Origin of the sequence: Streptomyces sp. NPDC126499, assembly GCF_040302485.1 — a bacterium.
Classification (GTDB): Bacteria; Actinomycetota; Actinomycetes; order Streptomycetales; family Streptomycetaceae; genus Streptomyces.
This window is the reverse complement of sequence record NZ_JBEOUO010000025.1, coordinates 1-56,789: the sequence shown is the minus strand read 5'-3', so window position 1 is coordinate 56,789 and position 56,789 is coordinate 1. Positions and strand designations below refer to the sequence as shown.

Here is a 56,789-nt window from a genome sequence, read left to right as displayed (position 1 = left end):
CGACCGGCTCCATCTCCATCAAGTGGGGCTCGCCCGTCTCCGTGTCGGCGATCGCCATCCGGGAGGCGGCCGGTTCCGCCGGCACCATCCGGACCTGGCGGGTCGTCAACGCCGACACCGGGGCCGTCCTTGCCTCCGGCACGGGCGCGGGCGCGATAACGTTCCCGCGGACCACGCTGAGCAAGGTCACCTTCGAGATCACCGGCTCGACCGGCACCCCCAAGGTCGCCGAGTTCGAGACGTACGCCGGCTGACAGCGCGTACGGCGCGGTGCGGCGCGGTGTGGGCCGGGCACGTCCGGCCCGCACCGCCCGCTTCCGGGCAGGTGAGGTGCCCGGCGCTGAGTACGGTGCCGGGCGGCGGATGAGTAGCGGCGCTCAGGCCGCCGCGGCCGGCGGCGCCGAGCATGAGGGGACATTCCGTCGCCGACCTCGGGGAGAGCACGTGCTCAGCCGCATCGCCCGGGCCCTGGTACCGACCGTGGGCCGTCTCACCGTCACCACGGACCCGCGCGTCGAACTCGCCCCGGGCAGCATCGTCGTCGCCAACCACACCTCGCTCGCCGATCCCGCGATCGTCCTCGCCGCGCTGCACCGCCTCGGCGTCGAACCGGTCGTCGCGGCGACGGCCGGCCTCTGGCGCGTCCCCTGGCTCGGCCGGGCGCTCGCCCGCGAGGGCCACATCCCCGTGCACCGCGGCAGTGACCGCGCCGCCGACGCCCTCGACCTGGCCGCTGCGGCGCTCGGACGGGGCCGGATCGTGCTCATCTACGCCGAGGGCGGCCTGCCCCGCCGCAAGGACGCCGGAGAGGCCCCGCCGGAGGCCTTCCGCAGCGGCATCGCGCGCCTGACCCACCGCACGGGCGCGCCGGTCGTCCCGATCGGGCAGGCGGGAGCGCGCCGCGTCGTCTCGGGCGGTACGGCCAAGCAGGTGGCCGGCCTCGCCACCGCACCGCTGCGGCGGCCCGGACTCCACGTCCACGTGGGGGCGCCGGTCGTGCTGCGCGGCGACGGCGCGACGCGGACGGCACAGGCGCACGCGGCGGTGACGACGGCTTGGCACACGGCGGTGGCCCGCCTGACGCGGACGGCCGCCGCGTAGGGGCAGCCGGGCGGGGACGTCACAGATCCGTGGCCCGGCGGGCACGTCACAGGCCCGGCGGGCCGGACGGGGACGCCACAGATCCCCCTGACGCCGCCTCAGGCGGGTGGCCTCGGACCGTCGGGCCGAGCAGGGACGCACGCCACAGGTCCGTGGGGCTGGCGGGCACGACAGTGGTCCGTGGGCCTGCCGGGCACGACAGTGGTCCGTGGGCCCGACGGGGACGCCACGGCTTCCTCCTGGCGCCGCCTCAGGCCGAGTGGCCTCGGTCGTGCCACGCGGGAGGTACTGCCGCCCGGACCTCAAGCGGTTCGGGGCGGCTCGGGCCAGCGCCGGAGCCGCTGGGGCTGAACCAGCCGCTGAACTCCCGCACCCCCGCCGCCGAATCCGCCTTCGCCAGCACGGTTTCGGCCGCCGCCCGCCAGGTCGCCGCGTCGGCGCGGGGCGGCGGCACGAAGGGGCCGCGCTCCGGGGCCTCGGCGGCCGCGCCGAAGAAGTCGCCGCCCTTGCGCTTGACGTCGTCCGTGCCCCAGGACCGGCCACTGCCGCGGGCGGGGACCTTCTGGAGGTGCGGAATGTGCTTGGCGCAGTGGATGTACGCCTCGTCGACGGTGATCTCGACCCACACCAGGGCCCGCCGGCCGGGCACCGGGTCGACGGGGAGCCCGGCGTCGGGGTGGGCGCGGCGCATGTCGTCGTCGGCGAGGACCCTGGCCCGGCCGTTGACGTGGAGGCCGATGCGGTCGCGCAGGAAGTCCACCATCAGGATGCCGACGTGCGGGTTCTCCTCGATGTTGCCGAGGCTGGCGTGGACGCCGTTGCCCCGGTACTCGGGGTAGGCGAGCGTCGTGTCGTCGAGGACGTGGAGGAAGCCGGGCGGGCCGGCGCGGAAGGTGCTGTCGCAGGCTCCGTGGCGGTCGGCGGTGGCCAGGAAGAACATCTCCTGTCGTGCCGTGAACTCGCGCATCCGGGGGTTCAGCCGGTCGAGGACCTGTTCGGCGTAGAACCGGTCGGCGCGTTCGGTGGTGCCCAGGCGCCACTGGACGAGGTGTTCGCCGTCGCTGCCCGGGCGGGTGGTGCGCAGGGGGACCGTCCGGTGCTGCCCGGTCGGGTCGAAGGTGCTCGGGTCCTGCTGGAAAGTGCTCACGTCGTTGCCCCGGCCAGTTCCTCTAGGGAGTCGTGTCGTATGCGGTGGGAGGGGATGCCGACGCCCACCAGGGCCTCGACACCGCGGCGGATCATTCCGGGCGGGCCGGACAGATAGGCGTCGTGGCTGTGCCACGGCCCGTGTTCGCGGATGGCGTCGGGCAGTCCGCCGGACGGCAGGCCGCCGGGGCCGTCGTCCAGGACGGGGCGGACGGAGAGCCAGGGGTGCGACTGCCGCAGCCGGAGCATCGTCTCGATGTCGTACAGGCCGTCGTTCTCGCGGGCGCCGTAGAAGACGTCGACGGTGCGGCGCCGGCCGTGCCGGGCGACGTCCTCCACGAGGGCCTTGATGGGGGCGATGCCGGTGCCGCCGCCGAGGCACAGCAGCCCGTTGTCGGTGCTGTGGTCCACGGTCATGGAGCCGGCGGGGGGACCGAGCCGGATGACGTCGCCCGGACGGGCGCGGTGCACGAGGGCGTTGGAGACCCAGCCCGCCGGGACGGCCTTGACGTGGAAGGACAGCAGCCCGTCGGAGCGGGGCGCGGAGGCGAAGGAGTAGTGCCGCCACACGCGCGGCCACCACGGGGTCTCCAGGGCGGTGTACTGCCCGGCGAGGAAGGGGTACGGCTGGTCGGGCCGGACCGTGACGACGGCGATGTCCGCGGTCCGCATCTCGTGGGCGACCACCTCCGCCTGCCACCAGGCGGGCGAACGGAGTTCGTCCTCGGTCGCCGCGTCGATCATGATCTGCGAGATCGTGGTGTACGCGGCCACCCACGCGGCCTCGGTCCTGGGCCCCCAGACGGCGGTGGCGTAACGGCTGAGGGCGCCGATCAGGGCCTCGCCGACGGCCGGGTAGTGCTCGGGGCGCGTGCCGTACTTCCGGTGCCCGCGGCCGAGGTGGGTGAGGTACCTGGTCAGGGTGACGGGGTCGTCGGCATGGGTCGCGGCGGTGAGCAGCGCCTTGAAGAGGCGGTCCCGCTGGGTGTTCATCGCCGCGGGGAAGAGCTCCCGCAGGTCGGGGTGGCGAAGGAACAGCAGCGCGTAGAAGTGCGAGGTGACCTGGTCGGCGATCGGCTCGATCTCGGCCATGGTGCGGCGCAGGAGGGCCGCGTCCGAGGTGTCCGAGGCATCCGACGTCTCCGGCGCGCGGGGCGGAGCCGGGGAGGGTGCGGGAGCCGGCCCCTGGGCGGGAGAGGGGCCCTGTACGGGTGACGGGCCCGGTGCCGGTGCGGGGCCCTGTGCGGGAGACGGGCCAGACGGGCGGGGAGCGGCCGCGGGCTGCCGGTTCGGTGTCCGCGTGAACCAGCCGCCGCCTTGGCTGTCCCCGCCGTACGACGGAGTGGTCGGAGCTTCCATCGGTGTGCCTCGCCTCGAATTGCCTCGCCTTCACGCCCACCTGTCCCAGGGCGGCCCGACCATACATCGATCTTCCGAACGCGCGGGTTTCGGTCACCCGACCGCCCGTTCAGGCGTTACCGCTGGTCAGGGTGGGTTACTGATCAGTTCGACAGCTGGGGACTCCTGTTCGATGTCCGACCGTGGAGTCAATCCACGACGGAAAACTCACGAGGCCACCAGAACTTCTCCACATCTCCTGCGGAACCGCCGGACGACTGGCGGTCCGCTCCCGCGGCGCGATGATGGAGAAGATGAGCGCGGCGGCCCTTCCCCCTGCCGGCCCGGACCCGGCGAACGGTGAGCTCGCCGTGGAACCCGGCGGGCTTCTCGACGTACTCGGCGTGGCCGCCGTCGTTCTGGACGCGACGGGGCGGATCGTCCTGTGGAGCCCGCAGGCGGAGACGATCTTCGGGTATCCGGCGGACGAGGCGCTGGGCCGCCCGGCCGCGCGGCTCCTCGTCGAGGAGCGTCACCGGGACCGGGTGCTGGCCCTGTTCGAGCGGGTGATGTCGGGCGGGGGCGCGTGGGCCGGTGTCTTCCCGGTCCGTCACAAGGACGGCCGTACGATCCCGGTCGAATTCCGCAACACCCGTCTGCTCGACGCCCACGGGCACCGCTACGCGCTCGGGCTGGCCACCGACGGGGCCACCGTCCGACGGGTGGAGCAGGACCTCGCCCTGTCGTCCCGGCTGGTCGCCCACTCCCCCATCGGCCTTGCGGTGCTGGACCTGGACCTGCGGTTCGTGCTGGTGAACCCGGCGCTGGAGCGGATCGACGGCCGCAGCGCCGCCGACCATCTGGGCCGTACGTTCCGTCAAGCGGTCCCGACCCCGGACGCCGAGGTGGTGGAGTCGGCGCTGCGCGAGGTGCTGGAGACGGGGGCGCCCGTGCTGTCCCGGAGCGTGCGGGGACCCTTGCGTCCCGGGGGGCGGCAGCAGGTCTGGTCGATGTCGCTGTACCGCCTGGAGACCACGGCGCAGCGGGTCGTCGGGGTCGCCGCCTCGGTGGTGGACATCACCGACCAGCACCACGCCGCCCGGGCCGCCGCGCGGGCCAGGCGCCGGCTCGCGGTGATCGCGGACGCCTCCGAACGGGTGGGCACCACGCTGGACCTGGACCTGACCGCTCATGAACTGGCGGACCTGGTGGTGCCGGAGTTCGCCGACATCGCCGCCGTCGACGTCCTGGAGGACATCCTGGCGGGTCCGCATCCCGGCGGGACGAGGGCGTCGGGTCCGGCCGTGTTCCGGGCCCTGGCGGTGAAGGCCGCCTATCCCACGCCGGCGCAGGAAGCCGCCGACCCGGTCGGCGAACCCGCCCGCTACGGCGCCGAGCGGCTGGTCACCCAGTGCGCCCGCACCGGTCGCCCGGTCCTCGTCGAGCGCGTCACCGACGACGACCTCTCCCGCATCGCCCGCGCCGAATCGGCCGCCGGGCTGCTGCGCCAGGCGGGCGTCCACTCCTACCTCGCCGTTCCGCTGCGCGCCCGGGGCGTCGTCCTCGGCGTGCTCGACCTCAAGCGGGCCCGCAACTCGCTGCCCTTCGACCAGGACGACGTCCTCCTCGCCGGGGAGCTGGCGGCCCGCGCGGCGGTCGCCATCGACAACGCCCGCTGGTACCGGCACCAGAGCCAGGCCGCCCTGGCGCTGCAGCGCCATCTGCTGCCGCACGGGCCGGCCCGGCTCAACGGGCTCGACGCGGCCTACCGCTACCAGCCGGCCTCCGCGGCGGTCGAGGTCGGCGGTGACTGGTTCGACGCGATCCCGCTCCCGGGCGGCGAGACGGCCCTCGTGGTCGGCGACGTGATGGGCAGCGGCATCAACGCGGCGGCCACCATGGGACAGGTCCGCACCGCGGCCCGCACGCTCGCCGCCCTCGGCCTGCCGCCGGCCGTGGTGCTGACCCATCTGGACCGTACGGTCGCCGGTCTGGACGAGGCGATGGCCACCTGTGTGTACGCGGTGTACGACCCGCGGCGGAGGATCTGCCGCATCGCCGTCGCCGGCCATCCGCCGCCCGTCCACGTGCCCGCGGGCCGGGCCCCCAGGCTGCTCGACCTGCCCACGGGGGCGCCTCTGGGCGTCGGCGGCGTGCCCTTCGAGACGGAGGAGATCCCCTTCGACGCGGGTGACGAGCTGGTGCTGTACACCGACGGCCTGGTGGAGACCCGCGACCAGGACATCGACGTCCGCCTCGCGGCTCTCACCGACCTGCTCGCCCTGTCGTCCTCGCTCCCGCTGGAGCAGACCTGTGACCTGCTCCTGGGCGCGCTGCGCGGCCCGGACGACCACGACGACGTGGCCCTGCTGATCGCCCGGGCGCACGCGCTGGCGGAGGCCGGGGCCGAGCGCGAGGACGAACGGGCGGACGACCGGCGGGAACGGGCGGACGACCACGAAGAGCGGGCCGACGACCGCCAGCAGGGGGCGGGCGACCGCGAGGAGGGGGCGCCGTGAGCGACACGCCCTTCCCCGGCGACAGCCTCCCGCCCTTCCCTGAGGGCACGGCCGGGGTCCTGCTCGACGGCCGAGGGCGGATCAGCGCCTGGACACCGGAGGCCGCCTTGCTCCTCGGCCGGTCCGCCGCCGAGGTCGTGGGCCGGCCGGCCCGCGCGCTCCTCGCGGATCCCGCGACCTGGACGACGCTGGTGGAGGCGTACGCGCGGGGCGCCAGGGGCGGCGAGACGGTGCTGCGCTCGGGCCGGGGCGAGGACGTGCCCGTCGTCTTCCGGGCCTTCGCCCTCGACGGCGGCGCGGGGACGGGGTGCCTCGTCCTGGCCACCGCGGCGTCCCTCGCGGCCCGCTGGCACCAGGACCGGGCCTTCGTCACGGAGCTGTTCCTCCAGGACCGCGTGGGGCTCGCGGTGTTCGACCCGGAGCTGCGACTGCTCCGGACCAACACCCATCTGCTGCCGTACACGGGCGTGCCGTCCGATCTGAGCGGCCGGCGGCTCGGCGACTTCCTGTGGCCGGGAGACGCGGCGGCGGTCGAGGAGAAGCTGCGCGAGGTGCTGCGCACGGGCCGGCCGCTGATCCGGGCGGAGGAGCTGCTGCGCACCATCGAGGATCCCGGCGGCGGAGTCGTCATCGCGATCACGGCGTTCCGGCTGCAGGCTCCCGACGGGCAGGTGCTCGGAGTCACCGGCCTGTTCACCGACGAGACCGAGCTGCGCCGTTCGAGCGAGCGGCTGGCGCTGCTGCACCAGGCCACGACCCGGGTCGGTGGATCGCTGTCGGTACGGGAGACGGGCAGGGAGCTGGCCGCCGCGCTGGTGCCGGGTCTCTGCGACCTTGCGGTGGTCGAGATCGCCGAGGCGGTGTCCCTGGGCGAGGAGCCGGCCCCCGACGGGGAGGGGCGGCTGGCGCTGCGCCGTACCGCCGTGGCGGGGCGGCCGGCGGCCCATGACGGCTCGGGGGCCGACGACGGTTCCGGTGCTGGTGCCGGCGTCTACTCCGGTGCCGCTGCCGGTGCCGCAGTCGACCCCGGTGCGGCGGTCGGTGCCGAAGCCGAAGTCGACGTCGGCGGTTATCCGATGACCATGTCGGCTCCGCTGTGTGCCCGGGGGATCGTGCTCGGCCGGGTGTCCGTGGGCCGGCACGCCGACCGCGGCCCGTACGAGAAGGCCGACCGGGAGCTGCTGCGCGAGATCGCCGACCGTGCGGCGCTCGCCCTGGACAACGCCCGCCGCTTCACCCGCGAGCGGCGCGCGGCCGTCGGGCTCCAGCGCAGCATGCTGCCGCCCACGCAGACGGAGACGCCCGGGGCGACCACCTCCGGGGTGTACCTGCCCGCCGACACGACGACCGGCGTCGGCGGCGACTGGTTCGACGTGATCCCGCTGTCGTCGGCGCGGGTGGCGTTCGTGGTCGGGGACGTCGTGGGCCACGGTCTCGCGGCCACCGCCACCATGGGCAGGCTGCGCACGGCCGTCCGTACCCTCGCGGACCTCGACCTGGAGCCGGACGAGCTGCTCGCCCATCTCGACGACCTGGTGTCCCAGTTGCTCGCCGAACCCGAGGAGACCGACCGGGAGGACCGCCAGGACCGGGAGGGCGGGGAGGACCGGGAGGGCGGGGAGGCCCGGGAGGGCGGGGAGGCCCGGGGCGGCGGGCAGGACGGGCAGGACCGGGAAGGTGGCGGAGGGAACGGCCGGGAAGAGGAGGACGACGAGGACTGGGGTGTCCGCAACGCCGCCTCGCCCACGGGCGCGACCTGCGTGTACGCCGTCTACGACCCGGTCTCCCTGCGCTGTGTGGTGGCGTCCGCGGGCCACCCGCCGCCCGCCGTCGTCGATCCCGAGGGCCGTGTGTCGTACCTGCCGGTCGACCCGGGCCCGCCGCTGGGCGTCGGCGGCCTGCCCTTCGAGGCCACGGAGATCGACCTCGCGCCGGGCAGCGTGCTCGCCCTGTACACCGACGGACTCGTGGAGGGGCGGGACGGCGACCTGGACGAGGGCATGGCCCGCCTGGCCGCGCACCTGGGCCGCCAGGGTGCCCTGGCGCGGCCCCTGCGCGAACTCGGCCGCGAGATCGTGGCGGGCCGCCCCGCCGACGGACTCGCGGACGACGTGACGCTGCTGCTCGCCCGTACCCGCGCCGTTCCGGCCGAGGACACCGCCTTCTGGACGATCGACGCCGACCCGGCGGCGGTCGGTACCGTGCGGGAGGCCGCCACGGCCCGGCTGCACGCGTGGGGTCTGGACGAGCTCGTGTTCACCACCGAGTTGGTGCTGAGCGAACTGGTCACCAACGCGGTCCGGTACGCGGGAGGGCCGATCGAGGTACGGCTGATCCGCGCGGGCCGGCTGATCTGCGAGGTCTCCGACCCGAGCGCCACCCACCCCCGGATGCGCCGGGCACGCCTGACCGACGAGGGCGGCCGCGGCCTCTATCTGGTGGCGCAGCTGACCACCCGCTGGGGCAGCCGCTACAGCCGCAGCGGCAAGACCATCTGGGCGGAGCAGGAGTTCCCGCCGCCGGACGCGTGACGGCGCGCCGCGCCCGCCGCGCCAGGCGCGCCCACGCTGCGGACGAAGAGATTCCGTCCCGAGATGCGTAAATCTCGCGATGGGGTGAACTGGTGTAGGAGTACGCGCACCGGTCACGAGAGGCGATCATGGGCGATGACAGCGCAGTCACCGTGGGAGTACTGGGTTCCTACGGTGGACGCAACGTGGGCGACGAGGCGATCCTCACCGCCATGCTGGACCGCTTGCGGGCGGCACGACCGGATGTCCGGATCGTGGTCTTCTCCCGTAACCCCGACTACAGCCGGAGCGTCCTCCCGGACGTCGAGGTGGTGGGCTGGGAGGGTCTGCCGAGAGAACGGACCTCCGAGCACCTGCGGCGCCTCGACGTGCTCGTGCTCGGCGGCGGCGGCATCCTCTACAACACCGAGGCCCGCCGCTATCTGCGGCTGGTGCGCACCGCCCAGGGGCACGGGGTCCCGGTCTTCACGTACGCGGTGGGCGCGGGTCCCCTCACGGACGAGGTGGACTGCAACTGGGTCCGCACGACGCTCACGGACGCGGCCGAGGTGACGGTCCGTGACGAGGAGTCGAAGGTGGTCCTCGAAGAGGCCGGTCTGGAGCGCCACATCACGGTCACCGCCGATCCGGCGCTGCTGCTGCGGCCCGGCGACGGCGGTGAGCAGCTGCTGCGGGCCGAGGCCGTGCCGACCGGGGTGCGGCTGGTCGGCATGAGCGTACGGGAGCCGGGCCGCGCGGCCGAGCACCTGGACGAGGAGGGGTACCACCAACTCCTCGCCCACGTAGGCGACTTCCTGGTGAACCGGCTCGACGCCCACGTCGTCTTCGTGCCGATGGAACGCGACGACATCCGGCACGCGCACGCCGTGGCCTCCCACATGGCCGACGCGGGGGCGTGCACGGTCCTGCGGGGCGCCTCCCGGCCGCAGCAGGTCCTCGACATCGTCAAGCAGCTGGATCTGGCCATCGGCATGCGGCTGCACTTCCTGATCTTCGCCGCGCTGTCCGGGGTCCCGCTGCTGCCGCTGCCGTACGCGGGCAAGGTCTTCGACTTCGCGACGCAGGTCGGCGCGCCCGCCCTGCGGGGCGTGGTGCGGGAGAACGTCGGTCTGCTGCTGGCCGAGGTGGACCGGCTGTGGGACGAGCGGCCGGCGCGGCTCGCGGAGACGGCCGCCCGGACGGCGGCCCTTCGGCTGCGGGCGGACGAGACGGCCGAACGTTTCCTGGCCTACCTCGACCGCATCGCTCCCCCGCCGCTGCTCGCCGACCCGCCGGCGCCGCTGGCCCCGGTCGGCTGACCCCCGCGGCGCCGACGCCCGCCGTCCCGTCCCCTCCCGACTCCCGGAGATCACGTGACCTATCTGCGCCAGCCCCGAGTTCCCCGGCACGTGGAGCTGCCCGCACGTACGGGCCTGCACGCGGGTTCCACGCAGGTGCTGGTCGTCGGCGGCGGGCCCGCGGGCCTCGGTGCGGCGGTCGGTGCCGCGAACGCGGGCGCCGAGGTGATCCTCGTCGAGCGCTACGGCTTCCTCGGCGGCAACGCCACGGCCGCGCTCGTGATGCCGCTGATGAGCTTTCACAACGAGGTCAAGCAGGCCGTCGTCGGGGACGCCTCACGGCTGCTGCCGCCCGACCACGGCGAGGGCGAGCCGGTCGTCGGCGGCGTCCTGCGGATGCTGCTCGAACGTCTGGTGAACGCCGGGGCGGCGATCCGGCCCTCGGTGGAGACCGGATACACGGTGCCCTTCGACGCGGAGCTGTTCAAACTGGTGGCGTACGACCTGCTGGAGACCCACGAGGTGCGCACCCTGCTGCACGCCTTCGCCTCCGGGGTGGTCCCGCTGCCGGACCGGACGCGAGCGGTGTTCGAGACCAAGTCCGGTCCGCTGGTCATCGACGCCGACGTGATCGTCGACTGCACGGGCGACGGCGACATCGCCGCGGCGGCCGGGGCGGCGTACGACATCGGGCGCCCGGAGGACGGCTGGACGCAGCCCATGACGCTGATGTTCCGCATGGTCCGCTTCGACCACGAGGAGTTCGGCGACTACGCCCGGACCCATCCGGACCAGTGGAAGGGCGTGCACGGGCTGTGGGACCTGGTCCGCGAGGCGACCGACGCCGGCGAGCTGGACCTCCACCGTGAGGACATGCTCTTCTTCGCCACGCCGAACGACGGCGAGGTCGCGGTCAACTCGACCCGGGTCACCGAGGTGCTGGGCACGAGCGTCTGGGACCTGACGCAGGCGGAGTTCACGGCCCACCGCCAGATGGAGCAGATCGCCCGGTTCCTGCGCACACGCGTGCCGGGCTTCGGGAAGTCGTACGTGGTGCAGAGCGGCGTGCAGGTGGGCGTCCGCGAGACGCGCCGGATCCTCGGCGAGTACGAGCTCAGCGGGGAGGACGTACTGACGGCGCGCACCTTCGACGACGCCATCGCGCGCGGCGCCTATCCCGTGGACATCCACAACCCGAGCGGTCGCGGCACCACGCTCCGCCGGCTGCCGCGCGGCGCGTCGTACGACATCCCGCTGCGCTGCCTGATCCCGCGGGGCGTGGACCGGGTGCTGGTCGCCGGCCGCTGCATCTCGGGGGACCACGTGGCGCACTCCTCGTACCGCGTGATGCCCATCTCGATGGCGACGGGTCAGGCGGCCGGTGTCTGCGCGGCCCTCGCCTCGGCAGGGGGCCGGCTGCCGCGCGAGGTCTCGGCGGAGGCCGTGCGGCGGGAGCTCCGCGCGCAGGGCGCGAGCCTGCGGTGAGCCGAGGCGGGGGCGGACGGGGCCGGGGGGCGGACGCGGGTCAGAGGGCGTCCAGTTCGCCCAGGCCGAGGACGCGCAGGGTGTGGTTCGCCATCCACAGGTGGCCGACGGCGTTGGGGTGCGCGGGGTCGTCGAGCCACGGGATCGGGTCGTCCGTCCCGAAGTGCTCCCGCCAGTGGGCCTCGTGGTCGACCAGGAGCGCGCCGGTGTCGTTCGCGATCTCGCGTACGGCCTGGCAGTAGTCGGGCAGTGCGGCGCGGCGCTCCCGCCCGGAGGCGCTGACCAGAACGGGCGTGTGCAGGACGATCTGGGTGCGCGGCCCGGCCGCCGCGACGATCCGGCGCATCGCGTCGTGGAACTCGGGCAGTCCGTCCGGTCCGGCGAGGCAGTCGTTGGTGCCGAGCGAGACGGACAGCACATCGGGCTCGAACCGGCCGATCAGCCGGTCGTGGGCGGCGAGCACGTCGACCGCTCGCCATGCCGAGACACCGGTGTTGACCACGATGTCGGTGAGCCGGTCCAGCTGCCACCGGACCCGTTCCTGCAGGTGCTCCACCCAGCTTCGGGCGCCGTGGGTGTGCAGCACGCCCTGGGTGATGCTGTCCCCGGTCGCCACCCAGGTCATGGGGTGGTCCGACAGCCGAATCATGATCGTTCCCTTCCGTGGCCGGCCGCCCGCGCCCCTGGTGAGCGCGGTGACCGGTCGGGGGCCATGCTGCCCGCTCAAGATCGTTCCCGCAACGCCGGGCGATGCACCGATGGCGCCAAATTTTCACCTCGTGACGCCAACCCTCTGCCACGTGGCGCCACATTGCCTTGCAATGGCGCCATTCTGGTGCCACCATAAAGCCATGGGCATCAACCCGTATCTCATCGGACCCACTGACGGGCTCCCGAACACACCGAGTGCGGCGGCGATCGCGCCGCTCGACCGCAATGGCGCCACTTATGGCACCAACGGCGCCACCTCGGACCTCTTACGCCCCCTGACCTCTCCGACGGAGGACACCGTGCAGCACGAAGACTCGCCCCGCGCCGCCGAGCCGGTCACGCTCCCCACGCAGCGCGCCGCCGGCTGCCCCTTCGACCCGCCCGCCGGCCTCGCCGAGCTGCGCGAGCGGCGGCCGCTCGCGCGCATGACGTACCCGGACGGGCACGTCGGCTGGCTGGCCACCGGCCACGCCACGATCCGCGCCATCATGGCGGACCCGCGCTTCAGCTCGCGCTACGAGCTGATGCACCACCCCTTCCCGGGCGCCGGCGAGGGCCCGCTCCCGCCCGCGCCGGTCGGCGACATGACCGGGATGGACGCGCCCGAGCACACCCGATTCCGGCGGCTCCTCGCGGGCAGGTTCACCGTCCGGCGGATGCGGCAGCTCTCCGCGCGCGTGGAGGAGATCACCACCGAGCACCTGGACGCGATGGAACGCCGCGGGCCGGGCGCCGACCTCGTGGAGGCGTTCGCGCGGCCCCTTCCCGCGCTGATGATCTGCGAGCTGCTGGGCGTCCCCTACGACGACCGCGACCGCTTCCAGGGCCACGCCCACACGCTCATGGCCATGGACGTGACGCCCGAGGACCGGTACGCCGCCTTCGTCGGGCTCCAGGAGTACATGGCCGGGCTGGTCGCGGCCAAGCGCGCCGGGCATCCCCGGGACTCCGACGACCTGCTGGGCGACCTGGCGCGGGACTCCGACCTCACCGACGAGGAACTGGTCGGCGTCGGCGGCTTCCTGCTCGCCGCCGGCCTCGACACCACCGCCAACATGATCGCGCACGGCACCTTCGCCCTGCTCCGCCACCCCGCCCAGGCCGAGGCGCTGCGCACCGAACCGGACCTCGCCCCGCAGGCCGTCGAGGAGCTGATGCGCTATCTGACGGTCGCCCACACCGGCGTGAAGTCCGCGCTGGAGGACGTCGAGCTGGACGGGCGGCTGATCCGCGCGGGCGAGAGCGTCACCCTCTCCTTCGAGGCCGCCAACCGGGACCCGGAGCGGTTCCCCGACCCCGACGTCCTCGACCTGCGCCGCAAGGCCACGGGGCATCTGGGCTTCGGCCACGGCATCCACCAGTGCCTCGGCCAGCAACTGGCCCGCGTCGAGCTGACGGTGGCGCTGCCCGCCCTGCTGAGGCGCTTCCCCACGCTGCGGCTCGCCGTTCCTGCCGAGGAGGTGCCGCTGCGCACGGACATGAGCATCTACGGGGTGCACCGGCTGCCGGTCACCTGGGACGAGGTCTGACCCGCCGATGGACGTCCGTGTCGACCGCCACCGCTGCCTCGGTGCCGGGATGTGTGTCCTGACCGCCCCCCAGGTCTTCGACCAGGACGAGCACGAGGGACTCGTCGTCCTCCTCGACGGCCGCCCGGCCCCGGACCACCGCGCCGCGGTCCGCCTCGCCGCCGCGGTGTGCCCGGCGGCCGCCCTCACCCTCACCGAACCGTGAGGCGTCAGGGCGCCGTCCGCACGGGGAAGCTGAAGGAGCGGCCCTGGTCCTTGAGCCAGGGCAGCACCTGCCGGAGGGCGGCGACGGTCTGCCGACGGTCGCCGCCGCCGTCGTGGAAGAGGATCGTCGGGCCGTTGGAGAGTTCGGACCTGACCGTGTTCACGATCGCGGCCGTGCCGGGCCGGTGGAAGTCCTTCGTGTCGACGTTCCAGCCGAGCGGCCGCATGCCCGCCGCGGCGGCGATCCGCCGGCTGTCCGGGGTGAAGGCGCCGCCGGGGGCCCGGTAGTACTCGACCTTCGCTCCGCCGGCCGCGTCCTCGATCATCTTCTTGCCCTGGAGGATCTGCTGCTTCTGGTAGGCGACGGGCTTCTTGTCCATGGTGGTGTCGTGGGAGACGGTGTGGTCGCAGAGCCGGTGTCCGTCGGCGACGACCCGCCGGACCAGTTCGGGGTGCTGCGCGGCCTGCGGGCCGACCATGCAGAAGACGGCCTTGACGTCGTTCTCCTTCAGGACGTCGAGCACCTGGGGCGTCCAGCGGGGGTCGGGGCCGTCGTCGATGGTGATGTTGACCGCGTTCCCGCCCTTCTCGGCGGCGTGCGCGATGCTCTCGGGCATCTTCACCGGGGGCACCCGGGTCGGCCCGGGAGCGCCTTCGGCCGGGGCGGACCGCGTGGGCCTCGCCGCGCTCCCGGCGGCGGCCTCGGTGTCCGTCAGGACCGCGGCGCCCCACACGGCGACGCCGAGTCCGACCGCCGAAGCCGCCACGGCTATGTGCGCGGTGTACTTGCCCTTCAGCCCCATGGATGCCCACTCCCCGCAGGTTCTCGACCGTCTTTCTTCACCAGAGGACGGAATACACGAGGGGAAGGTTTCACTCTTTCGGGTCTTGACGTGGAGCCATCGGCGCATGTGCGTCAACACAGCGGCTCCGGCCGGGGGACCCGGCCGGAGCCTTGTGGCGTGCGCGTCAGGCCGTGGGCGTCCAGCGCTGCGCCGCGCCGCCCGTGCAGCCGGCGAGTTCCAGCTTGGTGCCGTTGGCCGTTCCCGAGCGGACGGGGGCGAGGCAGCGGCCGCCGCTCGTCACCGACAGCTCGGGGCCGAGCCGCCACTGCTGTGCGGCGGAGCCGTCGCACGCCCGGATCGTGACGGTGTTCCCCGAACCGTCGAGGCAGACGCCGTCCTTGCCGGTGAGGGTGCCGGCCGGGGTGAACGTCCAGCGCTGGTTCGCCCCGCCGTGACAGGTGTACAGGGTGGGTTCGGTCCCGGGGGTGGTGGCACTGTAGGGCAGGTCGACGCAGCTGCCCGACGCGCCGTTGACCAGGGTCGCGCCGGCCGGGAGCGGGACGGCCGTGCCCAGGGCGGAGATCTCGGCCGCACTGGTCCAGGGGCCGCGCCCCCCGGCCTCCGTGAGCGCCCGCAGCTTCAGGTAGCGTCCGCGTTTGGCGGCCGTGGTGACCGTCTTCTCGGTCGCGGTGTCGGCGAAGGTCCCCGTGGCGACGGGGCTGCCCCAGTCGCTCGTGGTCTCCGACACGTACACCTCGTAGGTCCCGACGCGGCCGTTGACGCCGCCGTCCTGACGGGGGAGGTAGCGGACGCCGTCGATGTCGTAGCGGGCGCCGAGGTCGATCTGGATCTCGTGCGGCAGCGGTGCGGCGGTGCCGGAGTAGGCGGTGTGCCACGTCGTGGCCGGGTCGCCGTCGATGGCGTTGACCGCGGCGCCGTTCTCGGCGGAGGTCTCCTCGCTGTCGGCGCGGACGACCTTCCAGCCCGCCTTGGGGATCGGCGTGCCGGAGGTGCCGGGGACGGGCGCGCTCGGGAGCAGGGTCACGCCGGAGGCGGTGACCGTGAAGGCGCCGGACTTCGCGCCGGTCTTGACCCACAGGGTGCCGGAGCGGTCGGCGGCGTCGAAGTACCAGCCCGTGGCGGCCGCCGCGTACGCCGCCTTCGAGGTCAGCGCCGGCAGGGCCGTACCGTCGACGGTGACGGCGCCCGGGGCCCCGGCCGCGTGGACGGTGAACTCGTAGCCGCGCGAGGCGGGCTTGCCGGTGTACGTACCGGTGCTCGCGCCGACGGCGATGCGCACGTCGCCGGTGCCGGAGGCCGGGGCGGTGACGTCGACCTTCTGCTTGGCGTAGGCGCCGGTCTGGTATTGGCGGGTGATCCCGTCGTCCTCGTAGAGCGTGAAGGTCGACGAGCCGCGCGGGTACACGTCGTAGGTGAGGGTGGAGACGGGCTTCTCACCGGTGTGGTTCATCTGCGGCCACATCGGTACGATGCCGCCGCCCTTGACGAAGAGCGGCAGGGTGTCGAGCGGGGCGTGGTAGCCGTTGAGCCAGCCCGGTCCGCTGTAGGTCTTCCCCGTCCAGTAGTCGGTCCAGGTGCCGGCCGGCAGGTAGATGCCGTCGCGGGTGGTGGTGTCGGAGACGACGGGCGCGACGAGGAAGGAGTCGCCGGCCAGGAACTGGCCGCTGGTCAGGTTGCCGCGCGCGACCGGGTCCTCGGGGTGTTCGAGGACCATGGCCCGGGTGGAGGGCACGCCGGTCTCGTGGGCGACGCGGCTCATCGAGTACAGGTACGGCATCAGCCGCATCTTGAGCTTGAGGTACGTGCGGTTGATCGAGAGGTACGGGTCGGGGAACCGCCAGGGCTGCTTGTCCTGGTAGCCGGCCGAGGGGTTGGTCGGGCCCCAGCCGGACATGGTCATGAACGCCGGGGTGAACGCCTTCCACTGGAGGTCGCGGACGTACGTCTTCGGGCTGCCGCCGAAGATGCCGTCGACGTCGCCGGAGGCGTAGTTGAGGCCCGACAGGCCTGCGCCCGTGATGGCGGGGACGTGCCAGCGCATGGCGTCCCAGGTGCCGGAGGTGTCGCCGGTCCAGACGACGGCGTTGCGCTGGGTGCCGGCCCAGCCGTCGACGGTCCACACGTAGCGGCGGGCGTCGGAGTTCTTCTCGATGCCGTCGACGGCCTGCTGCACGCCGTCGAAGGCGTACTTGTAGCCGGATCCGATCCACGCGACGTCGGTCTTGACGCCGCGGGTGCCGGCGGTTCCGACCTCCTGGCCGATGTCCGCGAGGCCGGTGGAGGTCCACAGACCGGTCTGGAAGCCCCTGGCCTTCAGGGCGTCGACGGTGCTCTTGAGGGGTGCGGTGTAGCCGCATCCGTAGCCGTCGTTGGGCAGGAACCAGCCGGAGGGCATGTCGGCGGCGCGGGCGTCGTCGGCGTATCCGACCACGTCGGGGGTGGTCTGGTGGCGCGGGCGGTCGTGGTCGCCGTTGTATTCGGGGTTGGAGGCGTTCCAGCAGTCGGCGTTGCCGAGCTCGAAGCCCCACATCGGGGCCAGGAACGGCTTGCCGCTGACGTCGGTGTACGCGTCGAGGACGCCCTTGAGGGAGTCGGCGACGAAGTACCAGGCGTCGAAGCGGCTCTCGTCGTGGGTGAAGGTGCCGGGCGCGCCGAAGGAATAGCTGCCGGGGGCCCAGGTGTTGCGCATCACGCCGTAGCCGTTGGTGGACATGTAGAAGGGGGCCGGGCTGGCGTTGGTGTTCTCCTTCCACGTGTTGGCGACGGCGACGGGGACGGTCTTGCCGCGCAGCGCCCATTCGCCGAGGCGCAGACCGGTGCCGTAGAACTGTTCGTCGGCGCCCTGGGTGAGGCGCTGGCTGGTCTGGCTCCCGGTCCAGGAGAGCGGCTGGGCCTCCTGCCAGACGAGGGTGGTGTTGTCGGCGCGGTAGACGGAGAAGCGCATCGGGGACTTGTCGACCCGGATGTTCAGGGCCGGGGTGGTGATCCGGTAGTACGTGCCGGCGTCCGTGACGCTCGTGGTGACGGGGCCGAAGTCGGTGTCGACGGCGAGTGCGTCGCCGGCGGGGTCGTCGGTGAAGGTGCCCTGCGGGGAGAGCCAGATCCGGAAGATGTCCGGGCGGGCGACGACGACCCGGGCCTTCGCCGCCGTGGACGTGCTGATGGTGAAGGTGCTGCCCGACCGGGTGATGCCGGTGACGTTGCCGGCGCTCGCCGCGGCCGCGGGGTCGACCGGGCCGCCGAGGGAGAGCAGTGCGGCGACCATGGCCGCGACCACCCCGAGGACGGTGAGCCGCCCGCCGCCTCTGCCGGGGCTCCGCCTGCGGGCCCGTCCCGAACGTGGTTCCATCACAGCCGCCTTTCGGCCGGGCGAGCGCACGCGAGGCACTCGCTGCCATGTCCATGACCGTGGTGCTGCGCGCCATGAGAGCAGGGCGGGCAGGTGACGTCAAGTGCGCGCTATGGGCAGGCTTCAATCAAGAACGCGCACGCGGACGCGGAAACGCGCAGGCGGGCGCGGGAAGCAGCGGCGGGCGGACGCGGGGAAGGGCAGAGGGACGCGGGAAGCACCGGCGGGCGGGCGTCGGCGCGGGGAGAGCGAAGGCGCGGCGATCGCGGGCGGGTGCCGGCCCTCAGACCCGGTGGACCTCGACGCCCTGGCCGGTGAACTGCTCGACCAGTTCGTCCGGGGCGTCGAGGTCGGTGACGAGGACCGAGATCTCGGCGACCGCGCAGACCCGGGCGAAGGCGCGCCGGCCGAGTTTGGTGGAGTCGGCGACCACGATCACCGTGTCCGCGCGCTCGGCCATCGCCCGGTTCGCACTGGCCTCGCCCTCGTCGTGCGTGGCGGCGCCGAAGCGCGGGTCGACCGCGTTGACGCCGAGGATGGCGTAGTCGAGCGCGAGGCCCTGGAGGACGGAACTGACGAGGGGCCCGGTGAGTTCGTACGAGCTGGGGCGGGCGACACCGCCGGTCACCACGGTCTTCACGTACGGCCGGACGGCCAGCTCGTTGGCGATGTTGACGGCGTTGGTGACGATGGTCAGCGCCGTCGCCGTGCCGTGGCCCGCGAGGTCCGGCCGGGTCACCAGTTCGCGGGCGACCTCCGAGGTGGTCGTCCCGCCGTTGAGCGCGACCACCGCTCCCGGCGGCACGAGGCCGGCCGCCGCGCGGGCGATCCGCTGCTTCTCGTCGGCCTGGCGCGCGGTCTTGTAACGGAGCGGCAGGTCGTACGCGACTCCGCTCAGGACCGCGCCGCCGCGGGTGCGGGTGAGCAGCTGTTGTCGGGCCAGCTCGTCCATGTCGCGACGGATGGTGGCCGCGGAGACCCCGAGGAGCTCGGCCGCCTCGGCGACCTCGATCCGGCCGCGCTCGCTCAGGGCGTCGAGCAGTCCCGTCCAGCGCTCGTGCGCCCCCATCGCCGTTCTCCTCACCTCGATGACCTGCGGTGCCGAGCGTATCGCGGCATGTCGTCGATGCTCCGGGGCGGACGCCGCAGCGGACCTCGACCACGCGCACCCTTGCTCACTTCTGCACGCAACAGCTATACATGAAGCATCTTCGCGCATCGCGCCGTCGAGCACCTCGCAGGAGGCACGCACCATGACCCATGTCGGCAAGGAGATCGCCAGTCAGCCGGAGTGCTGGCGCCGGGCCCTGGAGATGGACCCGGCAGGGCTCCCGGAGACCGGCGAACGGGTGGCCGTCATCGGCTGCGGCACCTCCCTGTACATCGCCCAGGCGTACGCGGTGCTGCGCGAGGCGGCGGGGCTCGGCGAGACCGACGCGTTCGCGGCCTCCGAGTTCCCGGCGGCACGGCGCTACGACCGGGTGCTCGCCATCAGCCGCTCGGGCACCACCACCGAGGTCCTCGACGCGCTGCGCCGGACCGGCGACAGCACGCCCACCGTCGCCGTCACCGGCGACCTCGCCACACCGATCACCGGGGCGGCGGGGACCGTGGTGGACCTGGGCTTCGCCGACGAACAGTCGGTCGTGCAGACCCGGTTCGCCACCACCTGCCTGGCCCTGCTGCGCGGCCGGCTGGGCCTCGCGCCCGCCGACCTGCCCGCACAGGCGGAACGCGCCCTGCGGACCGAACTCCCCGAAGGCGCCGTCGACGCGGGCCAGTTCACCTTCCTCGGCACCGGCTGGACGATCGGCCTGGCGAACGAGGCCGCGCTGAAGCTGCGCGAGGCGTCCAACGCGTGGACCGAGTCGTACGCGGCGATGGAGTACCGGCACGGGCCCATCAGCATCACCGGCCCCAACAGCGTCGTCTGGTTCTTCGGCGAGCCGCCCGCCGGACTGCCGGCGCAGGTCCGCGCCACCGGGGCGACCCTCGTCGCCTCGGACCTCGACCCACTGGCCGATCTCGTCCGCGCCCAGCGACTGGCGGTGGCCCTCGCCGAGGTCCGGGGCCTCGACCCGGACCGGCCCCAGGGACTCACCCGCTCGGTCGTCCTGGACGCCACACCGGCCGGGTGACCCGGGCGGGTCGTGACGCACGTCGGCGCCGGGCGGGTGACCCGGCCGGTCATGACGCGCGTCGGCGCCGGACGCTGTCGGGTCCGGCGTTCCGGGCGGGGCCCGGGGCGGCGCGGCCGACCGGGACAGCGCACCGCTCCAGGACGCGGCTCGGCGTGACGCCTCGGCCGCTGTCCGGACCGGCGTTCCGGGCGGCGCCGCCGAGCAGCGGCACGCCCACCCCCGCGTCGCGGCTCGGGCGCGGGCACCGGCCCGAGCCACCGGGCGGACGTCTGCCTTTCACCGCCTTCCGCCTTCACCGCCTTCCGCCGTCACCGCCTTCACGGCACCGCTCAGCAAGGAGACCTCATGCCCCTGACAGGCACCGGCGCCGTCGTCACGCCCGCCGCCGACGCCGGGCACGGTGTCGGCGCGTTCAACGTCGTCCAGCTCGAACACGCCGAGGCCGTCGTCGCGGGTGCCACGACGGCCGGTTCCCCGGTGGTCCTGCAGATCAGCGAGAACGCCGTCCGCTACCACGGCGCCCTGGCGCCGCTGGCCGCCGCCGTGCTCGCCGTCGCCGAGGCCGCCCCCGTGCCGGTCGCCGTCCACCTCGACCACGCGACCGACGCCGACCTCGTCGCCGAGGCCGTCCGACTCGGCTTCTCCTCGGTGATGTTCGACGCCTCCGCGCTGGACTACGAGGCCAACGTACGTGCCACGGCGGAGGTCGTCGCCCGCTGCCATGCCGCGGGCGTGTGGGTGGAGGCGGAGCTCGGCGAGGTCGGCGGCAAGGACGGCGTGCACGCGCCGGGTGCGCGGACGTCGCCGGACGAGGCGGTCGCGTTCGTCGCCGCCACCGGCGTGGACGCGCTGGCCGTGGCCGTCGGCACCTCCCACACGATGCTCACCCGCGACGCGGTGCTCGACTTCGAGCTGATCCGGATGCTGCGGGCGGCCCTGCCCGTGCCGCTCGTCCTGCACGGTTCGTCGGGAGTGGCGGACGAACACCTGACCCTGGCGGTCACCCACGGCATGACCAAGATCAACATAGCCACGCACCTCAACCACGTCTTCACCACCGCGGTCCGACAGGCGCTGACCGAGAACCCGACCCTGGTCGACACCCGCCGCTACCTCGCCCCCGGCCGCGCCGCCATGGCCACCGAGGTCGCCCGCCTCCTCACGGTGCTCAACGCGCCGGTCGTCCAGCCGGCGACGGAGCGCGTCTGAAGGGGCCGAGGCCGAAAGGGCCGTGCCCGCAGGACGGTCAAGAGCGGTCGAGGACCCGCAGCGCGGCCTCGCGCAGCACCGGGCTGGCCGCCACCAGTCGGCGGCCTTGCCGTACCAGCTGCGAGTGCCGCAGCCGCACGCGCAGCGCGGCCACGGCCGTGGCGCGGGCCACCTGGCCTTCGGCGACCGGGGCGTCACCCGTTTTGACGGAGGTCTTCCACGCGTAGTCGTCCTTGCCGAGGTCGATGCGGGACAGGCCCTCGGCGGCGGCCGCCTCCACCAGCTTCCGGAGGTGAAGAAGTCCGGGCGAGAAGGTGGCCAGCTCGCGGTCGTAGGCGGGGAACCAGTGACACAGCATGTGCTGGGAGCGCAGGCCGAAGTGGAAGGCCACCGGGCGGTCGCCGGCGTACAGGACGGAGAGCACACCGGAGCACGCCGGGGACCGGGTCCCGTGCAGTTCTCTCAGCGTCTCGGCTGCCCACGGGCGGGCGAACAGGTCGGGCCTGCCCGTCGCGAGATACTGCGCGGACTTCCACGCCATCAGTGTCGTCAGCGCGTTCGGGTCGCTCTCGTCGAAGACGAAGCGGACGTCGCCCACGCGCCGCGCCAGCCTGCGTTCCTTCGCGCGGGCGTCGCGCAGGAACTTCACCGAGCAGTGGGCGAGCAGGTCACGGCCTTCGGCGACGCCGGAGAGGTCGATGACCGGGGAGCCCGCCCGGTGGGTGATGCCCGCCTCGAACGGGCCCTGCCCCGTGGTGAGATGGTCGAACTGCCAGGCGTACAGCCGGCAGGCCCGCAGCAAAGCGTCGGTGTCCCAGGTGGTGAGTCGCGCGGAGTGCACCAGCCCCTGGGCGTCGCAGATGCCGTCGCCGATCGGCCGCCCCAGGCCCAGTGGGCGCCGCTCGAACGGAAAGAAGCCCACGGGCCGACCGGCCTCGGTAAGCACGGCGACGCGCGCGGCGGGGCGCCGGAGGCCTACGGCCCGGGCGAACTCGGGGGACAGAAAGGGATTGGCCGGGACGGCCCCGTCGTCCAGCATGCCGCGCCAGGCGTCCGCTTCGGCGGGGCCCAGGTCGGTGGGCCGGAGGACCGTGATGACCATCGTGAGTCGCTCACCTCATGTGCCCGAGCGGCGGTCGCCGGCGCGGGACCCGCGGGGAGGCGACCGGCTGCGCCCGCGGTGCCGGGGACGCACGCGGGCCACTCCGAGGACCGGCGGCGTGCCGGCTGCTTCTCGCGCGTCGGTTGTGGCGTCGTGTGACCAGATTAAGCGCCGGCGCGTACATCGCGCACGGCGCGCGGGTGACCGGGCCGCCGTGCGGGCAGTCGCCCGCCAGGAACATCGAGGTGGTCGCGCAGATCGGCTTCACGAGTGGACGCGGGCCGTACGGCCGCGCCGTCCGCGCGCTTCCTGGGTCTGTGTGACGGCGAGCGCCCTGGAGGCGGCCCACGCCCGCCCGGCGCGCGATCCCGGATGACCGCGCTCGGGTGGGGAGCCGGGGCGCCGGGTAACCGGGCGGGCAAGGCCCCGGCGCATGGACCGGACCGTGGGGCGAGCGAAGGAGTGACGGCATGCGAACCTCCGAGTCGATCGAGAAGCTGCTGCGCGAGCACGGACGCACCTATGCCGACGAGGCCGGCATCACCCTGCGCGACAAGCCGGCGCCGCTCTACCAGCTGCTCGTCCTGACCGTGCTGTCCTCGATCCGGATCAGCGCCGGTACGGCCACGGCGGCCGCGCGGGAGCTGTTCTCGGCCGGGCTGCGCACGCCCAGGGCGATGGCGGACTCGTCCTGGCAGCAGCGGGTGGACGCTCTCGGGCGCGCGCACTACGTGCGCTACGACGAGAGCACGGCGACCGCGCTCGGCGAGGGCGCCGAGCTGGTCCTGGACCGCTTCGGCGGGGATCTGCGCAGGCTCCGGGAGGAGGCGGGCGGCGACCGGGACGCGCTGCGTTCGCTGCTGCGGGAGGTGCCGAGGATTGGGCCGGTCGGCGCCGACATCTTCTGCCGCGAGGTCCAGGCCGTGTGGCCGGAACTGCGTCCGTTCTTCGACGGGCGCTCCCTCGCGACCGCCGAAACCCTCGGGCTCCCGCACACCCCGGCGGGTCTCGCCCGCCACGTCCCACCCGAGGACGTGGCCAGACTGGCGGCCGCGCTGGTGCGCGCGGGTCTGTCGGGCGGCTCCGGACGGGAGTCACGTGTCGCCGCCTGAGGCGGCGGTCCGCCGGGCTCCGCGGGTGTCGTACGGGTGCTTCGCGGGGGTTTGCCCGAACGGTGACGGGCTAGACGCGGGAGCAAGGACGACGACGGACTCCAGGGAACCACGCACTGGAACGACAGCCGTCTCCCCCGATCGCCACTCCTAAGGAGGGGTCATGAGCAGTATGACGAGCGGTTCGCCCCGCACCGTCGAGCCCGAGGACGACATCCTGGAGCAGCTCCTGGAGCAGCACGACCGGATCCGGCAGCTCTTCGCCGAGACCCTCGAATCCGAGCGGGACGCCAAGCAGCAGTGCTTCGACGAGCTGCGTGCCCTGCTCGCCGTACACGAGACCGCCGAGGAGATGATCCTGCGGCCGGTGGCCAAGCGGGTGGCCGGCAAGGAGGAGGCCGAGGCCCGTAACGAGGAGGAGTCGCAGGCCAACAAGGAGCTGGCGGAGCTGGAGAAGCTCGACGTGCACAGCGCGGAGTTCGACGCCCGGCTCCGGGAGTTCCAGCGGGCGGTGGAGGACCACGCGCGGCACGAGGAGCAGGAGGAGTTCCCCCGTATCCGTGCGGAGTGTGACATCGACGACCGCCGTTCGATGGGACGCCGACTGCGGACCGCCGAGCGCATGGCTCCCACGCACCCCCATCCCAGGACCGCCGGTTCGACCGCGGCCCAGTGGACGGTCGGCCCGTTCGCGGCGCTCCTCGACCGGGCGAAGGACGCGCTGCGGCGCGACTGACCAGGGAGGCGGTCATGGTCTCACCGCTCGCGGTGGCCCGCGGTCAGGGGCTCTTCAACCTGGCCGGCGGCCTGTGGCCGCTGCTGTCGCTGAGGACCTTCGAGCGGGTCTACGGCCGCAAGACGGACGACTGGCTCCAGAAGACCTCGGCCGGTCTCCTGGCGGCGGCCGGGATCGCGATGCTGCGGGCGCCGAACACGCCCGAGGGCCTGCGGCACGCCCGGCGCACCGGCGTCGGGACCGCGCTGACCTTCCTGATCGTCGACCTGGTCTACGTGCCCCGCGGCCGGATCAGCCCGGCCTACCTCATGGACGCGGCGAAGGAGACGGCCTGGCTCGTCGCGTGGTGGAAGGCCGGCCGCCTGGTACGTCCCGGGCACCACGGCCACCCCCGCCGCCGCGCCGCGTGAGCGGTCGGCCCGGTTGCCGGAGCGCCACGAGGGCAGACGCCTGCCGTCAGCGCACACGGAGACACGGACGACGAAGGAGAGTGAGTGCCGTGCCGGAGCCAGGAAGCAAGAAGTACGACACGCGCAGGGCCCGGCTGCGCAAGGACGCCGAGCGGGCGGGTACTCCGGACGCCGAGGCGAACGAGCAGGCCAACAAGTCGCTGCAGGAGGACGAGGGACTGCGTGCCTCGGGTCCGCGCACGAGCCGGGGCCAGGGGCCCAAGGGAGAGCGCCGCGGCGAGGGCGGCACGGGCGGCGAGTGAGCCCCGCGCCGTCGGACCGGCGCGCTCCGGGCGGGGCCCGCATCCGACAGCGGACCGCACCCGACAGCGGACCGCACCCGCCGGAAGGCGGGCGCGGTCCGCCGCGTGTCGAGGGTCAGCCGCGCGTCGGGGGTCAGCCGCGCGTCGGACGCTCGGCTCAGTAGGCGCCGAAGACGTTGTCGATGGAGCCGTACCGGTCGGCCGCGTAGTTGCAGGCCGCCGTGATGTTGGCGACCGGGTCGTACGGGTCGAAGGGCGTGCCGGCCACGTGGTACGCCCGGAACGTGGGGTCGATCACCTGGAGCAGGCCCTTGGAGGGCGTGCCGGCGGCGGCGTTGGAGTCCCAGTTGTTGATGGCCAGCGGGTTGCCGGAGGACTCGCGCATGATGTTGCGGTAGATGCCGTCGTAGCTGCCCGGGATGCCGTTGCGGGCCATGACGTCGAGCGACTCGCGGATCCACCCGTCGAGGTTGTTCGCGTACGTGGCGGCCTTCGGGGCCGCCGCCTGGACCGCCGCGGCGGGGCGTGCCGCCGCCGCGCCCTGGGTCGAGGAGCGCTTCACCGCCGTGCGCTCGGCCGAGCGGTCGGCGCGGGGCGCGGGCGTGGCCTGGGCGTTGACGGTGAGCTTCAGACCGGGCCGGATGAGGCTGGGGTTGCTGCCGACGGCGGCCTGGTTGTCGCGGTAGAGCTTCTTCCAGCCGCCCTGCACGGCGTACTTGCGAGCGATCTTCGAAAGCGAGTCGCCGCGGACCACGGTGTACTTCGCCGGACCGGCCTTCGACACCGCCTTGACGGTTGCGGCCTTTTCGACTGCGACGGCGACCGCGACGGTATGGGTTCCCTGCGGAGCGACCGCTCCGGCGCTCGTCGCTCCGGCGAGCGGCAGCGCGAGTGCGGCACTGCCCGTGATGCCGGCGGCGGCGAGGCCACGGGTGAGCGGGGTGTTCTTGGGGCGACGGTGCTTCCCGTGTCCACGCATGGCGAGTTCCTCTCCTTCGCCTGCGAGGTGAGCTGTCGGGTTCGGGCAGGAGATGCCCGGCCGCGGCGCGCGCGGCTTCACCCCGAGCCGTGTCCGGAAGACCGGGCACGGCGGAGAACGTGGGTCCCCCGCTCCTGCCGGAAGGGTCGTGAGTGCGGTTGCCGGACGGTGGCAGGACTCGGCGTTTCCATCCGGTTGCGGCGTGACCGTATGCGAAGTCGAAGCGCGAGAACAAGACGGAAATTAATCAAAGCAAATAGATCTCGGCGGCCGACGAAATGGATCATTCCGATTTTCGGGCGCCTTTTCGTCAAACCTTTTTCGGGGTCCCCCACTTGACGTCCTGTCGGCTCCGCACACGCCGTCACCCGCGTGATTCAGATCACCCGATGCACGCCATCCGCCTTTTACTGGTGAAATGCAGCCCTTGCGGTATCTGCTCGCCATTCCGGCATTGCAGATGAATAAGCGGACATCGCCCGATTTGCCCTCATCGCCGTCCCGCGCCCGGAGGAGCGGCAGCGCGTAGCGTGGAGATGTCGGGGCCCTTCCGGCGGCACCGCGCCGTCCTCGCCCCTGGTGGGTGATCATGAACCGTACCCGTACCCGTAGCCTTGGCCGTGGCCGCAGTGCCCTGACGGTCCTCGTGGCCGTCGTCGTGACGGTCGTCGGCGTGCTCCTCGGCTGCGCTCCCACCGTGAGCCGGAGCGCCGACGAGAAGCCGCGGGCCGCCCCGGTGCCCACCTCGGCGTCCGTGCCGCCCCCGGCCCCCGCTCCGGCCCCCACCCCGGTCCCCCGGCCCCGCACGGCCGAGCTGGACATCCCCTCGATCGGGGTGAGGGACCTGCGGGTGGTCCCGTACGAGGGGACGACCGACGATCCTGCCGGCACCCGGATCCAGGACCGTGGCGTGGCCGCGAGCCCCTACGGGAAGCGGGGCGGCGTGGGGCCGGGGGACATCGGCAACTACCTGGTGACGGCGCACCGCCTCTCGGCCGGCGGACCGCTGCGGGACCTGCCGGCCGTCGACGTGGGCGACCGGGTGTTCGTGACGGCGGGCCGCGAGGTGTACGAGTACCGGATCACCGAGACCCGTACGACCTCCTTCCGCTCGGCCCGTTCCCTCGCGGAGCAGCGCGCCGCTGTGCCCGGCGCACCCGGCGACAAGCCCACCCGTGCGGTGATCACGCTTTCCACCTGCGCGACACCGGAGGACAACGCGGCCGGCAATTACTGGCGGGACGCCCAGGGCAACCCCGAGCACCGCATCGACAAGATCGGCGTGTTGGTCGCCGTCCGCCCCGCGTGAGCCCGGCCCCGGCGGCGTGACGGGATGAGCTCGGCCGCCTCGACCGGATCGAGGACAGGATCGGCCGCCTCGACCGGATCGACCGGATCGACCGGGTCGACCGGATCAGTCGCCTCGACCGGCTCAGTCGCCCGGTCGCGCTTCCGGTTCCTCGTCCGCGCTCTGCTCGCTCTCCTCGGGCTCTTCGCCGTCCGTACCGGCGCCGTCCACGTCTCCGGCCACAGCTCCGTCCGCCCGTCCGCCGGCGTCACCGCCGGCCACGTCCCCGCCGTCCGCGCCGTCCGCGCCTCGGCCGTCCAGGTCAGCGCCGGTCTGGCCCTCCTGGCCTTCCGTCAGCGGCATCAGGCCGATGCACTCGGCGTCGATCTGGTCGGCGATCTCCATGAGCCCCGTCGCCAGTGCCAGCACCGTCGCCGGGTCGTGTTCCTCGTATCCCTGGTCGGTGGCCTGCAGCCAGCCCGCCGCGACGCGGCGCAGCAGGCCGGTCATCTGGTCGGCGGGGACCAGGAGGTGGCCGTCCGCGAGGACGATGAAGGACGTGGGCGCGTTCACGAGGCGGCCTCCGGGCGGACGACGACGACAGGGCACGAGGCGTGGGCGACGCACTGCTGGCTCACCGAGCCGAGGAGCAGACCGGCGAAGCCGCCCCGGCCCCGGCTGCCCACGACGAGCAGCTCGGCTCCGGCGGACGCGTCGATCAGCGCCTCGGCCGGCCGGGCCCGGACCACGTGCTCGACCACCGGCACCTCGCCGACCGGGATGAGCACGGTCCGAATCTCGTCCGAAAGGGCCCGGCGGGCCGCCTCCTCGTCGAAGGCGGCGGAGACGGGCGGTGCGGACCGGCCCACCGCGCCCGGGACGTCGTACGCCGCCACCACGTCCAGGGTCGCCCCGATCAGCCGCGCGTGCCGGGCGGCCCAGCGCAGCGCCCCGTACGAGGACTCCGAGCCGTCGACGCCCACGACCACCCGGGCGCTGCGTCCGCCGGTGTCCTTCATGGCCGGGGCCTCCTCGTGCCCGCCGCGGGCGGGTCGGGTCGGGGTGCGGGTGGGGGGCTGGGCCGGGGAGCCGGTCGGGGCGCCTGGGGGTCGGGCGGGAAGGGGCGGGTCGGGGGCGCGGGGTGCGGCTCGGTGGGGTCGCGGGGGAAGGGCTGGGTGGGCGGCCCGGTCTTCGGATGTGCCGTGGGCAGGGTGTGCGTCACGGTTCCTCGCCTCCTCCGTACGGGTCGGCCGTCCGGGCCGGCCGGCCCGGTCCGCCGCTCGATCGCTCAGGTGCTGCCCTCGGCGGACGAGATGTCCGCGTCGCGTACGGACCGGGTCATGTCTCCTCCTGTCGCTCCTGCTGCTCCTGGTACGTGCGGGGCAGCTGGGGCTCCATGGGACCGGCTACCCGGCCCCGGGGGCGATACGCGTACCGGCGGCCGCGCATCAGCCGCTGCGCCAGTCGTCGTCCCGCAGGTGCGAGCCCGCCATCGGGCCCATCCGCAGCATGCCGCCGTCGACGGCCCAGGACGCGCCGGTGACGTACGAGGCGTCCGGGCCGGCCAGGAAGGCGATGACGGCGGCGACCTCGCGGGCGTCACCGGGGCGGCCGAGCGGGACGCCGGGGCGCTGCTCGGCGGTGACGTCGGTGTCCTCCTGCCCGGTCATGGGCGTGGCGATCTCGCCGGGTGCGACCGCGTTGACCGTGATGCCGTGGCCGGCGAGCTCCAGGGCCATGACCTGGGTGAGCAGCCCGAGGCCGCCCTTGGCCGCGCAGTACGGTGCCGCGCCGACCCGCGGCTGGTGCTCGTGGACCGACGTCACGTTCACGATGCGGCCCCCGCGGCCCTGGCGGACCATGCGCCGCGCGGCGCGCTGCCCGCACAGCAGCGGGCCGACCAGGTCGACGTCGAGGACCTCCCGGACGGTGCCGGGGTCGAGTTCGAGGAAGGGCGTGGATGTGCCGGTGCCGGCGTTGTTCACCAGGACGTCGATGCCGCCGAGCCGGTCGGCGAGCACGTCGACGACGTCGGCCGCGTCCGGCAGCAGCGTCAGGTCCAGGTGCTCGACGAACGCCTGGCGGCCCTGGGCGCGTACCTCTTCGGCGGTCTCCTCCGCGCCGCGCCGGTCGCGGTGCCAGGTGATGCCGACGTCCATGCCTTCCGCGGCGAGCCGCACGGCCGTGGCGCGGCCGATGCCGGAATCGGCGCCGGTGACGACGGCGGTCCGCGGGCGGGGGGTCGACGGGCTGTTGTTCATGACGCCTTCCTGGTTCGTGGGTTCCGTGGTCGTGGGTTCCTCGGTCGTGGCGGTCTTCTCAGCGTGGCGTGCCTCGTCGGTGGGCCGGACACCGGATCTTCCGGACCCTGGAAGCTTCCGGGGTCCCGGACCTTCCACATCCCGGATCGCAGAGCGCCGCTGCCCACCGCGGCGGCTTTCATGCGTGCGGCCGGACCGGTCGGCGTCGGTGTCGTCGCCTGTGCCGCGCCCGAGCGTGCGTCCCGTTTCGCCGGAAACGTCCGGGGCAGACGCGCCTCGCGCCCTTGTGGCGCGCTCAGCAACGACGGCCGGAGACCCCGGAGGAACCATGGATCACTCGCGTGCACCGGTGCTCGAAGCGCTGGAGGACTTCCGACGCCGGGGGGACATCGTCTACGGACCGCCGGGGCACAAGCAGGGCCGGGGCGCCGATCCCCGGGTCGCCGAGGTCGTCGGGCAGGATGTCTTCCGGTCGGACGTGCTGCTGCTCAACGGCCTGGACGACCGGCGTGAGTCGCAGGGCGTCCTCGACCAGGCGCAGGAGCTGATGGCCGACGCGGTGGGCGCGGAGCGGGCGTTCTTCTCGACGTGCGGGAGCTCGTTGTCGGTGAAGACCGCGATGCTGGCCGTCGCGGGCCCCGGCGAGAAGCTGCTGCTGTCGCGGAACGCGCACAAGTCGGTGATCGCGGCCGTGGTGGTGAACGGGGTGGAGCCCATCTGGGTGCATCCGAAGTTCGACGGCGAACGGCACATGGCCCACCCTCCGGAGCCGGACGACGTGCGCGCGAAGCTGGAGGAGCACCCGGACGCGAAGGGCATGCTGCTGATCACGCCCACCGACTGGGGCACCTGCGCGAACGTGCGGGGCGTGGCCGAGGTCTGCCATGCCGCCGGAGTGCCGCTGATCGTCGACGAGGCGTGGGGCGCCCATCTGCCCTTCCACCCGGACCTGCCGGTCTGGGGCATCGACGCGGGCGCCGATCTCGTGGTCACGAGCGTGCACAAGATGGGCGGGGCGATCGAGCAGAGTTCGGTCTTCCACCTCCAGCACGACCGGGTGTCGCCGGAGGTCCTCAAGCAGCGCGAGGACCTGCTGGGCACGACCAGCGCCTCCTCGCTCGTGTACGCGACGCTCGACGGCTGGCGCCGGCAGATGGTCGAGCACGGGCGGGAACTCCTCGGCGGGGCGCTCCTGCGGGCGGAGCGGGTGCGCAAGGCGGCGGCCGGCCTGCCCGGGCTCGCGCCGATGGGCGACGAGGTGGTGACGGCGGGGCTCGCGGCCGAACTCGACCCGCTGAAGATCGTGATCGATGTACGGGGCCTGGGCGTCAGCGGGATGCAGGCGGCGGAGTGGCTCCGCCAGGAGCGCCACGTCGACGTGGGCGGCTCGGACACCTGCCGGATCAGCCTCTCGATCACGCACGCGGACGACGACACGACCGAGCGGGTGCTGCTGGACGCGTTGCAGGCGCTGACGGAGGCGGACCGGACCGGTCCCCTCGCGCCGCGGCCGGCGGTGCGGCTGCCGCAGCCTCCCGCGCTGGAGCTGGAGCAGGCCCGGCGGCCGCGGGACGCCTTCTTCGGCGAGGCGGAGCACGTGGCGGCCAAGGACGTGGTCGGCCGGATCTCGGCCGAGACGATCAGCCCCTATCCTCCCGGCGTACCGGTGGTGACGCCCGGTGAGGTGATCACCGCCGAGGTGGTGGACTACCTGCGCAGCGGTATCGCGCACGGCCTGCTGATTCCCGACGCCGCCGATCCGACCCTGGAGACGTTCCGGGTGGTGGCGCGCACGGACTGAGACGGCCGACGGCCGACGGACACCACCACCGTCCACGGCCCGTCCTCACCCTGCCCCGCACCCCCTCGCCGCCCGTGCGGCGAGGGGGTGCGGGGTGAGGAGACCGCGGAGCTCAGGGCTCGTCGGGGCGATGGCCGGTTCAGGGCTCGTCGGGGCGATGGCCGGTGGGGATCCCTCCGTCCGGGCCCACGCCTTTCTCGGCGCGGTGCTCCGCGCCCTGAGCCGTGCCCTGGTCCTTGCCCTCGTGGCGGTGGGCCTGCCGGGCCTTCAGTTCGGCGACGTCCTTCGGGGTGGCCGCGCTTCGGTCGCCGTGTCGCCGCGTACGGCTCTGGGGATCGGTCATGACCGCCTCCTCTGGTCGGGCCGGCTCGGTCTGTCCTCCCGCGTCTCCCCCGCGATCGCCGTCGCATGCGCACCCGAACGGTGGGTACGGGCGCGGGCTCCGACCGGGACCGGGCTCGGGCTCAGACGCCGAGGCTCGGGCGCGGGCTCGGCCAGCGTGATCACCAGGACGTCGCGGTGGGCGCACCGCCCGGGGGCCCGGGGCCGTACGGCCGACACTCCGTGGAGGGTGCGGCGGTCGTCGCCGAGGAGCAGCGTGCCCGGGCGGTCCAGGACGGTACGAAAGAGGGGCACCCCGTCGGGGTGGTAGACCGTGCTCTCGCCGCCGTCCGCGTTGCCGTGGTCGACCAGCAGGGAGGAGACCAGGGTGGCCCCGGCGCGGTGCACGCCGTCCGGTGGGGGTGCGCCGGGCCGGCCGGCGGTCGCGAGCACCCGGAACGGGTGGATCCTGACGGTCCACTCGGGCGGGTCGGCGAGCACGGACGCCGCCTCGGCCAGCAGGGCGAGGATGTCCGCGAGGAGCGGGTCGGCCGCGAAGGCGTCGGTGAGCGGTTCGAAGTGCCGTTCACGCCCCACGTACAGCGGATGGCCGTCCCCCGGCTCCAGGAAGGGCTCGTGCGGCCGTGGCCGTCTCTCGCCGGACCGGGACAGGCCGATGAGCCCGTACCGGCGAAGCCGCAGGGTTCCCGAGGAGCGCAGGTAGGGATCGGGGGCGAGGTCGTCCCAGTGGCGGTCGAAGGCGGCCCACCGCTCGGGGTCCGCGCAGAGCCTGCGGGCGGTCACCTCCGCCGGGACGAGGCAGACTCCGGGGTCGACCAGCTGTCGGATGAAGGGTTCGAGTCCGAAGTCGAGGCTAGGGTCGAGGCCAAGGGCGAGGTCGAGGTCGCTCATGGCCGGGCGGTTCCCCGGCTCTGGCCCGTCATGCGCTCCTTCGTACGACCGTCCGACGGGGTCCACCGCCCGGAATGTCACATTTAGCTCCCAAACGTTCACTTTTCTACCGATTCGTTGAGAAAGGTGGCGTATGCGAGGAGTAGCGCTTCTCCGCCGGGGTAGCCGCCCGCGCGATGCCGGAACGTCCGGCACGCGGTGTCGTCACCGCGTACATGAGCCACGGCACCCGAACGAAGCGGTCGGGTGGCGGCCCTCCCACCTCCGGGTGAGACTGACGGACGACGCCTGACAAGCCCGGAGGGCCGACCGGTTCCCGGGCGGTGGCGGAGCGACCGCCCGGAGCCGCGGCTCATCCCCTCACTGTTCCGGTTGAGTGTCCCGGTTGAGGAGAGAACCATGGCCACGTCCCCCACGACCCGTTGGGAACATGCCGTCGTCACGGGCGGTTCGGGTTTCGTCGGTTCCCATCTGTGCGCCGCGCTCCTCGCCGGCGGCACGAACGTGACCTGTGTGGACGACTTCAGCACGGGAACCCCCGCCAACGTGGCGGAACTTTGGGACCACCCCGGATTCCGGCTGGTGGAGGCGGACGTCCGCGAGCCGTTCACGGTGGATCAGGATCCCGACCTGGTCCTGCACTTCGCCTCGCCCGCGTCACCCGTCGACTATCTGCGGCTGCCCGTGCACACGCTGGAGACCGGCAGTCTCGGCACCCGCAACGCCCTCGCCCTGGCCCATGCCAGCGGGGCCCGCTTCGTCCTCGCCTCGACCTCGGAGGTGTACGGCGACCCCGAGGAGCATCCGCAGAGCGAGCGTTACTGGGGTCATGTGAACCCGATCGGCCCCCGGAGCGTCTATGACGAGGCGAAACGATTCGGCGAGGCGCTCACCACCGCCGCCGCGCACTCCCGCGGCACCGACACCCTGATCGTGCGGCTCTTCAACACCTACGGACCCCGGATGCGCGGCCACGACGGCCGCGCCGTCCCCACGTTCATCCGGCAGGCGCTCGCCGGTGAACCGCTCACCGTCGCCGGGGACGGGCGCCAGACCCGGTCCCTGTGCTACGTCGACGACACCGTGCGCGGTGTCCTCGCGGCCGCCGCGCACGGGATGCCCGGACCGGTGAACATCGGCAACCCGGTCGAGATCTCGATGCTGGACCTGGCCCGCTGGATCGTCGAACTGACCGGTTCGGGCTCCACGATCCGCTTCGTCGAACGGCCCGTCGACGATCCCGCCGTGCGCCGCCCCGACATCACCCTGGCCCGCGACAAGCTCCAGTGGCAGCCGGAGGTCACGGCGGAGGAAGGGCTGCGGCGGACGATCGAGTGGTTCCGGACCCGGCAGACCGAATGAGTCCGGCCCGGACGGAACCAGTCCGGCGCGGACCGGACGAGCCGGGCCGGCCGTCCGGCCGGCCACCGTCTCCCCCACCCCCCGACTCCTCCCGCCTCTCCCCCGGGCGCACTGCGCCGCATCCGACCGGAAGGCCCGCCCCATGCGCGTACTCGGCATCAACGCCCTCTTCCACGACCCCGCCGCCGCCGTGGTCGTCGACGGCATCACCGTCGCCGCCGCCGAGGAGGAACGTTTCTCCAGACGGAAACACGGCAAACGGCCGGTGCCCTTCTCCGCCTGGGAGCTGCCCGAGCAGTCCGCGCGGTGGTGCCTGGAACAGGCCGGGCTGCGCCCCGCCGACATCGACGTGGTCGCGTACTCGTACGACCCCGGCCTTGCCCGCCCCGCCGAGGACATGGGCCTCGACGACCCCTGGGACAGCCTGCGCCAGGCCTACGCCCGGCACGCCCCCGGTTTCCTCGCCACGGCCCTGCCCGGTCTGGACCCGGAGAAGGTCCGGTTCGTCGGCCACCACATGGCCCACGCCGCGTCGGGGGCGTTCGCCGCCGAGGCGGCCGAGACCTCGTCGGTGCTGGTGCTCGACGGACGCGGCGAGAGCGCCTCGCACCTGGCCGCGCGGCGCGAGGGCGACCGTCTGGAGCCGCTGCGGGCCCAGTTGCTGCCCGATTCGCTGGGCCTGGTGTACGAGGAGCTCACCGAGCACCTCGGATTCCTGCGCTCCTCCGACGAGTTCAAGGTGATGGCGCTCGCCTCGCACGGCCGGCCCCGGATGGCGGACGAGATACGGCGGTACGTCCACCCCACGGGCGACGGCGGCTTCCGCGCCCACGGGGTGCCCTGGGCGGAGCTGTGTCCGCCGCGCGGCGCGGAGGAGCCGTGGACCGCCGACCACGCGGACCTGGCGGCGAGCGCGCAGTTCGTCCTGGAGGAGACCCTGCTCGACCTGGTGCGGTGGCTGCACGGAGAGACCCACGACAGCCTCCTGACCCTGGCCGGCGGTGTGGCGCTGAACTGCGTGGCCAACTCGCGGATCGCCCGCGAAGGACCGTTCTCACGCGTCTGGGTGCAGCCGGCCGCGGGCGACGCGGGCACGGCGCTCGGCGGGGCGCTGCTGCTTTCCGCGGCGGCCGGTGAGGAGCCGTCGCCGATGCCGGGGGCCGCGCTCGGCCGGGAGTGGTCGGACGCCGAGATCGCCGGACGTCTGAAGACGGCGGCCGTGCCCTTCGAGCGCCCGCCGGACATCGCCGCCGCCGTGGCGGAGGTGCTGGCCGCGAACGGTGTGGTGGCCTGGTTCCAGGGGCGTTCGGAATACGGCCCGAGGGCCCTCGGGCACCGCTCGCTGCTCGCGCATCCGGGGCACGCCGGGAACCTGGAGCGGCTCAACGACATCAAGGGACGCGAGCAGTTCCGGCCGGTGGCGCCGATGGTGCTGACGGAACGCTCCGCCGAGATCTTCGACGGCCCGCTGCCCAGCCCGTACATGCTCTTCGTCCATGACGTCGCGCCGGAGTGGCGGGAGCGTATCCCGGCCGTCGTGCACGTCGACGGCACGGCGCGGATCCAGACCGTGGACCGCCGTCACGAGCCGTTGGTGGCCCGGATGCTGGAGGAGTTCGAGCGGCGGACGGGACTGCCGGTGGTGGTCAACACCAGCCTCAACACGGCGGGGCGTCCGATGGTCGACGATCCGCGCGACGCCCTGGAGTGCTTCGGCTCGACCCCCGTCGACCTGCTCGCGATCGGGCCGTTCGCGGTGCGCAGGAGCGAGATGTTCGCCACCGGGGCCAACGGGTGGAGCGTCAACGCCGCCGAGGGAGGTGGCCGGTGAACGGCCTGCCCGCCGGCCCGCGTTACGCGGTCGTCGTCCCCACGACGGGCCGGCCGAGCCTGCGGCTCTGCCTGGAGGCTCTGGCCCGGTCGGGCGGCCGGCGGCCCTCCCGGGTGGTCGTCGTGCACGACCGGCCCGGGCGGGACGGCACCGTGCCGGAGCTGCCCGTACCGGCGGAGCTCCGCGCCATCACCTCGGTGGTGCCCGGCCCGGCCCGCGGTCCGGCCGCCGCGCGGAACCTGGGCGCGCGCCATGCCGGTGACGTGCCGTGGATCGTCTTCCTCGACGACGACGTCGTGCCGTCCGCCCGGTGGGGCGAGGACCTGGCCCGTGACCTGGCGGAGGCGTCGGCCGGAACGGCCGCCGTCGCGGCCCGCATCGAGGTGCCGCTGCCCGACGACCGGCGCCCCACCGACGGAGAGCGCAACACCGCCGCCCTGGCCACGGCCCGCTGGATCACCGCGGACATGGCCGTACGGCGGGAGGCCTTCGACGGCGCGGGAGGTTTCGACGAGCGCTTCCGCCGGGCCTTTCGCGAGGACGCGGACCTCGCGCTGCGGCTGCTCGACGCCGGGTGGCTGCTCGGCCAGGGACGCCGCCGCACCGCCCATCCGCCACGGCAGGGCGGCCGCTGGCTGTCGGTCCGCCAGCAGGCCGGCAACGGTGACGACGTGCTGATGCGGCGGCTCCACGGGCCGGACTGGCGCACCCGCGCCGGCGCGCCGCGCGGCCGCCTGCCGCGCCACCGCGCCGTCACGGCCGCCGGTGCCGCCGCCCTGGTGTGCGCGCTCACCGGCCGGCGCCGGGCCGCCGCCGTGTGCGGCGCGCTGTGGTGCGCCGGTACGGCGGAGTTCACCGTGGCCCGCGTCCTGCCCGGCCCCCGCACCCGCGCGGAGGTCGTCGACATGATCCTCACCAGCGCGGCCATCCCTCCGGCCGCCACCTGGCACTGGCTGCGCGGCCTCCTCGCCCACCGCACCGCCCGCCCCCGCCCTCCGGCCCGCCCGCCGACGGTCGCCACCACCCGTCCGGCCAGGCCGGAGACGGTCGAGGAGGCCGTGTCATGACGGCCGACGTGACGGGGGCGAAGGCCACGACGGCGACGGCAGGCGAGGCGGGGGCCGAGAACGCGACGGGCGCTGTGACCGGGGCCGGGGCCAGGAGCGGCGACGCGGCCGGGACGGGCGGCATGCCCGCGACGGCAGCTACTCCCGCGACCGGGTCCCGTGCCGAGACCGCGACGCGAGCCGTAACCACGACCGGAAGCGGCGACGCGGCCGGGAGGGGCGGCATGCCCGCGACCTGGACCGGAAGCGGCGACGCAGCCGGGACGGGCGCCGTGACCGCGACCCCGACCGGTCCCAGGGCCGAGGCCGAGACCGCGCCGGATGGCGTGACCGCAACCGGGAGCGGCGACCCGGCCGGGACGAGCGGCATGCCCGCGACCGGGCCCCGGGCCGAGACCGCGGCGGGCGTCCTGTCCGCGGCCGGGACCGCCTCCGGCTTCGGGCGTTTCGGCGCGGCCCCGGGGCCGGCAGCGGCCGGTTCCGCGGCGGTACGGAGGAGGCGCGCCGGGCGGGAGCCCACAGCCGCCCCGGCCGCCCCGGCCCCTCCGGCCTCCCCCGCGGCGACGAAGACCGAGGGGCGGACGGCCGTCCCGGGCAGTGTCGGGGGACCATGGCTGTTCGGCGAGGGGCCGGGAGGCGCCCTGGTGGACCGGACCGCTGGGGGCCGGACCGCCGTCGGCCCGGGGCCCGACGCCGTGCTGTTCGACCGGGACGGCACCCTGATCGTGGACGTGCCGTACAACGGTGACCCCGAGCGGGTGGCGCTGCTGCCGGGGGCCGAGGAGGCCGTGGCCCTGCTGCGGTCGCGGCGGATCCCCGTCGGTGTCGTGAGCAACCAGTCCGGTGTGGCGCGCGGGCTCCTGACGCGGGCTCAGGTGAGCGCGGTGCGGCGGCGTGTGGAGGCGCTGCTCGGGCCGTTCGGGGTGTGGGCGGTGTGTCCGCACGGGCCGGGCGACGGCTGCGGCTGCCGCAAGCCCGCGCCCGGCCTCGTGCTCGCCGCCTGCGACCGGCTGGGCGCCTGCCCTTCCCGTACCGTCGTGATCGGCGACATCGGCTCCGACATGGCCGCCGCGCGCGCGGCCGGAGCGCGGGGCGTGCTCGTGCCGACCCCTGTCACCCGCTCCGAGGAGATCGCCGCCGCGCCCCGTACCGCGCCCGACCTGCTGACGGCGGTGCGCCTCGCGCTCGCCGCGCCGCCGTGGGGCCGCGCGGACGGGGCCGACCGGGGCGGTGACCGGTGAGCCCCCGCCCGCGCACGCTCGTGGTGCGCCTCGACAGCGCCGGTGACGTGCTGCTCGCCGGTCCGGCCGTGCGGGCCGTCGCCGCGGGGTCCTCGTGGACGGCCATGCTGTGCGGCCCGGCGGGAGCGCCCGCCGCGCGGCTGCTGCCCGGTGTGGACGAGGTGCTGGTGTACGAGGCGCCGTGGGTGGGCCTCGAACCGCCGCCGCTCACGCCGGACGGTGTGGGCGCGCTCGTCGAGGCGGTGGGCGCAGGGCGGTTCGACCGGGCCCTCGTCCTCGTCTCGTACCACCAGAGCCCGCTGCCCGCCGCCCTGCTGCTCCGTCTGGCCGGGGTGCCGTGGATCGGCGCCGACAGCGAGGACTACCCCGGGGCACTGCTCGACCTGCGGCACCGGCGCGAGGACGGGCGGCACGAGGCCGAGGCGGCGCTCGACCTGGCCGGGGCGGCGGGCTTCCGGCTGCCGTCCGGCGACGACGGCCGGCTGCGGGTCGACCCCGTGCCGGACACCGACACCACCCGCCTGACGGGCGGCGACCCGTACATCGTGCTGCACCCGGGAGCGGCCGTCCCGGCGCGGGCGTGGAGCCCCGACCGGGCCGCCCGGGCGGTGGCGGCGCTGCACGAGGCCGGGCACCGGGTGGTGGTCACCGGCGGCCCGGCCGAGCGTGCGCTCACGGCCCGCGTCGCCGGCCGGCACGGACTGGACCTCGGCGGCGCGACCACCGGCCTCGGCGACCTCGCGGGTGTCCTCGCCCGGGCCCGTGCCGTGGTCACCGGGAACACGGGCCCCGCCCATCTCGCGGCGGCCGTGGGGACACCGGTGGTGTGTCTGTTCGCGCCGGTGGTCCCGGCCGAGCGCTGGCGGCCCTACGGGGTGCGGCATGTGCTGCTCGGCGACCAGCGGGCGGCGTGCGCGGCGAGCAGGGCCCGCGTCTGTCCCGTACCGGGGCATCCGTGCCTCGACGGGGTGGGCGACGCCGAGGTGATCGCGGCCGTGGCCGCGCTCCTGGGGCCGGCTGCCCGGCCGGGTCCGGGCCCCGCCGGGGAGCCGGATGCCCTGGCGCACGCTGATCCGCACGGCGTCGGCGGTTCGACCGGACCGGACGGCTCCGGCGCCTCGACCGGACCGGACGGCTCGACCGGCCCCCACGGCCCCGGCGCCTCGACCGGCCCGCACGGCTCGACCCGCACGGACGGCTCCGGTGGCCCGGACGGCCCGGGTCGCACCGCGCGCCCTCATGACGCCGAGCGCCCCCATGACCTCGTCGCGCGCCGGGACCGTCCGGCCGCCGCGACCTCCGCCGTGACCTCCGCGGCGGGGGCGAGAGGAGGAACGACCGCATGAACATCCTGCTGTGGCACGTCCACGGATCCTGGACGACGGCGTTCGTCCAGGGGCCGCACACCTACCTGACACCCGTCGTGCCCGATCGCGGACCCGACGGGCGAGGCAGGGCCGAGACCTTCCCGTGGCCCGACTCGGTCCACGAGGTGGAGCCGGACCGGCTCCGGGACGCGCCGGTCGACCTGGTGGTCCTCCAGCGGCCCCACGAGGAGGCCCTCGCCACACGATGGCTCGGCGGCAGACGGCCCGGCAGAGACGTTCCGGCGGTGTACGTGGAGCACAACACCCCGCGCGGGGACGTGCCGCTGACCCGGCATCCGATGGCCGACCGCCCCGATCTGACCCTCGTGCACGTCACGCACTTCAACCGGCTGCTGTGGGACAACGGGACGACCAGGACCGCCGTCGTGGAACACGGCATCATCGACCCCGGCCACCGCTACACCGGCGAGGTGGCCCGTGCCGCCGTGGTGGTCAACGAGCCGGTGCGGCGCGGCCGTTACGTCGGTACGGACCTGCTGCCCGAGCTGGCGCGGGCGACGCCGCTGGACGTGTTCGGGATGCGGACCGAGGGACTGGCCGCGCACCTGGGGCTGCCGGAGGAACGGTGCCGCACGGCCGACCTGCCCCAGGCACGGCTGCACGCGGCCATGGCACAGCGGCGTTTCTACCTCCATCCCGTGCGCTGGACGTCCCTCGGGCTGTCCCTCCTCGAGGCCATGCACCTGGGCATGCCGGTCGTGGCGCTGGCCACCACCGAGGCGGTCGAGGCGGTACCCGCCGGTGCCGGAACCCTCTCGACGCGCCCGGAGGTGCTCGCCCGGGCGGCCCGCCGCTACCTCGCCGACCCCGAGGCGGCCGCCGCCGACGGCGCCCGCGCCCGTCAGGCGGCCCTCGAACACTACGGCCTCAAGCGTTTCCTGGACGACTGGGAGCGCCTGATCGCGGAGGCATGCTCATGACCCCTCTCCACTCGACTCCCTCGCCCCCGTCGGACCCCTCTTCCTCCTCGGGGCCGTCGACGCCGTCGAAGAAGGGAGCGGCCCGGTCCGGCTCCGCGGACGCGGCGGTGGCGGCGTCGGCGGCCGCGGCCCGCTCCCGCCGCCCCCTGTCGATCGCGCTCGTCTCCGAGCACGCGAGCCCGCTCGCCACCCTCGGCGGCGTGGACGCCGGCGGTCAGAACGTGCACGTCGCCCAGCTGGCGGGCGCGCTCGCCGACCGGGGACACCGGGTGACCGTCTACACCCGGCGGGACGACGCCGCGCTGCCGGAGACGGTGCCGCTACGGCCCGGTGTGCTCGTCCACCACGTCCCCGCGGGCCCGCCCGAGCACCTGCCGAAGGACGAACTCCTCCCCCACATGCGGCCGTTCGCCCGCCACCTGGCCGAACAGTGGCGTGCGGAGCGCCCCGACGTGGCCCACTCGCACTTCTGGATGTCGGGACTCGCCACGCTCTGGGCGAGCCAGGAGACCGGCGTGCCGTTCCTGCACACGTATCACGCCCTCGGCACCGTGAAGCGGCGCCATCAGGGCGCGGCCGACACGAGTCCGCCGACCCGCGTCGCGTACGAGAGGGAGGTGGGCCTCGGCTGCGACCGGGTCGTCGCCACCTGCCGCGACGAGGTCGAGGAACTGGCCGCCATGGGCATAGCCCGCGCCAAGGCCGACATCGTCCCCTGCGGTGTCGACCCGGCCGTCTTCCGACCTGACGGACCTGCCGCGCGGCGTGGTCCGTACCGCCACCGGCTGCTGCACCTGGGCCGGCTCGTGCCCCGTAAGGGCGCGGCCGTCTCCGTCGCCGCCCTCGGGCGCCTGCCGGGCACCGAGCTCGTGATCGCCGGAGGGCCCCCGCCCGAGGCGCTCGACGCCGACCCGGAGGTGCGGCGGCTGCGCGCGCTCGCCGCCGAGGCGGGCGTCGGGGACCGGGTGTTCTTCACCGGAGCGGTGCCGCCGGCGGCGGTGCCGAAGCTGATCCGGAGCGCCGACGTCGTCCTGTGCCCGGCGGACTACGAGCCGTTCGGCATCGTGCCCCTGGAGGCGATGGCCTGCGGCCGGCCGCTCGTCGCCAGTGCGGTGGGCGGCCAGCAGGACACGGTGGCCCACGGTGTGAACGGCCTGCTGGTGCCGCCCGGGAACGCGCCGGTGCTCGCGGCCGCGACACGGCTGCTGCTGGCCGATCCCGCGCTGCGCGCGGAGTACGGCAGGGCCGGGCGCCGCCGGGTCCTCGAACGCTACTCCTGGCAGCGCGTGGCCGGGGCGACGGAGGCCTCCTACCGGGCGGTGGTCGCCGCGCACGCGCCGATGGCCGGAGCGCCGCTCTGACCCTTCCCCCTGCCCCCTCCCCTCCCCCTCCCCCGGGCCGCCGGGCAAAACCCGACGGCCGGCCCGGGACCGACTGGCGAAGGAGGTGCGGCCAGGTCCCGGCAGGGCGCCCGGCCGACCGACATGAACGAATCCGAGATCTACGAGGACGCGCGGCTGCACTGCCGGGCGCTGTGCCAGGCCGTCGACCGCCTCGACGGAGCGGACCTGCGACGGCTCGCCCGGTGGGGACGCCGGCTCGCCGCCGTGCTCACTGACGGCGGACGGCTGCTCGCCGCCGGCAACGGCGGCAGCGCCGCCCAGGCCCAGCACCTCACGGCGGAGCTCGTGGGGCGCTACCGCGACGAGCGCCCGGCCTACTCGGCCCTGTCGCTGCACGCGGAGACGTCCAGCGTCACGGCCATCGGCAACGACTACGGCTTCGAACAGGTCTTCGCCCGCCAGGTGGCCGCGCACGGCCGCCCCGGCGACCTCCTCGTGCTGCTCTCGACCTCGGGCCGCAGCCCCAACCTGCTCTCCGCCGCGGTGACCGCCCGCTCCCGCGGCCTCGCGGTCTGGGCCCTGACCGGCCCCGCCCCCAACCCCCTGGCCGAGGCCGCCGACGACGCCCTGACCATCGAGGCCCCGGCCACGGCCACCGTGCAGGAGGCCCACCTGGTCGTCGTCCACCTGCTGTGCGAGTTCTTCGACGCGGCCCTGGTGAGCGCGGGCGCGGGAGCGGCGGCGGGGCTCGCGGGCGGCGGTCCCTACGGAGGAACGCCGTACCGGGCGGCGGGCGCGGCGGGCACCGACGGCGAGGGGCGTCCCGGCGGCGGGGCGTCGGTGGGCTGGAGGACGCCGTGAGCCGCGGACCGCTGGTCGTCGTGGGTGATCTGCTCCTCGACGAGGACATCGAGGGCGAGGCGACCCGGCTCGCGCCGGACGCGCCCGCGCCGGTGGTGGATGTGGCGGGGGTACGTCGGCGGGCGGGCGGTGCGGGACTCGCCGCGGTCCTCGCGGCGCGGCTCTCCGGCGGACGGGGCGAGCGGCGGGCCGGTCGGCGGGGCGTCGACCGGCAGGACGGCCGGCGGGGCGTCGACCGGCGGGACGGCCGGGCCGAGGGCTTGGCCGAGGTCCAGGTCGAGGTCGAGGTCGAGGACGAGAGTCTGCCCGGCGTCGCACTCATGCCCGGAGTCGCGATCGGGCCCGGCGACGAAACCGTGCCCGGCGTCGAGATCGGACCTGCCGATGCGGCCCTGCCCGGCGCCGAGACCCTGCCCGGTGACGAAGTCTTGCCCGGCGCCGAGACCCTGCCCGGTGACGAAGTCTTGCCCGGCACCGAGTCCCTGCCCGGCGATGCGGTCATGCCCGGCGCCGAGACCCTGCCCGGCGATGCGGTCATGCCCGGCGACGAAGTCTTGTCCGGCGTCGGCATCGGGTCCGATGTCGAGGTCGTGCTCGTCACGGCGATCGGCTCCGACGAGGCCAGCGAGGCGGCCCGGCGGTGTCTGGGCGACCGGATCCGGGTCGTCGCCGTTCCCCTGGACGGCACCCTGCCGGTGAAGACGCGGGTCCTGGCCGGCGGCCGGCCGCTCCTGCGCCTCGACCGGGGCGGCGGCACCCCGGGGAAGCCCGGCCCCGAGGCCCTGCGCGCGCTCGAGACCGCGGGCGCGATCCTGGTGGCCGACTACGGCCGGGGCACGGCCGACGTGCTCCGCGAGGCCCTCGCCGAGGCCGCCCGCCGCGTACCCCTCGTATGGGACCCGCATCCGCGCGGCGGCCCGCCCGTCCCCGGGGCCCGCATGGCGACCCCGAACGCGAAGGAGGCCGCGACCTTCAGCGACCGTCCGGGCACCTCCCTGCGCGCCCACGCGGACCGGGGCGCCGACCTCGCGGAACGGTGGGGGGCCACCCATGTCGCCGTCACGCTCGGCGCGGCGGGGGCGCTGCTGACCCGCGCCGGTTCGACGGCTCCGCTGCTGGTGCCGGCGCCTCCCGTGACGGGAGGCGACCCGTGTGGCGCGGGGGACTGCTTCGCCGCGGCCGCGGCGGTGGCCCTCGCCGGCGGCGCGCTGCCGGAGGAAGCGGTGGAGCGGGCGGTGGCCGAGGCCGCCGCGTTCGTCGGCGCGGGTGGTGCCTCGGCGGTGACCGGCGAGGCACCGCCCACGCCCACGCCGCCCACCGCCACGCCGACCACGCCACCGTCGCCCACGCCCCCGTCGCCCGGTCCGGAGCCAGCCGGGGACGCCTTCGCCCTCGCCCGCCGTGTCCGGGCCCGGGGCGGCACCGTGGTCGCCACCGGCGGCTGTTTCGACCTGCTGCACGCCGGTCACGTGGGTCTTCTCGAACGCGCCGCGCGGATCGGGGACTGCCTGATCGTGTGCGTCAACTCGGACGCCTCCCTGGCTCGGCTGAAGGGCCCGGGACGTCCCCTGACCCCGCTCGCGGACCGGATGCGGGTGCTCGCCGCCCTCGGCAGCGTGGACGCGGTCGTGGCCTTCGACGAGGACACCCCGGAGCGGCTTCTGGAGGCGCTGCGGCCGGACGTGTGGGTCAAGGGCGGTGACTACTCCCCCGACGGCCTCCCGGAGACCCGGGCGCTCCGGCGCTGGGGTGGCCAGACCGTCGTGCTGCCCTACCTCGACGGCCGCTCGACCACCCGGATCGCCCACCGGGCGGCCCGCGCCGCGGCGGCGGGACGGAGGGCCCGATGAGCGAGGCGGCCGACGGGCGGCGACAGCCCGCGCCGGGGGCGGCGGACGACCACGTGGCCGAGGGGCCGACCGCCGCGCCCGGTACGCCGGTGCGCGGGGCCCACGGGCGGGGCAGCACGCCCGGCCCACCGGGCCCCCCGCTCCCCGGGCGGGCCACCCCGCCCCCGCCGCCGAACCGCCCGCCCCTCGGGCGGGACACGACATCCGGCAGGCCCGACCGCTCTCCCGCCGCGCCCCCGGACGCGCCGGAGCGGTCGGCACCGCCCGGTACACCGGATCGCCGGTCCCTCGGCGCGGCCTCCGGTACGACGCCCTGTCCCGCGCGCCCGGGGCCGGGCACCCATCCCCCGACCACGACGGCCCCCACACCCACCAGTCAGCGGGCCCGGCCCCGTACACCGGGCCACCGGCCCCTCACCACGACGCCCCCCACACCCACCGGTCAGCGGGCCCGGCCCCGTACGTCACCGGCTTCCCGTGCGGCCGGCGCCGTCGAGGTGGCGCGGCGGGCGGCGGGAGGTCTGGCCGGTGGGCGGCCGGTGGTGCTGGTGCTGCGGGCGCTGGGGCTCGGGGATCTGCTCACCGCCGTACCGGCGTTGCGGGCGCTCCGCCGGGGGCTGCCGGACCATGAACTGGTGCTCGCCGCGCCGAGGGAGCTGGCGGCGGTGGCGCGGGCCACGGGGTGTGTGGACCGGTTGCTGCCGGCCGCCGGGCCGGGGCGGAGCGTGCCCGCGGTGCTGCCCGCCGGCGCGCGGGCGCCGCATCTCGCGGTGAACCTGCACGGGCGTGGGCCGGAGAGTCACCGGCTGCTCGCCGGTCTGGGGCCTGAGCACCTGTGGGCGTTCCGGCACCCGGCCGTCCCCGGTGTGCGGGGCCCGGCCTGGATTCCGGAGGAGCACGAGCGGCTGCGGTGGTGCCGGCTGCTGCGCTGGTACGGGCTGGTCGCCGACCCCGACGACGTACGGATCGCGCCGCCGGCCGGGTCCGGTCCGGTCGCGCCGGGCGCGGTCGTGGTGCATCCGGGTGCGCAGGCGGCCGCGCGGCGCTGGCCGGTGGACCGTTTCGCGGCGGTGGTACGGGGCGTCCGCCGGGCGGGCCTGCCCGTGGTGGTGACGGCGGGTCCGGGCGAGGCGCCGCTGGCGCGGTCGGTCGCCGAGCACGCCGGACTGGCCCCGTCGGCGGTGGTGGGCGGGGACGCCGGGGTGCCGTTCGCGGAGCTGTGCGGGCTGGTCGCCGGCGCGCGCTGTGTGGTCGTGGGGGACACGGGTCTGGCCCATCTGGCGACCGCGCTCGGCACCCGCTCGGTGGTGCTCTTCGGGCCGGTGTCGCCCGCCTTGTGGGGGCCGCCCGACGGGGGTCTCCACCGGGCGCTGTGGCATCCCGGGGACGGCCCGGGGGCGGAGCGGCCGGGCGACCCGCATGCGCACCGTCCCGATCCCCGGCTGCTGGAGATCACGGTCGACGAGGTCCTGGACGCCGTCCTGGCGCTGTCGGCGGGCGACGCCGCGCCCGCGCGCCCCGACCGCAGCCCCGGCCCCGGCCCCGGCAGCGTCGTCGTCGAGGCGGCGAGCCGATGAGCGGGCGGCTCCCCAAGGTCGCACGGCGCGCGGGCGACGGCCCTGCGCCGTGCCCAGCGCTCCCTGCGGCGGACGTGCCGCAAGCCTCACCCCACGCGGGCGGCCGTCCCGCCCCGCGCGCGTCCCGATCAGGCCGCGCTCTCCAGGGCGGGCCGGGTGACGGGCACGTGGACGGGGACCGGCTCCGGTACGGGAGCGGGGCGGACGGGGGTCTTGGCCTTGGCGTGGGCGGACCGGGGGCCGCGCAGCAGCCATCCGGCGGTCACCGCGCCGGCGACGACGAGGCCGCCGGTGACCAGGGCGCCCCGCGCGCCCAGGATCTCCATGAGCAGGCCCAGGGTCGGCGGCGCGGCCAGGCCCCAGAGCGTGCGGATGCTGTTCCAGGCGCCGAGGACGCGGCCGCGCATGTGGGGCGGCGGGTCGGTCTGGAGCAGCGTGTTCTGGGCGGTGTCGGTGACGGACTCGGCGACGGCCATGGGCAGGGCGAGCACCACGAGGAACGCCAGGGAGGGGGAGGCTCCCGCGACCACCTGGAGGAGCGCGCCGCCCGCGGTGAGCAGGGCGACCATGCGGACCCGGGGGCTGCGGAGCCGCGCGCCGAGCACCGCGCCGACGATGCCGCCGACGGCCAGGGCCGAGGAGACGGCGCTGAAGGAGCTCGCGGAGCCGGCGAGCGGGCCGGTGACGAGGACCGCCAGGGTCAGGGAGTAGTTGCGGCCGAAGAGGGCGCTGACCGCGTTCAGGGCCGCGAGGGCGACGAGCCGCGGGCGGCGGGCGAAGAAGACCAGTCCTCCGCGGACACTGGTGTCGGTGGGGTCCGGCATCTCGTAGGCGTCGGCCGGGGCGCCGACAGCCTCCTTCTCGACCTCCACGGCCCCGTCGGCCGGTCCGGCCGCGGTGCGGCCGTCACCGGTCTTGGACGGGCCGTGCTGGGGGCGGATCAGGGTCAGGAACGGGATGACCGCGGCCACGAAGAAGAACGAGATCCCGTTGGCGAGGTAGGCGGCCGCCGTGCCGAGCGTGGCGACGGTGATGCCGGCCATGGCGGCTCCCGCGAGCCGGCCCGCGCTGTGGGCGAGCGAGCCGACGCCGATGGCGGAGGGCACGTCCCGCACCGGGACGAGGTCGTTGCCGAGCAGTGCGCAGGCGGGGCCGTCGACGGTGGCGACGAGGCCGGTGAGCACGGCGAGGCCGATGAGCACGGGCAGGTTCAGCTGGTCGAGGGCCACGAGGGCGGCGGTGGCCAGGGCCACCAGGCCGAGGGTCACCTGGGCGAGCGCGGCGGTCACCTTGCGGGGCCAGCGGTCGACTGCGGCTCCGCCGAGCAGGCCCATGAGGAGGCCGGGGGCCGCCTGGGCGGAGAGGGAGAGGCCGGCGGCGGCGGGCGAGCCGGTGATCTGGAGGACCAGCAGGTTCTGGACGGTCAGCTGCATCCAGGTGCCGGTGTTGGAGACGAGATGGGCGACGGCCCACCAGCGCATGCTGCGGTGGCGGAGCGAACGCCAGGGCGACGTGTCGTCGTCGGCGGGGCGGCGCGCGCCGCGCGGGGAGGTCAGGACTCGCCACGGGCGCAGGGCCGAGGCGAGGGAGGCGGGGGACGGGAGCAGACGCATGGAAGGCACGGGTTCACCGGGGGCGGCACGAGGCGCGCGCGAGGAGCGGAGGGAGCGGGGGCGGCGGGAGCGGCGGGTCGACCGCGATCGGTCGCGCCGGGGACCGGTGAGGCGCCTGGGGCGCGGGGGTCTCCGGCACGGGGGGATCGGGTCAGCGGCCCATCGTGGCAGACGGTTTTCGAGAAGCGAGTGACCCGCCCTACACCGCCCCTGCGCCGGTGCCGCGCACCGCCCCAACTCCCCCGTGCCGCAAGGCTCGTGGGGTTCGCGTGGGCTTGCTCACACATGTCCGAAGGATGCCGTTCGCAAGGAGGAGACAACGATGAACAACGGAGTGGAGATCACGCTCGACGGCCGGTCGGCCCTGGTCACCGGTGGCGCACGGGGGCTGGGTGCGGAGATCGTGCGCAGACTGGCGCGCGCCGGGGCGGAGGTCCTGGTCGCCGACGTCCGGCAGGAGACGGCGAAGGAGCTGTGCGAGAGCCTTGTGGCCGAGGGTCTGCGGGCCCGGCCGGTCGGCCTCGACGTACGGGACGCGGAGGCGGTCGCGGAGCTCTTCGAGGAGCTGGACGCGGCGGGCGTCGCGGTGGACGTGCTGGTGAACTGCGCCGCCGTGGACGTCACGAAGTCGGTGGCCGAGCTCACGGCCGAGGAGATCACGCGGGTGATCACGACCGACCTGCTCGGCCCGATGTATCTGTGCCGCGAGGGCTACCGCCGGATGGTCGCGCGGGGCGGCGGGCACATCGTGAACATCCTGTCGACCGCCTCGCTGCGCACCTGGACCGAGGCCGGCCCGTACTCCGCCGCGAAGACGGGGCTGCGCGCCTTCACGCACACGCTGTTCAAGGAGGCGCAGCGGGACTGCCCCGGGATCGGGGTCACGGGTGTCGTCGCGGGCGGCATGGAGACGCCGTTCATCATGGAGCGCTTCCCGGAGACCGACACGGCGCTCCTGCAGAGCCCGGAGATCGTCGCGGACGCCGTGATGTACGCCCTGTCCGTGCCGGCGGGCAGCGCGGCGGCCGAGCTCGTCGTCGTGCCCCGGCGGGAGGTGTCCTGGCCGTGAGGCGGGGCACCCGCCCCTCACGGAGCGCCCGACGGAAATCCGGCCGGACGCCCCCGGCGACAACGCGACGGGGATCCGGCCGAACGCCCCCGGCGACACGACGGGAAGCGCGACGACGACAGCCGAGACGGACAGGAAGGTGGCCGCCATGAAGGCCGTCACGTGGCAGGGCCGGCGGAAGGTGTCGGTGGAGACGGTGCCCGACCCCGTGCTGCGGGAGCCGACCGATGTGATCGTGCGGATCACGTCGAGCGGGCTGTGCGGGTCGGACCTGCACCTGTACGAGGTCCTCGGGCCGTTCCTCGATCCCGGCGACGTGCTCGGGCACGAGCCGATGGGCGTCGTCGAGGAGGTCGGCGCCGAGGTGCGGCGGCTGCGGCCCGGAGACCGGGTCGTGGTGCCGTTCAACGTCTCCTGCGGCACCTGTGCCATGTGCGCCCGCGGACTGCACTCCCAGTGCGAGACCACGCAGGTGCACGCGTACGGCACGGGTGCCGCGCTGTTCGGCTACACCAAGCTGTACGGGCAGGTGCCCGGCGGGCAGGCGGAGTACCTGCGGGTGCCGTTCGGCGACACCCTGCCGATCCCGGTGCCCGAGGGCCCGCCGGACGACCGCTTCGTCTACCTGTCGGACGTGCTGCCGACGGCGTGGCAGGCGGTGGAGTACGCGGAGGTGCCTCCCGGCGGTTCGCTCGCGGTCCTCGGGCTCGGCCCGATCGGCGACATGGCCGCCCGCATCGCCCTGCTGCGCGGGGCGGAGCTCGTCGTCGGCATCGACCCGGTGGCCGACCGCCGCCACCGGGCGGCGGCCCGCGGGGTGCAGGTCCTGGACCCGTCCGACGCGGAGCTGGTCGACCGGGTGCGGGACCTGACCGGCGGGCGAGGGCCCGACGCCGTGATCGACGCGGTCGGCATGGAGGCCCACGGCGCGCCGGTCGCCCGCGGCCTGCACACGATGGTCGCCCACCTGCCCGACGCGCTCGCCCGGGGCATGATGCGCCGCTACGGCGTGGACCGCCTGGCGGCGCTGCACCTGGCGATCGAGCTGGTGCGGCGCGGCGGGACCGTCTCCCTCGCCGGCGTGTACGGGGGCGCGGCGGACCCGATGCCGATGCTGGTGATGTTCGACAAGCAGCTGCGGTTCCACATGGGGCAGGCGAACGTCCTGCGCTGGGTGGACGATCTCCTGCCGCTGCTCACCGACGCCGATCCGCTGGGCGTGGACGACTTCGCCACGCACCGCGTGCCGCTGGCGGAGGCGCCCGAGGCGTACGAGATGTTCCAGGCCAAGCGGGACGGCGTGGTGAAGGTGCTCTTCAAGCCCTGAGGGACGGCCGACCGGCCCGCTTCGGCCGGAGCGGGCCGGCCGACCGGGCGCTTCGACCGGAGCGGGCCGGCGGACGGGGCGCTTCGACCGCTGCGGGAGCAGGTCGGCCGACGGGCGCCTCGGCCGAAGCGGAGTAGCGTGGACAGCACTGAAGGCGGGTGGACCGCGCGCCCCGGACGCGTTGTATCCCCAAAGACTGGTTGGATCCTCCACCGCCACACGGCCGGGGAAAGCTCTGGCTCAGGCCGTCGGTGACGACGGCGGCCACCGTTCCGTTTCCTTCGCCGCCTCACCTTCACCGGACATCCCGCCCGGTCCGCGCCCGGCCGCCGCACCGCGGGGCTCGGCGCGCACCCCGCGCTCTCCGGCGGGAAAGCAGCCCGCCATGCCCCTCCGCTCCGAGGGTCCTCCCGCGTCCGACCCGTCCGACCCGTCCGACCCGTCCGACGCGTCCGACCTGCTCGACGAGGTCGAGAACGTCCTCCTCCGAGGTGGTTTCGAGCAGGGCTGCGGTCTGACCGCGCGCGCCCACGCCTACGGCGTGGTCGTGTCCTGGCGTGTGGACCCGCTGGTCAAGCCGGTGATCATCGCGCACGTCGACGATCCCGACGTCGAGGCGCGGGCGGGCCTGACGGGCCTGCGCGTCGCCATGGAGACGGCGCTGGTCGGTCTCTTCCACGACGCGGGACTGCGCACGGCCGCCCACCCGGACGGGTTCGTCCTGGTGACCCGCCGCGGCGCCTGAGTCCCCGCCCGCGCCTGGCACCCGCGCGGGCGGGGCGGCGTTCGCCGTGCGGGCGGGGCGGCGTTCGCCGTGCGGGCGGTGCATGACCGCGGTCTCCTGGAGCAGACGCAGGGGCACGGGCCCGTACGCCGCGTGCCCGCGATCCCCGTCTGTGAAAGGACCTCCGTCATGACCGCACCCGCCACCACCACGCTCGGCCCCCGAAGCGACCTGTCGCAGGTCTTCGAGCTCGCCCAGCAGCTGCGGGTGGACTCCGTGCGCGCCAGTACGGCGGCGGGCTCCGGGCATCCCACCTCCAGCCTGTCGGCGGCCGACCTGATGGCGGTGCTGATGACCCGCCATCTGCGCTACGACTGGGACGCTCCCGACGACCCGGCGGGCGACCACCTGGTCTTCTCCAAGGGGCACGCCTCGCCGCTGCTGTACGCGATGTTCAAGGCCGCCGGCGCGATCGACGACGACGAGCTGATGACGACGTACCGCCGCTTCGGGCACCGGCTCCAGGGCCACCCGACCCCCGAACTGCCGTGGGTGGACGTCGCCACCGGCTCGCTGGGCCAGGGCATCGGCTACGCCGTCGGCATCGCCCTCGCGGTCCGGGACCTGGAGAAGCGGTCCTCGCGGGTGTGGGCGCTGTGCGGGGACAGCGAGATGTCGGAGGGGTCGGTGTGGGAGGCGCTCGACAAGGCCGGACACCACCGGCTGGCCAACCTCACCGTCCTGATCGACGTGAACCGGCTCGGTCAGCGCGGCCCCACCGAGCTGGGATGGGACACCGGCGCGTACGCCCGCCGGGCCGAGGCGTTCGGGTGCCGGGCGATCGAGGTCGACGGCCACGACCTGGAGGCGGTCGACCGGGCCCTGACCACGGCCGCCGACGGGCAGGCGCCCACCGTGATCGTCGCCCGCACGGTCAAGGGCCGCGGGGTGTCGGAGGTCGCGGACAAGGGCGGCTGGCACGGCAAGGCGCTGCCCGAGGACCTGGCCGAGCGGGCCGTCGCCGAACTCGGCGGCGTACGCGACCTGCGCGTGCGCGGCCCGCGCCCGGCCGCCGACCCGTCCGCGTCCACGCCCGCCGGCACGGGGCGGGGCGGGGCCGTCACGGTCGAGCTGCCCCGTTACGAGGTCGGCGACGAGGTCGCCACCCGGAAGGCCTTCGGCGCCACCCTGGCCGCCCTCGGCGCGCGGCCCGAGGTCGTCGCCCTGGACGCGGAGGTCGGCAACTCGACCCATGCCGAGGAGTTCGGCAAGGTCCACCCCGAGCGGTACTTCCAGGCGTACATCGCCGAACAGCAGATGATCGCCGACGCGGTCGGCATGGCGGTGCGCGGCTTCCGCCCGTACGCCACGACCTTCGCGGCCTTCCTCACCCGCGCCCACGACTTCATCCGCATGGCCGCCGTCTCGCGGATCACGATGGCCCTGTGCGGCACGCACAGCGGCGTCGAGATCGGCGCGGACGGCCCCTCGCAGATGGGCGTCGAGGACCTCGCCATGATGCGGGCCGTGCTCGGCTCCACCGTGCTCTATCCGAGCGACGCCACCTCCACGGCCGCGCTGACCGCGGCCATGGCCGACCTGGACGGCATCTCCTACCTGCGCACCACCCGCGGGTCCTACCCCGTCCTGTACGGGCCCGACGAGACCTTCCCGGTGGGCGGCTCCAAGACGCTGCGCGAGCACGGCGCGGACGACCGGGTCACCCTCGTCGGCGCCGGTGTCACGCTGCACGAGTGCCTGGCCGCCGCCGACGAGCTGGCCGCCGACGGCGTACGGGCCCGGGTCGTCGACCTGTACTCCGTCAAGCCCGTCGACACCGCGACCCTCGCCCGCGCGGCGCGGGAGACCGGCGCCCTGGTCGTCGTCGAGGACCACCACCCCGAGGGCGGCATCGGCGAGGCGGTCCTGTCGGCGCTGGCGGCGGACGGCGGTCCCCGGCCCGCGTTCGCCCACCTCGCCGTCACGGAGCTGCCCGGCTCGGGCACGACGGAGGAGCTCCTGGACGCATGCGGCATCTCCCGCGCCCACATCGCCCGCGCCGCGCGTTCCCTCGTCGCGCGCTGAGGGGTGTGGTCGGGGCGCTCTAAGGGTTGGGGTCCGGCCGGAGTTCGGCCGGGTGCTCGCGGCGGACGAGGAGCAGGGCGACGTCGTCGGTGCGGTGCGCGGCGTCCGTGACGTGGCGGATCATTTCGTCGGCGAGGTCGTCGAGGTCCGCCGTGCGGCACCGGCCGAGCCGGTCGGCCAGGTCCGTCATGGCCGTACCGATGTCGCTGCCGGGGGCCTCGACCAGTCCGTCGGTGTAGAGGGCGAGGACGGCACCGGGCTCCCAGGGCAGCTCCGTGGTGCGGTAGTCGGCGTCGTCCGTGACGCCGATGCCGAGGAGCAGTCCGGGCGGGACGTCGACGATCTCGGTGCGGCCGTCGGGACGGCGCAGCAGGGGCGGCGGGTGCCCGGCCGTGGCCAGCCGGATCCGGTCCCGGGAGAGGTCGAACTCGGCGATCAGGCAGCTGGTGAAGCGGTCCGGGTCGAGGTCCGCCATCAGCCGGTTGGTGCGCGCCAGGATGTCGCCGGGTGACGCGCCGGCCGTCGCGTGCGCGTGGACGGCGGTGCGCACCTGTCCCATGAGGGCCGCGGCGCTCGTGTTGTGCCCCTGGACGTCGCCGATGACCGCGATGACGGAGGTCGGGGAGGCGTGGACGAGGTCGTAGAAGTCCCCGCCGATGTCCATGCCGTGGCCGGCCGGCAGATAGCGGGCGGCGACGGCGACGCCGGGGAACGGGGTCAGGCCGTGCGGCAGCAGACCGGTCTGGAGGCTGTGCGCGAGGGAGTGCTTGGCGTCGTAGAGCCGGGCCCGGGCGAGGGCCTGGGCGATCAGCCCGGCCAGGGAGGTGAGGAGCGCCCGCTCGGCCGCCGGGAAGGGCCGGGGCCGCTCGTACGAGAGGATCAGCGAGCCGACGGGCCGGCCCGAGGCGATCAGGGGGAGGAAGGCCCAGGCGTTGCGGCCCTCGTAGCGCGGCGCGTGCGGGTGGGCGCGGCGCAGGTCCTCGTGCGTGGGGAAGAAGAGCGGCACGCCGGTGGCGAGCACCTGGGCGTCGGCGACGTCGGCGGTGAGCGGTGTGCCGTCGAAGCGGTCGACGAACTCCTGTTCGTAGCCGCGGTGGCCGATGATGCGCAGGCGGCCCTCGTCGGCGCTCATCAGGACGAGACCGTGCGGGCCGAACGAGGGCACGATCTGGTCGGCGACGAGTTCGACGACGTCGCGCACCCCGGCCGCCTCGGCCAGGGACGCCGCCAGATGCATGAGCTGGTACACCGCGGTGGCGCCGACGGGCTCCACGGGCCACGGCACCCCGGGGGTGCCGGTCGGGGCGTCGGGCGGGGTGCCGGTCGGGTCGGTGGTCCTGGCCTCGACCGCGGAGGGCATGTCCGTGACGGAAGGGCCCGGGACCTGGCGGATGTGGACGCTGACGCCGGTGACGTCGGGATAGAGCTCGAACAGCAGCCAGGTCGCCGGGCGCCGCAGCACCGTGAACGACGTGGCCTTGCGGGTGACCACCGCCTCGCGGTAGCGGTCCTCGAAGTCCGGCTCGTTCAGCCAGAGCAGCACCTCCCAGGGCCGCCTGCCGAGCAGCGCGGCCGCGCCGGCGTTGACCAGTTCGGCCGCGGCGGTGTTGATGAAGGTGATGCGCCCGTCGAGGTCCAGGGCGCAGCATCCCAGGGGCAGCCGTTCCACGAAGTCGACGGCGGCCGCGCCGAGGACGGGGTCGGCCTCGGACGGGCGTACGGGGTGCACGACGCGCAGCTCCGTCGGCACCGGCAGCGGCGGGTCCTGTTCGGCGGCCCGCCGCAGCAGCCGCGCGGAGCGGCGGCAGCACGCGTCGAGCGCCGTCCGCTCACGCTCGTCGAGCTGGGGCGCGTGCCAGATCGGCCAGAGCAGGACGATGCCGCCCCACACGGTCGTGTCGTCGGCGAGGGGTGCCGCCGCCAGCATGAAGTCGTACGGCAGCACGATCCCGACCCTGGGGTAGCGGTGGGCGATCTCCTGCCGGCCGCCCAGCCACACGAGCCTGCGGTCCCGGATGGCGTCGGCGACCGGGACGGGGGCGTCGGCCGGGATCCGCACCCAGGGCGCGGCGATCTCCGGGGAGACGCCCGACACCAGGACGAGCCGCAGCATGCGCTCCCCCGGCACCTGCAGATAGAGCAGGCCGATCGAGGCCTCGGTCTCCCGCATGACGTCGGCGACGACGGCGTCCATCCGCCCGTCGCCGAAGACGTCCTCGGTGTCCGCACCGATGGGGCCGCCCACGCCGCTCACCCAGGGGCCGGGCGGGACGGTCGGGCGGCACGGAGTCGACGGCGGAGCACCACACCCATATCCGGACCTTACGACGGACGGCAGCCGCCCGCGCGACAGGCCCGCCCGGCCGGCGGGCCCCGGCCGCGGTCACGGTGCCGGGGGCGCCAGCTCCGGGTGCGCCTTCAGCAGGCGCGGCGGCGCCGCCTGGCACCACGAGTCGACGACGATCGCCCGGAGCTCCTCCTCGTCGTCGAGGGCGCGGAGCCGGACCCGTACCCAGGCGAAGGCGGCCTCGTGGTCCGCGACCCAGAACTTCTCCGGCTCGGCGAGGACCAGCTCGTCGCGATCCAGCTTCGGGCAGCGGACCGCCATCGACGTCTCGTCGTCGGGCAGCGTGAGGAACATCTTCCCGGCGACCCGGAAGGTGGGCATGGCCCAGGCCTCCTTCTCCAGGGTCTCCGGCAACGCGAGGGCGAGGGCGCGGACTTCGTCGGCGGTGATCATGCCCCCGACGGTACGGCGTGCCACTGACAGTCGGGCACCGGCACCGACCTTCCGCGCGCTCCCTGCGCCGACCCGTCCGCCGACCCGTGCGCGGGCCCGTCCGCCGCTCCGTGCGCCGCTCCGCGCGCCGACCCGTCCGTCGGGCCGTCCCGCGCTCCGGCGTAGGCTTCGCCGGGGCACGGACGTGGCAGGGGGCTTGAGGACATGGCGACGGAGCCGATGCGCGGGTGGGGGTCGACCCTCGACGCGGTGGTGGTGTACGCGGAGGGCGCGCTCTGCCGCCGACTGGCCCGGGGCACCGTCCCGCCCGACGGCCGGGTGCGGGTGACGGGGCTGCCCCGCTCCCTCGATCCGGGCTCGCTGCGGGTACGGGTGACGGGCTCCTCCGGGCTGCGCGTCGCGGAGGCCCGGGTGGACTTCGAGGCCGCGCCGCCCGCCGCCGACGCGCCCGAGGGGCCGCGGCAGGAGGTGGAGCGGCTGCGCGACGCGTACGAGGCGTCGCGTGACCGCCGGGACCGGCAGGCGCGGCTGATCGAGGAGACCGGGAGACTGCGGCCGGTGCCGCCGCCCCGCAAGCGGGAGGACCCGCACCGCCGTGCCCCCGTCGACGCGTGGCTGGAACTCGCCGACTTCGTGGACGCCCGCCTGACCGGCCTGCACGCCCGCCTGGTCGAACTGGACGAGGCCCTGGAACGCGCCGGGCACGAACTGGCCGTCGCCGAGGACGCCTTGGCGCGCGCCTCCACCGCCGACGCCCCTTCGGCGCACCTGGACGCGACGGTCTGCGCGGTGCTCAGGCTGGTCGAAACCGGTGACAGGGGGTCGGACGCGGGCTCAGGCGCCGACGCGGGGTCAGGCTCGGGATCGGACGCGGGTTCCGAGCCGGACCGGGAGCTGGAACTGGAGCTGGAGTACGGGGTGCCGGGGGCCGTATGGGTTCCGACGTACCGGCTCACGCACCGTCAGGGCGACGGCGACGGGCGTCTGCTGCTGCGCGCCTCGGTCGCCCAGCGCACCGGTGAGGACTGGACGGGTGTACGGATCGCCCTGGCCACCGCCGACCTGCGGCGCAGGAGCGACCTGCCGCCGCTGCGCTCGATCCGCATCGGGCGGCGCCAGGCGGCCCCCGCGCCAGGTCCCGCCCGTCCACCGCGAAGACGGAGCCGTCCGGGGCCGTGCCGTACACGCGGTGGCCGGTCGTGGCGGGGGCGGGGACGGAGG

General features: G+C 74.8%; 46 protein-coding genes, 1 pseudogene and 1 riboswitch (1 of these 48 running past the window's edge). Of the genes and pseudogenes, 31 read left to right on the top strand and 16 right to left on the bottom strand.

What is annotated here, in order from left to right; all coding sequences use genetic code 11:
• Positions 1-254 carry the 3' portion of a pectate lyase gene (locus ABTZ91_RS28660; protein ID WP_352080108.1) on the top strand. The gene continues 1,369 nt to the left of window position 1, outside the view, so 254 of the gene's 1,623 nt are visible here — the last part of the coding sequence; the start codon falls outside the window, past its left edge; it ends in the stop codon at positions 252-254.
• 190 nt (positions 255-444) lie between these two features.
• The gene (locus ABTZ91_RS28655; protein WP_352080107.1) at positions 445-1,101 is read left to right on the top strand and encodes a lysophospholipid acyltransferase family protein; all 657 of its coding nucleotides are present in this window, start codon (positions 445-447) and stop codon (positions 1,099-1,101) included.
• Positions 1,102-1,351: 250 nt separating this feature from the next.
• Here the strand turns inward: ABTZ91_RS28655 and ABTZ91_RS28650 are convergent, their stop codons facing one another.
• Both ABTZ91_RS28650 and ABTZ91_RS28645 read right to left on the bottom strand, forming a co-directional pair.
• Complete coding sequence (locus ABTZ91_RS28650) at positions 1,352-2,248, bottom strand: pyridoxamine 5'-phosphate oxidase family protein (protein ID WP_407078047.1); 897 nt, start codon at positions 2,246-2,248, stop codon at positions 1,352-1,354.
• Positions 2,245-3,339 (bottom strand): globin domain-containing protein, encoded by a 1,095-nt coding sequence (locus ABTZ91_RS28645; protein WP_407078046.1) that lies wholly within the window; start codon positions 3,337-3,339, stop codon positions 2,245-2,247. The genes ABTZ91_RS28650 and ABTZ91_RS28645 overlap by 4 nt, the downstream gene beginning before the upstream one ends.
• 560 nt (positions 3,340-3,899) lie before the next feature.
• Here ABTZ91_RS28645 and ABTZ91_RS28640 point away from each other — a divergent pair.
• From ABTZ91_RS28640 to ABTZ91_RS28625, 4 genes are all read left to right on the top strand, one after another.
• A complete protein-coding gene (locus tag ABTZ91_RS28640) occupies positions 3,900-6,104 on the top strand; it encodes a SpoIIE family protein phosphatase (RefSeq protein WP_352080105.1) in 2,205 nt (734 codons plus the stop codon).
• Entirely contained in the window at positions 6,101-8,635 is a 2,535-nt protein-coding gene (locus ABTZ91_RS28635) for a SpoIIE family protein phosphatase (RefSeq protein WP_352080104.1), read from the top strand. Before ABTZ91_RS28640 ends, ABTZ91_RS28635 begins: the two co-directional genes overlap by 4 nt.
• 185 nt (positions 8,636-8,820) lie before the next feature.
• Positions 8,821-9,933 (top strand): polysaccharide pyruvyl transferase family protein, encoded by a 1,113-nt coding sequence (locus tag ABTZ91_RS28630; RefSeq protein ID WP_407078045.1) that lies wholly within the window; start codon positions 8,821-8,823, stop codon positions 9,931-9,933.
• A gap of 54 nt (positions 9,934-9,987) precedes the next feature.
• The gene (locus ABTZ91_RS28625) at positions 9,988-11,397 is read left to right on the top strand and encodes an FAD-dependent oxidoreductase (RefSeq protein ID WP_352080102.1); all 1,410 of its coding nucleotides are present in this window, start codon (positions 9,988-9,990) and stop codon (positions 11,395-11,397) included.
• 40 nt (positions 11,398-11,437) lie between these two features.
• Here ABTZ91_RS28625 and ABTZ91_RS28620 read toward each other — a convergent pair whose 3' ends face one another.
• Entirely contained in the window at positions 11,438-12,046 is a 609-nt protein-coding gene (locus tag ABTZ91_RS28620; RefSeq protein ID WP_352080101.1) for an SGNH/GDSL hydrolase family protein, read from the bottom strand.
• A 202-nt stretch (positions 12,047-12,248) separates the two neighbouring features.
• Here ABTZ91_RS28620 and ABTZ91_RS28615 point away from each other — a divergent pair, with 202 nt between their 5' ends.
• Complete coding sequence (locus tag ABTZ91_RS28615; protein WP_352080100.1) at positions 12,249-13,637, top strand: cytochrome P450; 1,389 nt, start codon at positions 12,249-12,251, stop codon at positions 13,635-13,637.
• A gap of 7 nt (positions 13,638-13,644) precedes the next feature.
• Entirely contained in the window at positions 13,645-13,842 is a 198-nt protein-coding gene (locus tag ABTZ91_RS28610) for a ferredoxin (protein ID WP_352080099.1), read from the top strand.
• A 4-nt stretch (positions 13,843-13,846) separates the two neighbouring features.
• On the opposite strand, the gene ABTZ91_RS28605 is transcribed toward ABTZ91_RS28610, so the two are convergent.
• The 3 genes from ABTZ91_RS28605 to ABTZ91_RS28595 all read right to left on the bottom strand — a co-directional run bounded on the left by ABTZ91_RS28605 (position 13,847) and on the right by ABTZ91_RS28595 (position 19,065).
• On the bottom strand, positions 13,847-14,644 hold the full coding sequence (locus ABTZ91_RS28605; RefSeq protein ID WP_352080098.1) for a polysaccharide deacetylase family protein: 798 nt from the start codon (positions 14,642-14,644) through the stop codon (positions 13,847-13,849).
• Between the two features lie 166 nt (positions 14,645-14,810).
• The gene (locus ABTZ91_RS28600; protein WP_352080097.1) at positions 14,811-17,996 is read right to left on the bottom strand and encodes a TIM-barrel domain-containing protein; all 3,186 of its coding nucleotides are present in this window, start codon (positions 17,994-17,996) and stop codon (positions 14,811-14,813) included.
• Between the two features lie 283 nt (positions 17,997-18,279).
• A complete protein-coding gene (locus ABTZ91_RS28595) occupies positions 18,280-19,065 on the bottom strand; it encodes a DeoR/GlpR family DNA-binding transcription regulator (RefSeq protein WP_352080096.1) in 786 nt (261 codons plus the stop codon).
• Positions 19,066-19,249: 184 nt separating this feature from the next.
• Here ABTZ91_RS28595 and ABTZ91_RS28590 point away from each other — a divergent pair, with 184 nt between their 5' ends.
• Entirely contained in the window at positions 19,250-20,134 is an 885-nt protein-coding gene (locus tag ABTZ91_RS28590; RefSeq protein WP_352080095.1) for a sugar isomerase, read from the top strand.
• 348 nt (positions 20,135-20,482) lie between these two features.
• Entirely contained in the window at positions 20,483-21,346 is an 864-nt protein-coding gene (locus tag ABTZ91_RS28585) for a class II fructose-bisphosphate aldolase (protein ID WP_352080094.1), read from the top strand.
• A 37-nt stretch (positions 21,347-21,383) separates the two neighbouring features.
• Here the strand turns inward: ABTZ91_RS28585 and ABTZ91_RS28580 are convergent, their stop codons facing one another.
• Complete coding sequence (locus ABTZ91_RS28580) at positions 21,384-22,448, bottom strand: GNAT family N-acetyltransferase (protein WP_352080093.1); 1,065 nt, start codon at positions 22,446-22,448, stop codon at positions 21,384-21,386.
• Between the two features lie 470 nt (positions 22,449-22,918).
• Here ABTZ91_RS28580 and ABTZ91_RS28575 point away from each other — a divergent pair, with 470 nt between their 5' ends.
• The 4 genes from ABTZ91_RS28575 to ABTZ91_RS28560 all read left to right on the top strand — a co-directional run bounded on the left by ABTZ91_RS28575 (position 22,919) and on the right by ABTZ91_RS28560 (position 25,008).
• Positions 22,919-23,560, top strand: a complete 642-nt coding sequence (locus tag ABTZ91_RS28575) for an endonuclease (RefSeq protein WP_352080092.1) — start codon at positions 22,919-22,921, stop codon at positions 23,558-23,560.
• Between the two features lie 163 nt (positions 23,561-23,723).
• Positions 23,724-24,296, top strand: a complete 573-nt coding sequence (locus tag ABTZ91_RS28570) for a hemerythrin domain-containing protein (protein WP_352080091.1) — start codon at positions 23,724-23,726, stop codon at positions 24,294-24,296.
• A 14-nt stretch (positions 24,297-24,310) separates the two neighbouring features.
• Positions 24,311-24,706 (top strand): hypothetical protein, encoded by a 396-nt coding sequence (locus tag ABTZ91_RS28565; protein ID WP_352080090.1) that lies wholly within the window; start codon positions 24,311-24,313, stop codon positions 24,704-24,706.
• 89 nt (positions 24,707-24,795) lie between these two features.
• Positions 24,796-25,008, top strand: coding sequence for a hypothetical protein (locus tag ABTZ91_RS28560; protein WP_352080089.1), 213 nt, complete (start codon positions 24,796-24,798; stop codon positions 25,006-25,008).
• Positions 25,009-25,165: 157 nt separating this feature from the next.
• On the opposite strand, the gene ABTZ91_RS28555 is transcribed toward ABTZ91_RS28560, so the two are convergent.
• On the bottom strand, positions 25,166-25,987 hold the full coding sequence (locus ABTZ91_RS28555; RefSeq protein WP_352080088.1) for a LysM peptidoglycan-binding domain-containing protein: 822 nt from the start codon (positions 25,985-25,987) through the stop codon (positions 25,166-25,168).
• Between the two features lie 4 nt (positions 25,988-25,991).
• Positions 25,992-26,181, bottom strand: a riboswitch (cyclic di-AMP (ydaO/yuaA leader).
• Positions 26,182-26,576: 395 nt separating this feature from the next.
• Between ABTZ91_RS28555 and ABTZ91_RS28550 the strand changes: the two genes are divergently transcribed.
• Entirely contained in the window at positions 26,577-27,296 is a 720-nt protein-coding gene (locus ABTZ91_RS28550) for a class E sortase (RefSeq protein WP_352080087.1), read from the top strand.
• Positions 27,297-27,419: 123 nt separating this feature from the next.
• On the opposite strand, the gene ABTZ91_RS28545 is transcribed toward ABTZ91_RS28550, so the two are convergent.
• The 3 genes from ABTZ91_RS28545 to ABTZ91_RS28535 form a co-directional block, all read right to left on the bottom strand.
• Positions 27,420-27,848 carry a DUF6213 family protein gene (locus tag ABTZ91_RS28545; RefSeq protein ID WP_352080086.1) on the bottom strand — a complete coding sequence of 143 codons (429 nt, stop codon included), beginning with the start codon at positions 27,846-27,848 and terminating at the stop codon, positions 27,420-27,422.
• Positions 27,845-28,294, bottom strand: a complete 450-nt coding sequence (locus ABTZ91_RS28540; protein WP_352080085.1) for a universal stress protein — start codon at positions 28,292-28,294, stop codon at positions 27,845-27,847. Before ABTZ91_RS28540 ends, ABTZ91_RS28545 begins: the two co-directional genes overlap by 4 nt.
• 429 nt (positions 28,295-28,723) lie before the next feature.
• Positions 28,724-29,536 carry an SDR family oxidoreductase gene (locus ABTZ91_RS28535; RefSeq protein WP_352080084.1) on the bottom strand — a complete coding sequence of 271 codons (813 nt, stop codon included), beginning with the start codon at positions 29,534-29,536 and terminating at the stop codon, positions 28,724-28,726.
• Between the two features lie 328 nt (positions 29,537-29,864).
• On the opposite strand from ABTZ91_RS28535, the gene ABTZ91_RS28530 reads away from it, so the two are divergent.
• Complete coding sequence (locus tag ABTZ91_RS28530) at positions 29,865-31,337, top strand: ornithine decarboxylase (RefSeq protein WP_352080083.1); 1,473 nt, start codon at positions 29,865-29,867, stop codon at positions 31,335-31,337.
• Between the two features lie 139 nt (positions 31,338-31,476).
• Here ABTZ91_RS28530 and ABTZ91_RS28525 read toward each other — a convergent pair whose 3' ends face one another.
• Positions 31,477-31,680, bottom strand: coding sequence for a hypothetical protein (locus tag ABTZ91_RS28525; RefSeq protein ID WP_352080082.1), 204 nt, complete (start codon positions 31,678-31,680; stop codon positions 31,477-31,479).
• Positions 31,677-32,570, bottom strand: coding sequence for a 2OG-Fe dioxygenase family protein (locus tag ABTZ91_RS28520; RefSeq protein WP_352080081.1), 894 nt, complete (start codon positions 32,568-32,570; stop codon positions 31,677-31,679). Before ABTZ91_RS28520 ends, ABTZ91_RS28525 begins: the two co-directional genes overlap by 4 nt.
• A gap of 399 nt (positions 32,571-32,969) precedes the next feature.
• On the opposite strand from ABTZ91_RS28520, the gene ABTZ91_RS28515 reads away from it, so the two are divergent.
• The 10 genes and pseudogenes from ABTZ91_RS28515 to ABTZ91_RS28470 all read left to right on the top strand — a co-directional run bounded on the left by ABTZ91_RS28515 (position 32,970) and on the right by ABTZ91_RS28470 (position 46,010).
• Positions 32,970-33,932: an NAD-dependent epimerase/dehydratase family protein gene (locus tag ABTZ91_RS28515; RefSeq protein ID WP_352080080.1), complete on the top strand. Its 963-nt coding sequence runs from the start codon at positions 32,970-32,972 to the stop codon at positions 33,930-33,932.
• A 142-nt stretch (positions 33,933-34,074) separates the two neighbouring features.
• Entirely contained in the window at positions 34,075-35,763 is a 1,689-nt protein-coding gene (locus ABTZ91_RS28510) for a carbamoyltransferase C-terminal domain-containing protein (RefSeq protein WP_352080079.1), read from the top strand.
• Positions 35,764-35,768: 5 nt separating this feature from the next.
• On the top strand, positions 35,769-36,830 hold the full coding sequence (locus tag ABTZ91_RS28505; protein WP_352080146.1) for a glycosyltransferase: 1,062 nt from the start codon (positions 35,769-35,771) through the stop codon (positions 36,828-36,830).
• A gap of 224 nt (positions 36,831-37,054) precedes the next feature.
• On the top strand, positions 37,055-38,071 hold the full coding sequence (locus ABTZ91_RS34185; RefSeq protein ID WP_407078044.1) for a D-glycero-alpha-D-manno-heptose-1,7-bisphosphate 7-phosphatase: 1,017 nt from the start codon (positions 37,055-37,057) through the stop codon (positions 38,069-38,071).
• Positions 38,068-39,081, top strand: a pseudogene (locus ABTZ91_RS28495) (glycosyltransferase family 9 protein); the annotation flags it as partial. The gene ABTZ91_RS34185 and the pseudogene ABTZ91_RS28495, both read left to right, overlap by 4 nt.
• A 332-nt stretch (positions 39,082-39,413) precedes the next feature.
• On the top strand, positions 39,414-40,379 hold the full coding sequence (locus ABTZ91_RS28490; protein ID WP_352080078.1) for a glycosyltransferase: 966 nt from the start codon (positions 39,414-39,416) through the stop codon (positions 40,377-40,379).
• Positions 40,376-41,740 carry a glycosyltransferase gene (locus tag ABTZ91_RS28485; RefSeq protein ID WP_352080077.1) on the top strand — a complete coding sequence of 455 codons (1,365 nt, stop codon included), beginning with the start codon at positions 40,376-40,378 and terminating at the stop codon, positions 41,738-41,740. Before ABTZ91_RS28490 ends, ABTZ91_RS28485 begins: the two co-directional genes overlap by 4 nt.
• A gap of 123 nt (positions 41,741-41,863) precedes the next feature.
• Complete coding sequence (locus ABTZ91_RS28480; RefSeq protein ID WP_352080076.1) at positions 41,864-42,583, top strand: SIS domain-containing protein; 720 nt, start codon at positions 41,864-41,866, stop codon at positions 42,581-42,583.
• A complete protein-coding gene (gene rfaE2 / locus ABTZ91_RS28475) occupies positions 42,580-44,433 on the top strand; it encodes a D-glycero-beta-D-manno-heptose 1-phosphate adenylyltransferase (protein WP_352080075.1) in 1,854 nt (617 codons plus the stop codon). The genes ABTZ91_RS28480 and rfaE2 overlap by 4 nt, the downstream gene beginning before the upstream one ends.
• A 539-nt stretch (positions 44,434-44,972) precedes the next feature.
• Positions 44,973-46,010: a glycosyltransferase family 9 protein gene (locus tag ABTZ91_RS28470; protein WP_352080074.1), complete on the top strand. Its 1,038-nt coding sequence runs from the start codon at positions 44,973-44,975 to the stop codon at positions 46,008-46,010.
• A gap of 128 nt (positions 46,011-46,138) precedes the next feature.
• Here the strand turns inward: ABTZ91_RS28470 and ABTZ91_RS28465 are convergent, their stop codons facing one another.
• Complete coding sequence (locus ABTZ91_RS28465) at positions 46,139-47,491, bottom strand: MFS transporter (RefSeq protein WP_407078049.1); 1,353 nt, start codon at positions 47,489-47,491, stop codon at positions 46,139-46,141.
• Between the two features lie 454 nt (positions 47,492-47,945).
• Here ABTZ91_RS28465 and ABTZ91_RS28460 point away from each other — a divergent pair, with 454 nt between their 5' ends.
• The 4 genes from ABTZ91_RS28460 (at position 47,946) to ABTZ91_RS28445 (ending at position 52,828) form a co-directional block, all read left to right on the top strand.
• Positions 47,946-48,692: an SDR family oxidoreductase gene (locus ABTZ91_RS28460; RefSeq protein WP_352080072.1), complete on the top strand. Its 747-nt coding sequence runs from the start codon at positions 47,946-47,948 to the stop codon at positions 48,690-48,692.
• Between the two features lie 148 nt (positions 48,693-48,840).
• Entirely contained in the window at positions 48,841-50,019 is a 1,179-nt protein-coding gene (locus ABTZ91_RS28455) for an alcohol dehydrogenase catalytic domain-containing protein (protein WP_352080071.1), read from the top strand.
• A 385-nt stretch (positions 50,020-50,404) separates the two neighbouring features.
• Complete coding sequence (locus ABTZ91_RS28450) at positions 50,405-50,764, top strand: hypothetical protein (RefSeq protein WP_352080070.1); 360 nt, start codon at positions 50,405-50,407, stop codon at positions 50,762-50,764.
• Positions 50,765-50,932: 168 nt separating this feature from the next.
• Positions 50,933-52,828 carry a transketolase gene (locus ABTZ91_RS28445; protein WP_352080069.1) on the top strand — a complete coding sequence of 632 codons (1,896 nt, stop codon included), beginning with the start codon at positions 50,933-50,935 and terminating at the stop codon, positions 52,826-52,828.
• A gap of 19 nt (positions 52,829-52,847) precedes the next feature.
• Here the strand turns inward: ABTZ91_RS28445 and ABTZ91_RS28440 are convergent, their stop codons facing one another.
• Both ABTZ91_RS28440 and ABTZ91_RS28435 read right to left on the bottom strand, forming a co-directional pair.
• On the bottom strand, positions 52,848-55,022 hold the full coding sequence (locus tag ABTZ91_RS28440; RefSeq protein WP_352080144.1) for a SpoIIE family protein phosphatase: 2,175 nt from the start codon (positions 55,020-55,022) through the stop codon (positions 52,848-52,850).
• Positions 55,023-55,211: 189 nt separating this feature from the next.
• Positions 55,212-55,568, bottom strand: a complete 357-nt coding sequence (locus ABTZ91_RS28435; protein WP_352080068.1) for an MmcQ/YjbR family DNA-binding protein — start codon at positions 55,566-55,568, stop codon at positions 55,212-55,214.
• A gap of 204 nt (positions 55,569-55,772) precedes the next feature.
• Between ABTZ91_RS28435 and ABTZ91_RS28430 the strand changes: the two genes are divergently transcribed.
• A partial coding sequence (locus tag ABTZ91_RS28430) for a DUF4139 domain-containing protein (protein ID WP_352080067.1) occupies positions 55,773-56,789 on the top strand: 1,017 nt, incomplete at its 3' end.

Bases quoted from the DNA above. Each gene is read 5' to 3' on its own strand.
- ABTZ91_RS28525 (WP_352080082.1), bottom strand. From the start codon at position 31,680: ATGACCGATCCCCAGAGCCGTACGCGGCGACACGGCGACCGAAGCGCG.
- ABTZ91_RS28440 (WP_352080144.1), bottom strand. From the start codon at position 55,022: ATGGACGCCGTCGTCGCCGACGTCATGCGGGAGACCGAGGCCTCGATC.
- ABTZ91_RS28455 (WP_352080071.1), top strand. From the start codon at position 48,841: ATGAAGGCCGTCACGTGGCAGGGCCGGCGGAAGGTGTCGGTGGAGACG.
- ABTZ91_RS28570 (WP_352080091.1), top strand. From the start codon at position 23,724: ATGAGCAGTATGACGAGCGGTTCGCCCCGCACCGTCGAGCCCGAGGAC.
- ABTZ91_RS28590 (WP_352080095.1), top strand. From the start codon at position 19,250: ATGACCCATGTCGGCAAGGAGATCGCCAGTCAGCCGGAGTGCTGGCGC.
- ABTZ91_RS28600 (WP_352080097.1), bottom strand. From the start codon at position 17,996: ATGGAACCACGTTCGGGACGGGCCCGCAGGCGGAGCCCCGGCAGAGGC.
- ABTZ91_RS28555 (WP_352080088.1), bottom strand. From the start codon at position 25,987: ATGCGTGGACACGGGAAGCACCGTCGCCCCAAGAACACCCCGCTCACC.
- ABTZ91_RS28450 (WP_352080070.1), top strand. From the start codon at position 50,405: ATGCCCCTCCGCTCCGAGGGTCCTCCCGCGTCCGACCCGTCCGACCCG.
- ABTZ91_RS28445 (WP_352080069.1), top strand. From the start codon at position 50,933: ATGACCGCACCCGCCACCACCACGCTCGGCCCCCGAAGCGACCTGTCG.
- ABTZ91_RS28485 (WP_352080077.1), top strand. From the start codon at position 40,376: ATGACCCCTCTCCACTCGACTCCCTCGCCCCCGTCGGACCCCTCTTCC.
- ABTZ91_RS28615 (WP_352080100.1), top strand. From the start codon at position 12,249: ATGGGCATCAACCCGTATCTCATCGGACCCACTGACGGGCTCCCGAAC.
- ABTZ91_RS28605 (WP_352080098.1), bottom strand. From the start codon at position 14,644: ATGGGGCTGAAGGGCAAGTACACCGCGCACATAGCCGTGGCGGCTTCG.
- ABTZ91_RS28490 (WP_352080078.1), top strand. From the start codon at position 39,414: ATGAACATCCTGCTGTGGCACGTCCACGGATCCTGGACGACGGCGTTC.
- ABTZ91_RS28640 (WP_352080105.1), top strand. From the start codon at position 3,900: ATGAGCGCGGCGGCCCTTCCCCCTGCCGGCCCGGACCCGGCGAACGGT.
- ABTZ91_RS28465 (WP_407078049.1), bottom strand. From the start codon at position 47,491: ATGCGCTGGTGGGCCGTCGCCCATCTCGTCTCCAACACCGGCACCTGG.
- ABTZ91_RS28575 (WP_352080092.1), top strand. From the start codon at position 22,919: ATGCGAACCTCCGAGTCGATCGAGAAGCTGCTGCGCGAGCACGGACGC.
- ABTZ91_RS28435 (WP_352080068.1), bottom strand. From the start codon at position 55,568: ATGATCACCGCCGACGAAGTCCGCGCCCTCGCCCTCGCGTTGCCGGAG.
- ABTZ91_RS28585 (WP_352080094.1), top strand. From the start codon at position 20,483: ATGCCCCTGACAGGCACCGGCGCCGTCGTCACGCCCGCCGCCGACGCC.
- ABTZ91_RS28480 (WP_352080076.1), top strand. From the start codon at position 41,864: ATGAACGAATCCGAGATCTACGAGGACGCGCGGCTGCACTGCCGGGCG.
- ABTZ91_RS28620 (WP_352080101.1), bottom strand. From the start codon at position 12,046: ATGATTCGGCTGTCGGACCACCCCATGACCTGGGTGGCGACCGGGGAC.
- ABTZ91_RS28530 (WP_352080083.1), top strand. From the start codon at position 29,865: ATGGATCACTCGCGTGCACCGGTGCTCGAAGCGCTGGAGGACTTCCGA.
- ABTZ91_RS28550 (WP_352080087.1), top strand. From the start codon at position 26,577: ATGAACCGTACCCGTACCCGTAGCCTTGGCCGTGGCCGCAGTGCCCTG.
- ABTZ91_RS28565 (WP_352080090.1), top strand. From the start codon at position 24,311: ATGGTCTCACCGCTCGCGGTGGCCCGCGGTCAGGGGCTCTTCAACCTG.
- ABTZ91_RS28535 (WP_352080084.1), bottom strand. From the start codon at position 29,536: ATGAACAACAGCCCGTCGACCCCCCGCCCGCGGACCGCCGTCGTCACC.
- ABTZ91_RS28510 (WP_352080079.1), top strand. From the start codon at position 34,075: ATGCGCGTACTCGGCATCAACGCCCTCTTCCACGACCCCGCCGCCGCC.
- ABTZ91_RS28515 (WP_352080080.1), top strand. From the start codon at position 32,970: ATGGCCACGTCCCCCACGACCCGTTGGGAACATGCCGTCGTCACGGGC.
- ABTZ91_RS28610 (WP_352080099.1), top strand. From the start codon at position 13,645: ATGGACGTCCGTGTCGACCGCCACCGCTGCCTCGGTGCCGGGATGTGT.
- ABTZ91_RS34185 (WP_407078044.1), top strand. From the start codon at position 37,055: ATGCCCGCGACCTGGACCGGAAGCGGCGACGCAGCCGGGACGGGCGCC.
- ABTZ91_RS28520 (WP_352080081.1), bottom strand. From the start codon at position 32,570: ATGAGCGACCTCGACCTCGCCCTTGGCCTCGACCCTAGCCTCGACTTC.
- ABTZ91_RS28595 (WP_352080096.1), bottom strand. From the start codon at position 19,065: ATGGGGGCGCACGAGCGCTGGACGGGACTGCTCGACGCCCTGAGCGAG.
- ABTZ91_RS28460 (WP_352080072.1), top strand. From the start codon at position 47,946: ATGAACAACGGAGTGGAGATCACGCTCGACGGCCGGTCGGCCCTGGTC.
- ABTZ91_RS28580 (WP_352080093.1), bottom strand. From the start codon at position 22,448: ATGGTCATCACGGTCCTCCGGCCCACCGACCTGGGCCCCGCCGAAGCG.
- ABTZ91_RS28540 (WP_352080085.1), bottom strand. From the start codon at position 28,294: ATGAAGGACACCGGCGGACGCAGCGCCCGGGTGGTCGTGGGCGTCGAC.
- ABTZ91_RS28645 (WP_407078046.1), bottom strand. From the start codon at position 3,339: ATGGCCGAGATCGAGCCGATCGCCGACCAGGTCACCTCGCACTTCTAC.